Annotated in this window: 51 protein-coding genes (2 of these 51 cut by a window edge); 24 read left to right on the forward strand and 27 right to left on the reverse strand. The window is 62.4% G+C overall.

The annotated features are described in order from the left end of the window. Both ACFWAD_RS21740 and ACFWAD_RS21745 read left to right on the forward strand, forming a co-directional pair. Window positions 1–310, forward strand: partial view of an adenylate/guanylate cyclase domain-containing protein gene (locus ACFWAD_RS21740; RefSeq protein ID WP_021343017.1) — the end only. It extends 1,169 nt beyond the left edge of the window; 310 of the gene's 1,479 nt are visible here — the last part of the coding sequence; its start codon lies off the left edge, out of view; the stop codon is at window positions 308–310. 9 nt (window positions 311–319) lie between these two features. Further along, a complete protein-coding gene (locus ACFWAD_RS21745) occupies window positions 320–1,426 on the forward strand; it encodes a YbhN family protein (protein ID WP_378547600.1) in 1,107 nt (368 codons plus the stop codon). On the opposite strand, the gene ACFWAD_RS21750 is transcribed toward ACFWAD_RS21745, so the two are convergent. Next, window positions 1,423–2,103, reverse strand: coding sequence for a FadR/GntR family transcriptional regulator (locus ACFWAD_RS21750; RefSeq protein ID WP_378547603.1), 681 nt, complete (start codon window positions 2,101–2,103; stop codon window positions 1,423–1,425). The two genes, ACFWAD_RS21745 and ACFWAD_RS21750, sit on opposite strands and share 4 nt — an antisense overlap. 163 nt (window positions 2,104–2,266) lie before the next feature. Here ACFWAD_RS21750 and ACFWAD_RS21755 point away from each other — a divergent pair, with 163 nt between their 5' ends. From ACFWAD_RS21755 to ACFWAD_RS21770, 4 genes are all read left to right on the forward strand, one after another. After that, window positions 2,267–4,003 (forward strand): 2-isopropylmalate synthase, encoded by a 1,737-nt coding sequence (locus ACFWAD_RS21755; RefSeq protein WP_378547606.1) that lies wholly within the window; start codon window positions 2,267–2,269, stop codon window positions 4,001–4,003. A 78-nt stretch (window positions 4,004–4,081) separates the two neighbouring features. Continuing rightward, the gene (locus ACFWAD_RS21760; protein WP_019747097.1) at window positions 4,082–4,630 is read left to right on the forward strand and encodes a YceI family protein; all 549 of its coding nucleotides are present in this window, start codon (window positions 4,082–4,084) and stop codon (window positions 4,628–4,630) included. 64 nt (window positions 4,631–4,694) lie between these two features. Next, the gene (locus ACFWAD_RS21765; protein WP_378547609.1) at window positions 4,695–5,072 is read left to right on the forward strand and encodes a DUF3054 domain-containing protein; all 378 of its coding nucleotides are present in this window, start codon (window positions 4,695–4,697) and stop codon (window positions 5,070–5,072) included. Window positions 5,073–5,129: 57 nt separating this feature from the next. Then, window positions 5,130–6,602, forward strand: coding sequence for a peptide MFS transporter (locus tag ACFWAD_RS21770; RefSeq protein ID WP_378547612.1), 1,473 nt, complete (start codon window positions 5,130–5,132; stop codon window positions 6,600–6,602). A gap of 6 nt (window positions 6,603–6,608) precedes the next feature. Here the strand turns inward: ACFWAD_RS21770 and ACFWAD_RS21775 are convergent, their stop codons facing one another. The 3 genes from ACFWAD_RS21775 to ACFWAD_RS21785 form a co-directional block, all read right to left on the reverse strand. Continuing rightward, window positions 6,609–7,346: a sulfite exporter TauE/SafE family protein gene (locus tag ACFWAD_RS21775; protein WP_378547615.1), complete on the reverse strand. Its 738-nt coding sequence runs from the start codon at window positions 7,344–7,346 to the stop codon at window positions 6,609–6,611. A 30-nt stretch (window positions 7,347–7,376) separates the two neighbouring features. Then, entirely contained in the window at window positions 7,377–9,056 is a 1,680-nt protein-coding gene (locus ACFWAD_RS21780; RefSeq protein WP_378535413.1) for an NTF2-like N-terminal transpeptidase domain-containing protein, read from the reverse strand. A 107-nt stretch (window positions 9,057–9,163) separates the two neighbouring features. Continuing rightward, window positions 9,164–10,981: a penicillin-binding transpeptidase domain-containing protein gene (locus ACFWAD_RS21785; RefSeq protein ID WP_378547617.1), complete on the reverse strand. Its 1,818-nt coding sequence runs from the start codon at window positions 10,979–10,981 to the stop codon at window positions 9,164–9,166. A 96-nt stretch (window positions 10,982–11,077) separates the two neighbouring features. Between ACFWAD_RS21785 and ACFWAD_RS21790 the strand changes: the two genes are divergently transcribed. From ACFWAD_RS21790 to ACFWAD_RS21805, 4 genes are all read left to right on the forward strand, one after another. After that, window positions 11,078–11,632 carry a hypothetical protein gene (locus ACFWAD_RS21790; RefSeq protein WP_378547619.1) on the forward strand — a complete coding sequence of 185 codons (555 nt, stop codon included), beginning with the start codon at window positions 11,078–11,080 and terminating at the stop codon, window positions 11,630–11,632. A 234-nt stretch (window positions 11,633–11,866) separates the two neighbouring features. Then, entirely contained in the window at window positions 11,867–13,468 is a 1,602-nt protein-coding gene (locus tag ACFWAD_RS21795; protein ID WP_378547621.1) for an ABC-F family ATP-binding cassette domain-containing protein, read from the forward strand. 50 nt (window positions 13,469–13,518) lie between these two features. Then, a complete protein-coding gene (locus ACFWAD_RS21800) occupies window positions 13,519–14,058 on the forward strand; it encodes a hypothetical protein (RefSeq protein ID WP_378547623.1) in 540 nt (179 codons plus the stop codon). Between the two features lie 78 nt (window positions 14,059–14,136). Further along, window positions 14,137–14,907: an alpha/beta fold hydrolase gene (locus tag ACFWAD_RS21805; protein WP_378547826.1), complete on the forward strand. Its 771-nt coding sequence runs from the start codon at window positions 14,137–14,139 to the stop codon at window positions 14,905–14,907. Window positions 14,908–14,925: 18 nt separating this feature from the next. Here the strand turns inward: ACFWAD_RS21805 and ACFWAD_RS21810 are convergent, their stop codons facing one another. Both ACFWAD_RS21810 and ACFWAD_RS21815 read right to left on the reverse strand, forming a co-directional pair. Beyond that, on the reverse strand, window positions 14,926–16,989 hold the full coding sequence (locus ACFWAD_RS21810) for a heavy metal translocating P-type ATPase (protein WP_378547625.1): 2,064 nt from the start codon (window positions 16,987–16,989) through the stop codon (window positions 14,926–14,928). A gap of 112 nt (window positions 16,990–17,101) precedes the next feature. Beyond that, window positions 17,102–17,752 carry a DUF305 domain-containing protein gene (locus ACFWAD_RS21815; RefSeq protein ID WP_378547627.1) on the reverse strand — a complete coding sequence of 217 codons (651 nt, stop codon included), beginning with the start codon at window positions 17,750–17,752 and terminating at the stop codon, window positions 17,102–17,104. A 212-nt stretch (window positions 17,753–17,964) separates the two neighbouring features. Here ACFWAD_RS21815 and ACFWAD_RS21820 point away from each other — a divergent pair, with 212 nt between their 5' ends. Together ACFWAD_RS21820 and ACFWAD_RS21825 are read left to right on the forward strand one after the other, a co-directional pair. Beyond that, entirely contained in the window at window positions 17,965–18,678 is a 714-nt protein-coding gene (locus ACFWAD_RS21820; protein WP_378535398.1) for a response regulator transcription factor, read from the forward strand. Further along, entirely contained in the window at window positions 18,675–19,781 is a 1,107-nt protein-coding gene (locus ACFWAD_RS21825; RefSeq protein ID WP_378535396.1) for a sensor histidine kinase, read from the forward strand. The genes ACFWAD_RS21820 and ACFWAD_RS21825 overlap by 4 nt, the downstream gene beginning before the upstream one ends. On the opposite strand, the gene ACFWAD_RS21830 is transcribed toward ACFWAD_RS21825, so the two are convergent. Next, on the reverse strand, window positions 19,765–20,055 hold the full coding sequence (locus ACFWAD_RS21830) for a YiaA/YiaB family inner membrane protein (protein ID WP_054800678.1): 291 nt from the start codon (window positions 20,053–20,055) through the stop codon (window positions 19,765–19,767). The two genes, ACFWAD_RS21825 and ACFWAD_RS21830, sit on opposite strands and share 17 nt — an antisense overlap. 164 nt (window positions 20,056–20,219) lie before the next feature. Here ACFWAD_RS21830 and ACFWAD_RS21835 point away from each other — a divergent pair, with 164 nt between their 5' ends. After that, window positions 20,220–21,428 carry a macrolide family glycosyltransferase gene (locus ACFWAD_RS21835; protein ID WP_378547629.1) on the forward strand — a complete coding sequence of 403 codons (1,209 nt, stop codon included), beginning with the start codon at window positions 20,220–20,222 and terminating at the stop codon, window positions 21,426–21,428. Window positions 21,429–21,434: 6 nt separating this feature from the next. On the opposite strand, the gene ACFWAD_RS21840 is transcribed toward ACFWAD_RS21835, so the two are convergent. Further along, entirely contained in the window at window positions 21,435–21,881 is a 447-nt protein-coding gene (locus ACFWAD_RS21840) for a MarR family winged helix-turn-helix transcriptional regulator (RefSeq protein WP_378535391.1), read from the reverse strand. Window positions 21,882–21,936: 55 nt separating this feature from the next. Continuing rightward, the gene (locus tag ACFWAD_RS21845) at window positions 21,937–23,343 is read right to left on the reverse strand and encodes a PLP-dependent aminotransferase family protein (protein ID WP_378547631.1); all 1,407 of its coding nucleotides are present in this window, start codon (window positions 23,341–23,343) and stop codon (window positions 21,937–21,939) included. 137 nt (window positions 23,344–23,480) lie between these two features. On the opposite strand from ACFWAD_RS21845, the gene ACFWAD_RS21850 reads away from it, so the two are divergent. After that, window positions 23,481–24,701, forward strand: coding sequence for a pyridoxal phosphate-dependent aminotransferase (locus ACFWAD_RS21850; protein ID WP_378535386.1), 1,221 nt, complete (start codon window positions 23,481–23,483; stop codon window positions 24,699–24,701). Between the two features lie 77 nt (window positions 24,702–24,778). On the opposite strand, the gene purQ is transcribed toward ACFWAD_RS21850, so the two are convergent. Next, on the reverse strand, window positions 24,779–25,456 hold the full coding sequence (gene purQ, locus ACFWAD_RS21855) for a phosphoribosylformylglycinamidine synthase subunit PurQ (protein ID WP_050655460.1): 678 nt from the start codon (window positions 25,454–25,456) through the stop codon (window positions 24,779–24,781). Continuing rightward, complete coding sequence (purS, locus tag ACFWAD_RS21860) at window positions 25,453–25,692, reverse strand: phosphoribosylformylglycinamidine synthase subunit PurS (protein WP_003945817.1); 240 nt, start codon at window positions 25,690–25,692, stop codon at window positions 25,453–25,455. The genes purQ and purS overlap by 4 nt, the downstream gene beginning before the upstream one ends. Window positions 25,693–25,857: 165 nt before the next feature. Between purS and ACFWAD_RS21865 the strand changes: the two genes are divergently transcribed. Next, entirely contained in the window at window positions 25,858–26,505 is a 648-nt protein-coding gene (locus ACFWAD_RS21865) for an MBL fold metallo-hydrolase (protein ID WP_378535383.1), read from the forward strand. Window positions 26,506–26,514: 9 nt separating this feature from the next. Here the strand turns inward: ACFWAD_RS21865 and ACFWAD_RS21870 are convergent, their stop codons facing one another. The 4 genes from ACFWAD_RS21870 to ACFWAD_RS21885 form a co-directional block, all read right to left on the reverse strand. Further along, a complete protein-coding gene (locus tag ACFWAD_RS21870) occupies window positions 26,515–27,885 on the reverse strand; it encodes an Ig-like domain-containing protein (protein WP_378535381.1) in 1,371 nt (456 codons plus the stop codon). 227 nt (window positions 27,886–28,112) lie between these two features. Continuing rightward, window positions 28,113–28,817 carry a DUF2334 domain-containing protein gene (locus ACFWAD_RS21875; protein WP_378535379.1) on the reverse strand — a complete coding sequence of 235 codons (705 nt, stop codon included), beginning with the start codon at window positions 28,815–28,817 and terminating at the stop codon, window positions 28,113–28,115. Between the two features lie 125 nt (window positions 28,818–28,942). After that, a complete protein-coding gene (locus tag ACFWAD_RS21880) occupies window positions 28,943–29,440 on the reverse strand; it encodes a glutathione peroxidase (RefSeq protein WP_003945816.1) in 498 nt (165 codons plus the stop codon). Window positions 29,441–29,487: 47 nt separating this feature from the next. Further along, window positions 29,488–30,423, reverse strand: coding sequence for an ABC transporter substrate-binding protein (locus ACFWAD_RS21885; RefSeq protein ID WP_378535377.1), 936 nt, complete (start codon window positions 30,421–30,423; stop codon window positions 29,488–29,490). Between the two features lie 259 nt (window positions 30,424–30,682). Between ACFWAD_RS21885 and ACFWAD_RS21890 the strand changes: the two genes are divergently transcribed. The 3 genes from ACFWAD_RS21890 to ACFWAD_RS21900 all read left to right on the forward strand — a co-directional run bounded on the left by ACFWAD_RS21890 (window position 30,683) and on the right by ACFWAD_RS21900 (window position 34,148). Beyond that, complete coding sequence (locus tag ACFWAD_RS21890) at window positions 30,683–31,525, forward strand: sucrase ferredoxin (protein WP_378547633.1); 843 nt, start codon at window positions 30,683–30,685, stop codon at window positions 31,523–31,525. 125 nt (window positions 31,526–31,650) lie between these two features. Continuing rightward, window positions 31,651–32,928, forward strand: a complete 1,278-nt coding sequence (locus ACFWAD_RS21895; RefSeq protein WP_378535373.1) for an acyl-CoA dehydrogenase family protein — start codon at window positions 31,651–31,653, stop codon at window positions 32,926–32,928. Further along, window positions 32,925–34,148, forward strand: coding sequence for an acyl-CoA dehydrogenase family protein (locus tag ACFWAD_RS21900; protein WP_378547635.1), 1,224 nt, complete (start codon window positions 32,925–32,927; stop codon window positions 34,146–34,148). Before ACFWAD_RS21895 ends, ACFWAD_RS21900 begins: the two co-directional genes overlap by 4 nt. Before the next feature lie 154 nt (window positions 34,149–34,302). Here ACFWAD_RS21900 and ACFWAD_RS21905 read toward each other — a convergent pair whose 3' ends face one another. Further along, a complete protein-coding gene (locus ACFWAD_RS21905; RefSeq protein ID WP_378448841.1) occupies window positions 34,303–35,715 on the reverse strand; it encodes a cation:dicarboxylate symporter family transporter in 1,413 nt (470 codons plus the stop codon). Window positions 35,716–35,834: 119 nt separating this feature from the next. Between ACFWAD_RS21905 and ACFWAD_RS21910 the strand changes: the two genes are divergently transcribed. Then, window positions 35,835–37,421 carry an ATP-binding protein gene (locus tag ACFWAD_RS21910; protein ID WP_378547637.1) on the forward strand — a complete coding sequence of 529 codons (1,587 nt, stop codon included), beginning with the start codon at window positions 35,835–35,837 and terminating at the stop codon, window positions 37,419–37,421. Beyond that, window positions 37,418–38,107, forward strand: a complete 690-nt coding sequence (locus tag ACFWAD_RS21915; RefSeq protein ID WP_003945570.1) for a response regulator — start codon at window positions 37,418–37,420, stop codon at window positions 38,105–38,107. The genes ACFWAD_RS21910 and ACFWAD_RS21915 overlap by 4 nt, the downstream gene beginning before the upstream one ends. Window positions 38,108–38,151: 44 nt before the next feature. Here ACFWAD_RS21915 and ACFWAD_RS21920 read toward each other — a convergent pair whose 3' ends face one another. The 3 genes from ACFWAD_RS21920 to ACFWAD_RS21930 form a co-directional block, all read right to left on the reverse strand. Continuing rightward, a complete protein-coding gene (locus ACFWAD_RS21920; RefSeq protein WP_378547639.1) occupies window positions 38,152–40,266 on the reverse strand; it encodes a S9 family peptidase in 2,115 nt (704 codons plus the stop codon). Then, complete coding sequence (locus tag ACFWAD_RS21925) at window positions 40,263–41,156, reverse strand: phosphoribosylaminoimidazolesuccinocarboxamide synthase (protein WP_050655449.1); 894 nt, start codon at window positions 41,154–41,156, stop codon at window positions 40,263–40,265. Before ACFWAD_RS21925 ends, ACFWAD_RS21920 begins: the two co-directional genes overlap by 4 nt. Window positions 41,157–41,311: 155 nt before the next feature. Next, complete coding sequence (locus tag ACFWAD_RS21930; protein ID WP_378547641.1) at window positions 41,312–42,346, reverse strand: ABC transporter substrate-binding protein; 1,035 nt, start codon at window positions 42,344–42,346, stop codon at window positions 41,312–41,314. A 249-nt stretch (window positions 42,347–42,595) separates the two neighbouring features. Here ACFWAD_RS21930 and ACFWAD_RS21935 point away from each other — a divergent pair, with 249 nt between their 5' ends. Further along, a complete protein-coding gene (locus ACFWAD_RS21935) occupies window positions 42,596–43,528 on the forward strand; it encodes a tyrosine-protein phosphatase (RefSeq protein ID WP_378535359.1) in 933 nt (310 codons plus the stop codon). Window positions 43,529–43,620: 92 nt separating this feature from the next. On the opposite strand, the gene ACFWAD_RS21940 is transcribed toward ACFWAD_RS21935, so the two are convergent. The 3 genes from ACFWAD_RS21940 to fepB all read right to left on the reverse strand — a co-directional run bounded on the left by ACFWAD_RS21940 (window position 43,621) and on the right by fepB (window position 46,700). Then, on the reverse strand, window positions 43,621–44,283 hold the full coding sequence (locus tag ACFWAD_RS21940; RefSeq protein WP_378535357.1) for a response regulator: 663 nt from the start codon (window positions 44,281–44,283) through the stop codon (window positions 43,621–43,623). After that, a complete protein-coding gene (locus ACFWAD_RS21945; RefSeq protein ID WP_378547643.1) occupies window positions 44,280–45,557 on the reverse strand; it encodes a sensor histidine kinase in 1,278 nt (425 codons plus the stop codon). Before ACFWAD_RS21945 ends, ACFWAD_RS21940 begins: the two co-directional genes overlap by 4 nt. Window positions 45,558–45,704: 147 nt before the next feature. Next, window positions 45,705–46,700 (reverse strand): Fe2+-enterobactin ABC transporter substrate-binding protein, encoded by a 996-nt coding sequence (gene fepB / locus ACFWAD_RS21950; RefSeq protein ID WP_378547645.1) that lies wholly within the window; start codon window positions 46,698–46,700, stop codon window positions 45,705–45,707. Between the two features lie 66 nt (window positions 46,701–46,766). On the opposite strand from fepB, the gene fes reads away from it, so the two are divergent. Beyond that, window positions 46,767–48,002: an enterochelin esterase gene (gene fes / locus ACFWAD_RS21955; protein WP_378547647.1), complete on the forward strand. Its 1,236-nt coding sequence runs from the start codon at window positions 46,767–46,769 to the stop codon at window positions 48,000–48,002. Between the two features lie 46 nt (window positions 48,003–48,048). Here fes and ACFWAD_RS21960 read toward each other — a convergent pair whose 3' ends face one another. The 5 genes from ACFWAD_RS21960 to ACFWAD_RS21980 all read right to left on the reverse strand — a co-directional run bounded on the left by ACFWAD_RS21960 (window position 48,049) and on the right by ACFWAD_RS21980 (window position 53,225). Then, window positions 48,049–49,437 (reverse strand): DUF1254 domain-containing protein, encoded by a 1,389-nt coding sequence (locus ACFWAD_RS21960; RefSeq protein ID WP_378547649.1) that lies wholly within the window; start codon window positions 49,435–49,437, stop codon window positions 48,049–48,051. Window positions 49,438–49,492: 55 nt separating this feature from the next. Then, complete coding sequence (locus tag ACFWAD_RS21965; RefSeq protein WP_378547651.1) at window positions 49,493–49,906, reverse strand: HIT family protein; 414 nt, start codon at window positions 49,904–49,906, stop codon at window positions 49,493–49,495. Window positions 49,907–49,917: 11 nt separating this feature from the next. Continuing rightward, on the reverse strand, window positions 49,918–51,339 hold the full coding sequence (purB, locus tag ACFWAD_RS21970) for an adenylosuccinate lyase (RefSeq protein WP_378535344.1): 1,422 nt from the start codon (window positions 51,337–51,339) through the stop codon (window positions 49,918–49,920). A 55-nt stretch (window positions 51,340–51,394) separates the two neighbouring features. Further along, complete coding sequence (locus ACFWAD_RS21975; RefSeq protein ID WP_003945736.1) at window positions 51,395–52,000, reverse strand: TetR/AcrR family transcriptional regulator; 606 nt, start codon at window positions 51,998–52,000, stop codon at window positions 51,395–51,397. Window positions 52,001–52,064: 64 nt separating this feature from the next. Beyond that, window positions 52,065–53,225 (reverse strand): pyridoxal phosphate-dependent aminotransferase, encoded by a 1,161-nt coding sequence (locus tag ACFWAD_RS21980; RefSeq protein ID WP_378535341.1) that lies wholly within the window; start codon window positions 53,223–53,225, stop codon window positions 52,065–52,067. A gap of 162 nt (window positions 53,226–53,387) precedes the next feature. Here ACFWAD_RS21980 and ACFWAD_RS21985 point away from each other — a divergent pair, with 162 nt between their 5' ends. After that, entirely contained in the window at window positions 53,388–54,998 is a 1,611-nt protein-coding gene (locus ACFWAD_RS21985) for an ABC transporter substrate-binding protein (RefSeq protein ID WP_378535338.1), read from the forward strand. 54 nt (window positions 54,999–55,052) lie between these two features. Beyond that, window positions 55,053–57,333: the 5' portion of a serine hydrolase gene (locus ACFWAD_RS21990; protein ID WP_378547653.1), read on the forward strand. 1,088 nt of this gene lie beyond the right edge of the window; only the first 2,281 of its 3,369 coding nucleotides appear in the window; it begins with the start codon at window positions 55,053–55,055; its stop codon lies beyond the right edge, outside the window.

Raw genomic sequence — 57,333 nt, forward strand, 5'->3', positions numbered from 1 at the left:
CATCACCGGCCTGGACGTCGGGATCGGCGTGAGCGCGGGTCTTGCGGTCGCCGGCAACATCGGTGCTGCCGAACGTTTCGAGTACACCGTGATCGGCGATCCGGTCAACGAAGCGTCACGGCTCACCGAGCTCGCGAAGCTTCGGCCCAGCCGAGTGCTGGCGTCGACGAGCGCGCTGTACTTCGCCGACGAAGAGGAACAGGCCGAGTGGGAACTCGGCGAGCAAGTTCAACTGCGTGGACGCCGACGACTGACGCATCTGGCGTGGCCCGAAAAGTATCCAGAGGTCGATCCGGATCAAATTGGTTAGGGTGAGTCGATGGCTCAGCCTGGAAACACCCCACGGCGACTGAGACGACCACGCTCGCCCGTGGCCGAGACCAGTCGGGCCAGAGGGCGCTTCTGGTGGCTGAAGTGGGTGCTCGGGGTGGCTCTGATCGCTCTCCTGATAGTCGAAGGCGCCTTGCTGTGGCCCCGATTCAACGAGTACTGGCAAGCGCTCACCGAAATTCACTGGGGTTGGGTGGCTGCCTGTGTGGCGGCTCAGGCAGTGTCGCTCAGTGGATACGCGTCCGTTCAACAACGTCTTCTCAATGCCGCCGGCGTGGTCGCCGGTCACGTCAAGAACCTTTCGGTCATTTACGCCAGCACTGCGATGGCGCTGACGTTGCCTGCCGGCCAAGTCTTCTCCACTGCGTTCACGTACAAGCAGACTCGCAAGTGGGGTGCGACGCCGGTAGTCGCGTCGTGGCAGTTGGCAATGTGCGGCGTCATCGCCGCTGCCACTCTGGCACTCCTCGGTGCCGCTGGCGCAATAGCATTCGGTACCAAGGTCAGCCCGGTGACGCTGACGATTTCGCTTGTGGGCATGGCAGCGCTGTTCCTGGCTTTGCGATACATAGCCCAGAATCCCGGCAGCATCGAGCGCATCGGGCACCGAGTTCTGGCGCTGTACAACCGTTCCCGCAAAAACCCGACCGGGCGCGGTATGCACCGTTGGTCTGAAATCCTCAAACAACTGGACTCGGTAGAACTGAGCCGCACCGACACCGCGATTGCATTCGGATGGTCGGCCATTCACCGAGCTGCCGACGTGCTCTGTCTCGGATTCGCTTGTTGGGCAGTGGGAGCCGATCCGTCGTTCGCTGGTCTCCTGATCGCATTCACGGCGGCGAAAGCGGTGGGCAGTATTCCGCTCTTGCCGGGCGGTTTCGGCTCCGTCGAACCCGTACTCGCCACAGCGCTGACCATAGCCGGTTCTACCGTGGCACAGGCCGCAGCAGCGGTGGTCGTTTATCGGATAGTCAGTTTGGTTCTCGTCGCACTGGTGGGATGGCTCGTCTTCCTCGTGTCGTTCCGCGCCACTCACCACGAAGATCTCGAGATGGACCTCGAATTCGAACGTCGAGAACAACCCGGCGTCTAGCGTCGCAACGCTGCTGCCATGTCGTCGAGGTGTGCCCGGCTGATCCGGACCGCTGTCTCCGCGTCGCCGGCTTCGATGGCGTCCACCAACATTCGATGCTCGTCGGCGTCGGGCTGGCTGTGTGGATGCAGATCCAGAACCGCGATCAACTCGATCAACGCGGCCCGCAGACGGGGCACAAAAGTCTCGAAGAGCTCCGACAGCACGGGATTGTGTGCCGCATCCACCACCGCCCGGTGTACCGCGATGTCAGCGTCGACGAAGGCTTCGTCCCCGGAATGGGCGGCAGCAGTTCTACCGTCCAACGCTTGCCTCAGAGCCGCGACGTCGACGGCATCGCGCCGCTGCGCTGCGAGGCGAGCCGCTTCGATCTCAACCGCGTTTCGCACCTCGACGACGTGAAGAATCGCCTCGGCCTCGAGCACTCGGGGCCACTGATCCGGTGGCGTCGTACTCCGTAGAAAGACGCCGGCTCCCTGTCGCGATTCGAGCATGCCGAGACCCGCGAGAGTCCGCACTGCTTCCCTGATAGTGGACCGCCCGATACCCAACTGCGCGGCAAGAGTGGTTTCACCTGGAAGTTTGGCGCCGACTTCCCATTCACCGTTCACGATCCGCGCTCGCAGCAGCTCCGCGGCCTGGTCGGTGAGCAGCCGACGCTCGACGATCGGGGACACGTGAACTCCTCAGGTTGTCTGATAAGTGATTTCGTTCTAGTGTAGCCCGCATGGCTACAGGAGCACTCCTTCTGGACTGCCGCGGCGGGGTCTGAAAGACCGGCACCCCTCCGCGGGGTTTCGCCATGCCGGTCTTTCGACTCGACCGCAGGAGAAACCGAAGATGAGTACAACCCGCTCCAACCACTGGAACAACCAGAAGCGCTCCCCCATGCCGTCCGAGCGCTATCGCGCAGCCTGGGACCGCGTCGACATTCCGACTTTCGAGCGGACGTGGCCGTCCAATCGCACCACCGTGGCACCCCTCTGGGTGCCCGTCGATCTGCGCGACGGCAACCAAGCCCTCGCGGAACCGATGGACCCCGAGCGTAAGCGCCGAATGTTCGAACTGATGGTGGCGATCGGCTACAAGGAAATCGAGGTCGGCTACCCCTCCGCGAGCCAGACCGATTTCGATTTCGTTCGAGACCTGGTGCGCTTCGATCTCGTTCCCGACGACGTCACCATCGTCGTATTCACCGCCGCGCGTACGGATTTGATCGAGCGGACGTACCAATCCATAGAGGGACTGCCGAACGCGGTCGTCCACATGTACACGGCGACGGCGCCGACGTGGCGAAACGTGGTTCTCGGCAAGGAGCGAGAAGAGCTGCACGACATGATTTTCCGCGCCGCACAAGATGTCGCTCGCGGCGGCGAAGGCCACGACGGATGGCGATTCGAGTTCTCCCCCGAGGTCTTCAACCTCACCGAGCCCGACTACATCCTGCAGGTGTGCAACAGCCTTACCGAACTCTGGGACGCCAGTCCCGATCGCCCGGTCATTCACAACCTGCCTGCCACAGTCGAAATCGCCACCCCCAACATCTATGCCGATCAGATCGAATACATGCACCAGAACCTGGCCCGACGCGATTCGGTGATCCTCTCGGTCCACCCGCACAACGACCGTGGCACCGGAGTTGCATGCGCCGAACTGGCAGTGCTGGCCGGTGCGCAGCGCGTCGAGGGGTGCCTGTTCGGCAACGGCGAGCGCACAGGCAACGTCGACCTGGTAACTCTGGGGCTGAATCTGCACGCACAGGGCGTCGATCCGGAAATCGACTTCTCCGACATCGACAAAATCCGTCGAACAGTGGAGTACTGCAACAGAATTCCCGTCCACGAGCGTCACCCGTACGGCGGCGATCTCGTGTACACGGCATTCTCCGGCACCCACCAGGATGCAATCAAGAAGGGCTTCGCCCATCACTACGAGAGCGCGAAGGCCGCCGGCGTCGATCCGGGATCGGCGCCATGGGCAGTCCCCTACCTGCCGATCGACCCCGCCGACGTCGGCCGTGACTACCAGGCGGTGATTCGTGTGAACAGCCAGTCGGGCAAGGGCGGAATCGCTTATCTGGTGCAGACCGAGTACGGAGTCGAACTCCCCCGGCGTCTGCAGATCGACTTCGCTTCGCGGGTGCAACTCGAGACCGACGACTCGGGCACCGAAATGACTGCCGATCAGCTGTGGAACCTGCTGCTGCGCGAGTACGGGTACAACGGAGGAGTGCGTCGGTACTCGCTGGAACACACCGCCGACGGTGATCAGTTGTTCGTCGCCATCGATCGTGACGGGCGCGAGGTCACCGCCGCGGCCAGCGCGTCCGGGCCGGTCGAGGCATTGAGCAAAATCCTGACCGAACAGGGTTCGGCGGTCGAGGTCGTCTCGCTCACCCAGCATTCACTGCCCCGCAACCCGAAATCTTCCGGGAGTGCGAATTCGGCCGTCACCATTGCAGAGTGCGTGGTGAACGGTGAAGGGCGCTGGGGCATTGCGGTGCATCAGTCGGTGACGGCGTCGGCGCTTCACGCGGTCTATGCCGCTAGCACACGAACTGTGATGCAGCTCACATGATCTTGCGGAAGGATTTCCGGGGGTCCATAGTTGAAGCTACAAGAACTTGAATATTCAACTACTTCTTCAGGAGCTTCCATGACCACCGCAACCTTGCCCACATTGACCGCCGGAACCTGGGTCATCGACACTGTCCACTCCACCGTCGGATTCTCGGTTCGCCACCTCATGGTTTCCAAGGTTCGTGGAACGTTCGACGAGTTCTCCGGAACGATCACCGTTGCCGAAGACGGAACCCCCGCCGTCGAGGCCGAGATCTCCGTGGACTCCATCAACACCAAGAACGAGCAGCGCGACGGCCACATCAAGTCCGCTGACTTCTTCGACGTCGAGAAGTTCCCGAAGGCAACCTTCAAGTCCACCGCAGTGCGCTCCAAGGGCAGCGACTTCGTCCTCGCCGGCGACTTCACGCTCCACGGCGTCACCCGCGAGGTCGAGCTGAACCTCGAGTTCAACGGTGTCAACCCGGGCATGGGCCAGGGCCCCGTCGCCGGATTCGAAGCCACCACCGTCATCAACCGCAAGGACTTCGACATCTCCATCGAGATGCCCCTCGAAGGCGGCGGAGCAGTTGTCGGCGACAAGATCACGATCACCCTCGAGATCGAAGCCGGCCTCCAGGCCTAACCTCACTGTGCGCCTTTATTAACCGCCCGCGGTTAATAAAGGCGCACAGTCGTATGGTGTGAGCGTGAAGAAGTACGCACCATTCCTGCTGATCGACGCCATTCTTGTCATAATCTTCTGCGCGATAGGGCGCCGCACCCACGAAGAAGCCAACGCGCTCGCCGGTCTCGCGAAGACGTCCTGGCCGTTCCTGACCGGCCTGGGAATCGGATGGGCCGCCACGTTCGCGCTGTACCGCGACAAGTTCAACCCCGTTCTCCTGCTCCCCACCGGCATTGCCGTTTGGCTCGGCGCCGTCGTCATCGGCATGGTCCTGCGAGTGCTGAGCGGTCAAGGCACGCAGTTCAGCTTCATCGTCGTCGCGACTCTCGTCCTCGGCGCGTTCCTGCTCGGCTGGCGCGCACTCGTGCCGCTGGTAGCGAGGATTCGCACCAAGTCGTAACCAAATTCCACGGCTCGGAACCACCCGAAATGCCCGAGGACGTAGGACACTTTTCGGATGAGCAACACTACGGAGCCCGTCGAACGTAGCGAAAAGGAAGACCGGGGGTTCTTCGGACAGCCCTTTGCGCTGGCGAACCTGTTCGGCGTCGAGATGTGGGAGAGATTCTCCTTCTACGGGATGCAAGGCATCCTCATCTACTACCTGTATTACAGCGTCAGTGACGGCGGCCTCGGCATCAGCCAGGCAGCAGCGACCAGCATCGTCGGCGCGTACGGCGGCACCGTCTACCTGTCGACGATTCTCGGCGCGTGGGTGGCCGACCGACTTCTCGGCTCCGAGCGCACCCTCTTCTACAGCGCTTCACTGGTGATGGCCGGCCACATCGCACTGTCGGTTCTCCCCGGCATGTGGGGTGTGGGTGTCGGCCTGGTCATGGTTGCCTTCGGCAGTGGTGGTCTCAAGGCCAATGCGACCTCGCTGGTCGGAGATCTCTATTCCGAAAAGGATGTCCGCCGCGACGCCGGATTCTCCATCTTCTACATGGGCATCAACATCGGCGGGCTTGTCGGTCCGCTGCTCACCGGTGCCGTCCAGGACGCCTGGGGATTCCATGCCGGTTTTGCTCTCGCCGCCGTCGGCATGGCGCTCGGTTTGATCCAGTACACGCTGGGCCGCAAGCATCTTCACGGAATCGGAGCCGAGCCCGGCAACCCGTTGCCCGCGGACAAGCGCGCTCTCTACATCGGCATAGGCATTGCCGCGATCGTCGTGGTCGCGATCGCCTCCATCACCGGTTTGATCACGGCGGACAACATGTCCGACGTCGTTGTCGGACTCACGATCATCGCGTCCGTCGGCTACTTCCTCCTCATGCTCACCAGCAAGAAGGTGACCAAGGTCGAACGCAGTCGGGTCTTTGCGTTCATCCCGATGTTCATCGCGAGCGCGGCCTTCTGGTCGCTGTTCCAGCAGCAGTTCACCACCGTGCCGGTAATTTCCGACAAACTCCTCGACCGCAATCTCTTCGGTTGGGACTTTCCGCCGACGTGGGTGCAGTCGATCAACCCGGTCTTCATCATCATCTTTGCCGGTGTCTTCGCTGCGATGTGGACCAAACTCGGTGACCGTCAGCCGTCGTCGCCGATCAAATTCGCACTCGGTACCGGCACGATGGGTCTGGCGTTCCTGGCGTTCATCCCGATCACCGGTGGCGGACCGAACAGTGCACCGCTACTCGGTCTTGCCGGAGTGCTTCTGCTCTTCACCTTCGCAGAGCTCTTCCTCTCCCCCGTCGGCCTTTCCCTTGCAACCAAACTCGCGCCCGAGCATTTCCACACCCAGATGGTGGCGTTGTTCTTCCTGTCCGTTGCTTTGGGTTCTTCGATGGCAGGGACCTTGGCCGGCTACTTCGACATCGACGACAGTCGCCCGTTCTTCCTGATCATCGGTTTCTCGTCGATCGGAATCGGAGTGATTCTTGCTCTTGCCTCGCCGTGGATCAAGAAGCTGATGCAGGGCGTGAATTAGACAGTCTCACTTCACCCACAACCAAACAGCCAGCACGAATCCCGCTATCGCTACTGCCACACGCAGTACCGATGGCGGGATTTTCTTGACGACGGGTGGCCCGCACCAGCCTCCGGCCAACGCGCCGATCGCCATCGCCAACGCGGCCACCCAGTGCACCTGTCCGGAGAAGGCGAAGATGAGCGCAGCCACAAGATTGGCGATCCCGAGAAAGAAGCTCTTCAGGATCGTTGCACGCCAGACCGTTTCGGAGGTCAGGATGAGCGTCGCGGCCAGGAAGATGACACCGGCGCCGGCGCCGAAATAGCCACCGTAAACCGCAACGGCAAACAGCGCTGCCGAGTAGATTCCGGGACGGTCACCGCCGCCGGCCAGCTCACGAATCTTCGGTTGCAGTAGCAGTGCGAGCGAGGCGAACACAACCATCGCGGGCACAACGGATTCGAAAGAGCCTTCCGGTGCCAGCCACAGAATCAGGGCACCGACAATGCCACCGGCCGCCGAATAGAGAGCCCAGCGAACAAGTTTCGGACCGGTATCGGCAACTTCGCGTGACGAGTTCGCCAACGCTCCGACGCCGACGGCCACCAACGCGACGGTATTGGTCATGTTCGCGCTGACCGGTGAGAGCCCGACGCTCAGCAAAGCCGGATACGAGACGATCGATGCAAGACCAGTGACAAAACCGACAAGACCGCTGAAGAATCCCGCTACGACGAGGAAAAGGAAATCGAGCAGGTTCACGAACCAGGAATCTACTCGCGGTGCCCGGTACTACTTGTCGGCAGGCTTGCCGAGTTCCTGGAAGAGCTTGTCCGTCATCTGCATTGCTCGATCGCCGCCGTCGGCGTCTGCGACGAACACTGCGAATGCGAAGTCTCCGCGTGATCCGTAGAACCAGCGATCGTCACCGCTCGCCGCACCGGCCGCCATCATGTCCGGGTACCCGGCCAGTCCGCCGGCCCCTCGCATGGCGTCGCGCAGACGATTGTTCACATCGCCGGGCAATGCCGTCGGGGCGACGTCGGCGGTAGCCGGTTGTCCGAAGACCATCATCGGAAGCGGGGCACTACCGCGGGCGATCGACGCCGCCAGCATCGCCATCCCGAACGGAGTCACCGTCGGCGCACCCGAGTCGTTGGACGTCTTGTTGGCCATGACGTTGTTCATCGCCTGGTCCACGCCGGGGCGGTTCGCGGCAAGCACTGCAGTCTGCTGTTCGAGCCCCTGAATATGGAAGCCGTTGCCCAGTCCGAGTTGCTGCCCCGTGTCGGCCAACTGCTCCGCTGACACTGCTCCGGGGTCGACGCCGTTCTGCATCGACGATGCGAGACGAACCAGATCGAGGGCGCCGCCGGCCGGGCGCAACCCGGTGAAAGCGATGGGCCCCTGCTCGATGGCCTGATTGTTCTGTGCTGCAGCCAGAATGGCGCCGTCCGACGGGCGGATCGCGACGATGGCCGCGGGAGTACCTGCACTGACGACGGCTTCGATCGCGGCAAGTTGAGCGTGCGAGTCGAGAGTCGCGGCGACGTCGGGGCCGGGAGGTCCCTGGAAGCCGGCTTGCTTGATCGGGAACCCGTTGGACTCGACCAGGTTGACCGCCCAGCCGGCGGTGGCGTCACGATTGGCCTGCCACACGGTTCGCAGCGGATCGAGCAACGGCGAGTTGATGCGACGGTCGGAGGCGATCAGCTTGGGTGTCTTGACCACGACGACGCCGGGGATCGCAAAATCGCTTTCCAGGTAGGCGTAGTCCGGATCGCGGAGCAGTACGGCGGTGACGGGCTTGCCGGGGTTGGCGGCGAGGTCGGCCAGCATCGACTCCGAGGTGACCAACGGCGCGACAGGTTCGAGGACCGTGGCGAGGCGACGGGTGGTGTCGACGGGGTCCGGCATGGTGGCCGGGTCGAGAGTGATCGCGTTGATGGTCTGCTCGTTCATGAGCAGGGTGCCGGTGCTGTCGACGACCTTCGGCGGCGCTGCGTCCGTACGGGTGTACGAGACGGTGCGACCGTTGCCGAGGTCGGGGACGAGGACCGACGGGTCCCAGGACACACGCCAGCCGACGGACAGATCGCGAACCTCACCCTGCGACTGGTAGCTCCAGTCCTTGCCTTCCCCGAAATTCCAGGACGCGTCGAGGGTGAAGAGTCCGGAGTCGCTACCCAGATCCATGACCTGAGCGACGTCGAAGTCGGTGGACTTGGCGGCCAGTCCGTCGAACATCTGCTGGATCGACGGCCGTGCCGCGTTGGGGTACGACGTGAGCGCCGCGGCAGCTTCGGCGTCGTGGTTGTTGAGGGCGGTGACGAAGTCCTCCACCACCGAGGCGGCGTCGGATTTCTTCTCCCCACCGATGACACACGACGCGAGCGCCACTGTCAGAACGACAGCAGTTATCGACGCAACGACATATTTTCCACGACGGTTGTGCTGTCCTCCGGGCCCCATGCATGTAACTCTTTACTTCTGTCACACGAGTAACAAGCACGGGATGCCTACGAACGTGTCACGGTTGAGCTACGACGGTGTGATCCAACTGCAACGGAAAACAGGTTTCAGCGCAGAAAAGTGCCCGCTACCTGCACTGCAGGCGAAGAGCTGTCCGCACCCGCGATGAATACCGCAAATGCGAGGTCTCCCTTGATTCCGACAAACCACCCATGTGCCGGGCCACCCTCGGTTTCGGCCGTGCCGGTCTTGCCGAGAAGCCCCGGAATGTCCTGCAACGACGTCGCAGTACCGCCCGTGACGGTCTCGCGCATCATCACCCGCAACTGTTCGGTCACCTCCGCGGGAGCAGGTGCGACCGTCTGATCCGCCACGCCGGCCTGTCCCTTGACCAACATCGGCGACGGCGTGGTTCCGTTGGCGATCGAGGCCGCCACGAGAGCCATCCCGAAAGGCGTGGCGGTCACGGTGCCCTGGCCGATCGCGGACTCGACGCGCTCGGCGGGAGTGTTCGCGTCGGGGACGTTGCCCGTCACCGTCGTGAGCCCGGGGGTCACGTAGTCGACGCCGAGCCCGAACTGCAATCCCGCATTGTGCAGGGCATCCGCAGGCAGACCGACGGCCATCCTCGCCATGGTGGTGTTGCACGACTTCGCGAATGCCGTGTGCAGCGGGACCGATCCGAGGTCGAACTCGTCGTCGTTGGGAATCTGACGTCCCTCGATGTTCTCGGTACCCGGGCACGGCAGAACTGTGTCCGGTGTAGCGACGCCGGCTTGCAGGGCCGCGGACGTCGTCACTGTCTTGAACGTCGAACCCGGTGGGTACAGGCCGGTCAACGCGATCGGGCCCTGTGCGTCTGCGGGGGCGTTCTGGGCCACCGCCAACACCGCTCCGGTCGACGGCTGCAGCGCAACGATCGCCGCCTGTTGCGTCACCCCGGCCAGTGCGTTCTCGGCCGCGAGTTGCAGCGGTCGGTCGATGGTCGTCGCGATATTCGGAGCAACCGGCCCGTCTTGGCCGGCGACGGTGGTGACGGTTCCGTTCTGCTTCACCTGCTGTACCGCCCAGCCTGCGGATTTGTCCTGTCCCTCCTGCCAGAGGTCGGACAGCCCGCTGAACGTCGGCGACGCCAACGCTTTGTCCACCGAGAGCAATCGCGCCTGCGGTGCCAAGCTCACACCGGGAATCGCCGCCAACCGCTCCTCGATCGGTGCAAGATCCTCGGCCCGCAAAGTGATTGCGGTGACCGGCTTCCCACTTGCCGACGCAAGATCGCCGCTCAGCGATGCCGCCGTAATCGTCGGTGCGATGGGCGAGAGAAGGGCCGCCACGGCTGCCGTGTCCACCGGGGGCACCGCGGCGGAATCGAGATTGACCAGCGTCACCACCTGCTGCTCCATGATCGGCTGACCCGCAGCGTCCAGCACCGACGGCGGCGCGCCTGTCGTAGGTGTGTAGCGCAGCGTGGTCGAAGCGGTCAGGTCCGGAGCGAGCAGTGCCGGGTCCCACTGGATCAGCCAGTTGTCACCGCTTTTCGACGCGTTTCCCTGCGTCGAGTAGTTCCAGTCCTGACCTTCGCCGAACTTCCACGCCGCGTCGAGCGTGAATGTTCCTGCGGAATCTCCGGACTCGGTGGCGTCGGAGACGGTGAATGTTCCCTCGTCCTTGCCCAGTCCGTCGATCAGGGCAGAAATCGCAGTCGACGCCGCCGCCGGGTCGGTGGTGAGGGCTGCCGCCGCTTGCACGTCATCCGCGGTGAGCGCGGACGCGAACTCCTCTGCCACAGATTTCGGCTGATCAGGGCCAGAACTGCACGCAACGACGGATCCTGCTGCCAACACCCCCAGAGCTACGGCAGCCACGGGACGACGGAAAGTTCGAAAGCTCTGACGAGCGTGTGAAAGGCGCACGACTTCGATCATGCCCGAATTTGTGGCGCCAGTTCGACTATCGGTGTAATCATGTAATCAGTGCAATAAACGCACGCCACACTCCACCAGCTCTCAGAGGAGAACGCCATGAAGAACTCACAAAACTCCGGCGACCGCAGGTTCGGCCGTCCCGGAGGTTGGCAACAAGCATCGGTTCCCGACGCGAGTGATGCGTCCGACTGGTTTGCCGGTCGACTCCCAGATGACTGGTTCACCGGAACGGCCGACGTCCAGGTCGACCGCGAAGAAATCGTCGTGATCGGTGAACTCCCGGCAGTCGACGGTGGCGAGGCCGCCGCGGACGGAAGGATCTCACGCTTTCGCGAAACCACGCGCGCCGACCGGATGCGCATCGCCGACGAGGCCGAGGCTCGCTACGGACGCAAGGTCGCCTGGGGCGTACGCCTGGACGAAAAGTCCGTCCTGTTCACACATCTCGCGGTCCCGGTGATGACACGGCTACGTCAGCCCGAACGCAAGGTTCTCGACACTCTGGTGGACGCGGGTGTTGCTCGTTCGCGCGCGGATGCCCTCATGTGGACAGTCCGGTTGGCGGGCAAACACAGCGAACAGTGGCTCACTGAGCTGCGCGAAGCGATGTCGAAGGTCGACGATCTCCGATCTGAAGGCCCGAAAATCTGAAGGCCCGAAAATCTGAGGGCCCGAAAATCTGGGCACCGAACACTGACGAGACCGACAGCACAGAATAATTCGATTGCACGGGACCGTTCGAGTGTTTTAACCTGGAACACGAATCATTCCCGACAGAACAGGAAACGGGCCGTTGCTCCTCTAGAGGTTCATTACGCGAAGGCACTCGCACCCATCAGCCATTGCTGAGCCGGGCGCACAGTCCAAGCACCCTCTGGAGTACTCATGACCCATACGCATTCTTCTCTGTCGCTCTCGGATCTCACCTTCATCTGGCCGGACGGCGAATCAGTCTTTTCCCGCATCAGTTTTGTATTCCCCAGTGGCCGTGTCGGTCTCGTGGGACTCAACGGATCGGGAAAGTCGACTCTGCTGCGATTGATCGCGGGAGAGCTCTCACCTGAATCCGGATCCGTGACCGCCTCCGGCGAGGTCGGCTACCTCCGTCAGGACATCACACTCGATCCGAGCGTTCGGGTGGATGACATCCTCGGTATCCACGAACTCCGAAACGCATTGCACCGCATCGAAACCGGTGACGGTTCCGAAGCCGACTTTGCGCTCGTGGACACCAATTGGGATATCGAGGAGAGCGCTCTCTCCACCTTGCATCGGCTCGGCCTCGAGAAGGTAGTTCCGGATACGGCAGCACTGAGTCGAACGGTCAGCACCCTCTCCGGCGGAGAGACCGTACTACTCGGCCTGACCGCAACGCTGCTGAAGAATCCGCAAGTGCTACTCCTCGACGAGCCGACCAACAACCTGGACCGCGACGCTCGATCACGAGTTCATGCTGCAGTCCAACAGTTTCCGGGAACCGTACTGATCGTCAGCCACGACCGGGAACTGCTCGACACAGCGGAGTACACCGTCGAACTACGTCGAGGGGATCTACGCGTGTTCGGCGGCAACTACTCGCACTACCAGGAGGTCGTGACCGCTGAGCAGGAAAACGCACTCGCCACCGTTCGCGACGCCAAGGCCGATCTGGCGAAGCAGAGCCGCGAGCTGATCGACGCTCGAACAAAACTGGACCGACGTAAGCGCTATGGGCAGAAGATGTTCGAGAACAAGCGGGTGCCACTGATTATCGCGCAGGAACGAAAACGCCAAGCCCAAGTTTCGGCCGGAAAGCTGGCCCTCAACCATATCGGGAAGGTGGGCGAGGCCAAGTCCGCCCTGTCGGAGGCAGAGGAACTCCTTCGAGACGATCGCGAGATCCGCCTGGACCTTCCTGCTACAGAGGTTCATCCGGGGCAGCAGGTTGCGCGGCTCGACGAGGTGACGTTGCGGAGCGGCCAAGGGGTATCGCTCCAGATCACCGGGCCGGAGCGGATTGCGCTACTGGGACGCAACGGAATCGGCAAGACAACGTTGCTCGATGCACTCGCTGCGTCGACTCCGTTCGTAGCCTCTCGTGCGCTCCCCCAACGTCTCGACGTGTTCGACGAGGATCTCTCGGTGGCGGACAACGTCGCTTTGGCCGCGCCACACGCGACAGCCGAGGAAATTCGCGGGCAGTTGGCACGGTTCCTTTTCCGGGGAACGGATTCCGACGTGTTGGCTTCTGCGCTCTCCGGCGGTGAACGATTGCGCGCGGCGTTAGCGACGATCCTTCTGGCCGAACCCGCGCCCCAGTTGCTTCTTCTCGACGAGCCGACCAACAACCTGGACCTACCGAGTCTCGCTCACCTCACGCAGGCACTTTCCGATTTCCGCGGTGCCATGGTGGTGGTGAGTCACGATCTGCCGTTTCTGCGCGACATCGGCATAACGCGGTGGATCAGCATGGACGAGACTGGTATTCGAGACATCGATCCCGAGTAGGCCGACGGTTGTCGCCAACGGTGCTTGACGGTCTGGCCTACCGTGGGGAGATGTGCCTTCACCTCGACGCAACCGCTGCGCTGTCGCTCGCAGGTTGGGTTCGCGAAGAACCTACTCGATCAGCCTCTGCCCCAGTTCCGCAACCACTGGTCGGCGGTTGTGACCAACTCATAGTGTGGGCGAGTTCGTTCTCCGTACTTGCCAGTTCCGACGACCAGGTGTGGTTTCTCTCGGCAGAGAACTATGCCGGTGGTGTTGGCGTCAGCGATGAGGCGTTTCCCTGGAATGCGTTCCGGCACGAGAGCCTGGCGGTCGCTTCCGGGCCGGCGGAGCGCGCGGCGATCAACGCCTTCTGGTCCACTCACCTCCCGGTCCTGATGTCGGTACGCAATGGGTACGAGTACCTGGCGCTCGCACCCGACGGTCAGGTTGTCCGCGGGAGAGTGCCGGAGTTCGAGGAGGTCACCATCGTCGCCGCTGATTTCGAGGCTCTGATTCGGGGAATAGCAGTAGGCGTCAGCACTGCAGACCCCTACACCGATGCACTGCTTGGAACAGTGGGCACTGCCCCGCCGGGCAGTGACCGGTAGCTCTGAGGGAGGCCGAGTTGATGGCCCGTAGCAACTGGCACCCATACTGGACGGGTGTTGCACGACGTGAGAAATCCGGTGGACGGTGCGCGAATCGCCTATCAGATCGTGGGCGATGGCCCGCCCCTGTTGATGGTGCACGGCACGGCGTTGTCGCGCTCCATCTGGCGTGGCTTCGGGTACGTCAAGGCACTCCAGGACCGGTACCGTCTGATCCTCGTCGACATGCGGGGTCACGGACGCAGCGACAAGCCGCACGACTCCGATTCGTATGCAATGGATCTGGTGGTCGCTGACCTCCTGGAAATTCTCGACACGGAGTCTCCGTTCGAACCGGCTCACGTCCTCGGATACTCGTTCGGCGGGCGTTCGGTGATGTCACTGGCAGTAGAGCACTCCGAACGGGTGCGGTCGTTGACGGTCGGGGGCGGTAGTAGCCGACCGATGACGGGTGCGTTCGACGCATTGTTCTTTCCCGGTTGCATCGACGCACTCGAAAGCGGCGGTATCGAAGGGTTCCTGTCCGGTTGGGGCGCTCGGCGCGGCAAACCGGTGGATCCCCAGACTGCGACCGCGTTTCGAATCAACGACGCACTCGCACTCGCGGCATACATGCGGCGAGCCGAGAAGGAGAAGGGCATCGACGACGCGGTGCTTCAACGGATCACCACGCCGACTTTGTTGTTCGTCGGATCGAGAGATCGCGAGCGCCTACCGGATACCGAGCATCTCGCGTCGATGATCCCGGACAGTGCCTTGACCGTGATCGAGGGCGCTGATCATGCGAGCGCAGTCGCGGACTCCGAAGCTGTGCTGCGTGCGCTCATTCCGTTCCTGAGCCGTCAGTAGTCCGGCTACTCCCGACCACTACTGAGGTGTGAGCGCTTTCGACTCGAGAGCGGTCACCGGTGGTTGCCGCAAGTTCAAGCGCCGCAGCAACTGCGCATTCGCGGCAACTACCACGGTGGACACCGACATCAGGATTGCTCCGACCTCCATCGGCAGCACGAACCCGACGGGCGCCAGCACTCCCGCAGCGAGGGGAACCGAGATCGCGTTGTATCCCGCTGCCCACCACAGGTTCTGGACCATCTTCCGGTAGGTGGCGCGGGACAGCTCGATGACCGAGCTCACCGATCGCGGATCATCGCTGGCCAGAACAACTCCCGCCGACGCGATCGCCACATCCGTTCCGGCACCGATCGCGATGCCCACATCCGCCTGGGCGAGCGCCGGCGCATCGTTGACCCCGTCGCCGACCATCGCCACGCGGTGGCCCGCAGCCTGAAGCCGCGATACCTGTGCCCCCTTGTCCTGCGGAAGCACCTCGGCGAAGACCTCGTCGATCCCGAGCGTGCGGGCAACCGAATGTGCCACGGCCTCCGCGTCTCCGGTCACCATGGCCACGCGCACACCGCGAGCGTGGAGGGCGTCGACAGCCAATGCTGATTCCGGGCGAATCTCGTCGGCCAATGCCAATGCACCGATCACCTTCTCGTCACGCACCACGTGCAGAACCGTCGATCCGTCGCTGAGCCACTCTTCGGTCCCCGGGATCGGCGAGGCACCGACCGATCTCAACATCCCCGGTCCGCCGACGCCTACGCGCGCACCGTCGACGTCCGCCGCAACCCCGATCCCGTTGTGCGCCTGAAAGTCCGAACCCGCAGTGATTTCGAGTGACAACTCCCGCGCCGCTGCGACCACGGCGCGTCCGAGTGGATGTTCACTGTCGAATTCGACGGCAGCGGCAGCGCCGAGAACTTCGTCATCGGCATACCCGTCGACACCGCGCACACCGACCACTGCTGGCTCGCCCTTGGTGAGAGTGCCGGTCTTGTCGAAGAGAACGGTGTCTACGTTGCGCATCGCCTCGAGGGCCATGCGGTCCGTGATCAGAATCCCAGCCCGAGCCGCCCGTTCGGTCGCGATCGACACGACCAGCGGAATCGCCAACCCGAGTGCGTGCGGGCAGGCGATCACCAGAACGGTGATCGTACGGGTGACTGCGCTTTCCGGTGTGCCCCAGATGCTCCAGGCGATCGCGGTCAACACTGCCGCGCCGAGTGCGTACCAGAACAGCAGGGCAGCGGCCTTGTCCGCCAACACCTGGGCACGACTCGACGAATTCTGGGCCTGCTCGACCAGGCGACGGATACCGGCGAGCGCGGTGTCTTCGCCCACCGCGGTGACTCGCAGCCGCAGCGCCGAGTCGGTGGCTACGGTGCCGGCCACCACCTGGTCACCGACAGTGCGCCGAACTGTCTTCGACTCGCCCGTGATCATGGATTCGTCCATGTCGGCACTGCCCTCGACCACCGTTCCGTCCGAGGGAACGCGGGCGCCGGGACGAACTATCACCAGGTCACCGGTGACCAGAGCTGCGGTGGGCACGGTTTCCACCGAATCGCCCACCACCCGTTCCGCCTCGTCGGGTAGCAACGCGGCAAGCGAATCCAAGGCGCTCGAGGTCTGACTGAGCGAACGCATCTCGATCCAGTGGCCCAACAACATGATCACGATCAGAAGCGCGAGTTCCCACCAGAAATCGAGAGTGTGATCCACCCAGTGCAGACTCGCAGCCCAGGACGCAAAGAAGGCCACCGTGATCGCGAGCGCGATCAACAGCATCATTCCCGGTTGCCGAGAACGGATTTCGGACACGCCACCGGTGAGGAACGGCTTACCGCCCCAGAAGTACATCACTGTGCCGAGTACCGGTGAGATCCATTCCACCAGAGAGTTTTCCGGCAAGGTGTACCCGACCAGATCAGCGAACATCGCGTCTGCCGCAACAACCGGAACTGCAATGACCAGCATGACCGCGAACAATTTCCGGAACTGTGCGACGTGATCCCCGTGACCACCGTGTGCCCCATGCTCCATCTGGCTGTGGTCCATCTGGCTGTGGTCCATCTGACTGTGATCCATGTGGCGGTCATCCCCTCGCGTGTGATTGCAGCACAGCACCAGTCAAGCCATCAGCCTCGAACGTATGCCCAGGCAGTCACCCGAGCAAGGTCACGCGGCCAAGGTCTCCCGTTCAGCTGCCCTTCAACATCGCTTCCATCTGAGTGATTTCTGCCTGCTGACCAGCGATGATCGCTTCTGCCATCGCCTCCGCCGAGGGGTCGAGCCCGTTGTCGATTTCGGTCTGGGACATGGTGATGGCGCCCTTGTGGTGCTCGATCATCATCGTCAGCCACATCTTGTCGAACTCCGCGCCGCTGGCGTCGGTGAGAGCCGTCATGTCTTCGGCCGACATCATGCCCGGCATGTCTGCCATCCCGACGCCGTGACCCGCGTGCGCCGAATCATCCATTCCTCCCATCGAACTCGACGCAGGGTCGGGGCGTCCCCACTTCGTCAGCAGTTCGGTCATCTGAGCCATCTCCGGGCCTTGCGCTGCCTCTATCTGCGCTGCAAGAGAAAGAAGTTCGGCATTGTCGGTTCGGCCTTCCACCATCCGGGCCATGTCCAATGCCTGCGCGTGATGCGGGTACATCCCTTCGAGGAATTCGATGTCGGCTGCATTGACACCCGCCGGAATCGCCGACTGTGCTGCGACGCTGGTCGTTTCGGAAGAATGGGTGACGCTTTCTCCGGAGTTGTCCGAACATCCGGCAATCAACAGTGCTGCCGCTGCCACCGCTGGAACGAACCGCGCGGCGCTCCGCTTGAATGTCGTAGACATGTTTTCCACTCCCAGAAATTGAATTGATATACATTGCCCCACAACTGATTTGATCCCTGTGGGTGCTACTGCACATTTGCCACACTACCGGCGCAAGGCCGCCGAGAGACCCGATAACCGGCCCATACGATGTTCCTTCATCGAATCTTCACAGTCGAACGAAACCATCAGGCGGCGGTAACAAGGCGGCGCAGTCGACTAACCTCGGACTGATGAGCGCCGAACTACGACCGAGCGAGGAGCCTGGGCGCGTACTCGTCGTCGACGACGAACCTGCGCTCGCGAAGGTTGTCTCCAACTACCTGAGCCGAGAGGGCTTCACCGTTCGGATCGCACACGACGGTCCGAACGCGGTACGTGCGGTCCGCGAATTCGAGCCCGCACTGATCGTGCTCGACCTGATGCTCCCGGGCTTCGACGGCCTGGAAGTCTGCCGGCGGATCCGCACGTTTTCCGACGCGTACGTCCTGATGCTCTCCGCCCGCGGTGACGAGTCGGACAAGGTGACCGGACTGGCAGCTGGCGCAGACGACTACGTGGTCAAACCCTTCGGCCCCCGCGAGTTGGTTGCTCGAGTGAAAGCACTGCTCAGACGGCCACGTGCGTCGAGCATGCTGCCGGAAGCGCTGCCGACGCCACCCGGTCTCGACATCGACGTCCTCGCCCGCACGGTGCATGTCGACAACCGCCCTGTCGATCTCACTCCCACCGAGTTCGCGTTGCTCTCCGCCCTCGCTGCCCGACCCGACGCGGCCTGGAGTCGAGCAGACATCATCGCCTCGGTGTGGGGTTCGTCCTGGTTCGGGGACCAGCACATCGTCGACGTCCATGTCCGTGCACTACGCCGCAAACTCGGCGACGACGCGACCGATCCGCGGTTCATCAGAACCGTCAGGGGCGTCGGATACTCGTTGAGGTCGTCATGAACGGGGTCGCCATGAAGAAACTCGGGCTACGCGGAAAACTGCTGCTCGCGCAGCTTGTCGTCCTGTTCGTTTCCTGCCTCGCCATCGCCGCCGTTGCCATTGCCGTGGCTGCCCCGCTCTTTCACAACCACCTCATGATGGCCGGCATCGAAGACTCGAATGTACGTACCCACACCGAAGAAGCGTTCGCTCAGACCATGACCATCGCACTGTTGTGCGGGATCGCGGTCGCATTGGTGGGAGCAGGCATCGCCGCGGTCTACATCGTCCGACGCATCACGGCCCCGATCACAACGCTGGCGGAGGCGGCGCAAAGCGTCGCCGACGGGAACTTCGACGTGACTATCGACAGGTCCGACGTGGATGCAGATTTCACGCGTCTCGAAACGGCCTTCGCTGACATGGCTGCACGCCTTGATCATTCGGATCGGGTTCGCAAACGACTGCTTGCCGACCTCGCCCACGAACTGCGCACTCCGGTATCGACTTTGGCTGCGTACGTGGACGGCATCGAGGATGGCGTCCTACCCACGGACACCACTTCGTGGTCGGTGATGCGTGACCAACTCGAAAGACTTCGTCGGCTCTCGTGCGATCTGGCGGACGTCTCCGCTGCCGACGAGCACGCACTCGAACTCGATCGACGGGCCGAGGATCTCGGCGATATCGTCGCCGGCGCAACGGCAGCAGCGCGGCCACGATTTGTCGATCGTGGGGTCGAATTGACGACCGTCTTGCCTCCGCACACAATCACGGCCGAGGTCGATCGCCAACGAATCGAACAGATCCTCGCCAACCTTCTCGAGAACGCGTTGCGGCACACTCCAACCGGAGGTTCGGTGACGGTGACACTCGCGCGGGGAGAGGATCACCTCTCGGTGTCCGTCACCGACACCGGCGACGGAATTCCCTCAGACCAGCTCGAATCCGTCTTCGACCGGTTTCATCGTGGTGATCGATCCGACGGTTCGGGTTTGGGGCTCACGATTGCGCGTAGCCTCGCGCTCGCCCACGGCGGCGATCTGTCGGCACGCCGAAACGAGCAACCTCTCGGCAGCACGCTGATCCTGACCTTGCCGACAGGTTTCACGCTGCCGCTTTGAACGGATCGTGTTCGGCGATCAACTTCTCGAGTCGAGCCTCGTCCACCCGAACTCTGACCGTCGATGCCTCCTGCTGATCACGAATCACCTTGGCCAACGTGAACGTGCTGGTGACCAAGAACAGCAAGGACATTCCGAGAAATCCGCGTTGCCACGCATCGATCGGAAGATAGGCAATTCCGAGGAGGGTGCCGACAAAACTGACGGCAAAGGCGATTCCGGCCTGCAGGTAGAAGGCTGCAGTGGTCTTCGAAGGTGTTGTCGGTGCGCTCATGCTTCGAAGTCTGGCCTGTCGCCGCAACACTCGGATGCGTAGTCCTACTCGAGAGCCCACGGTACTTCCCCCGGCAAAAATCAGATGCCGTCGCCCATCGTGGTGGATAGTCTCGGTTCGGTAGACGGAGATGTTCGAGAACAGTCAGACGGCAGGAGTGATCGATGACCCGCAGACATATCGCCATGGTGAGCATTCCGGCACCGGGCCACGTCAATCCGAGCCTGGCGATCATCGCGCGTCTCGTCGCCGCCGGTCACCGCGTCACCTATGCCAACGACGAGTCGATGCGTGAGATCTTCGAGGCGACCGGGGCCGAATTCGCACCGTACGTATCCACGCTGCCCAGTCTCGCTCCTTCCCCTGACGACACCGAACCGGAGAAGAGCTGGGACGGGGATCTGATAGATCAGTTGACCCTGTTCCAGGACGATTACGAGTCGATGCTGCCGCAACTGCGCCGAATTTACGAAGACGATCGACCTGACCTCTTTCTTTACGACATCGCCGGCATTCCGGCACGAATACTGGCTCAGCAGTGGAACGTTCCCATCATGCAGTTGTCGCCGACGTACGTTGCCTGGGACGGTTACGAAGCCGACGCCGCACCGATGTACGACGAGATTCGTTCCGATCCGAGAGGCGTGGACCTGCTCGATCGGGAGGCCCGGTTCTTCCGCAGCGAAGGCGTCGAGGTCGATCCTCGTGAGTTCACCGGACGCCCACCGCGTGCGATCGTTCTGATCGCAGAATCTATGCAGCCCAACGCCGATCGAGTGAACCGCGACGTCTACACGTTTGTCGGCCCCGCACTCGAGCCGAGCAGTCAACCCTGGGTGAACCCGGATCCGGAACGCAAGCTCTTGTTGATTTCGCTGGGTTCTGCCTTCACCGATCACCCGGATTTCTACCGCACCTGCGTCGAAGCTTTCGGCGAAATGGACGGGTGGCACGTCGTCCTCCAAATCGGAAAGCAGGTACAGATCTCAGATCTCGGATCTGTGCCCGAGACTGTCGAAATACACCGCTGGGTACCGCAGTTCGCGATTCTGCAGCAGGCCGACGCATTTGTGACCCACGCGGGTATGGGCGGATCCAGCGAGGGACTCGTCACCGGCACGCCCATGATCGCGGTACCGCAAGCCGTTGACCAGTTCGGCAACGCCGACTCGCTTGTCGACGCCGGCGTCGCAGTACGCGTCGACGGCGCTACCGTCACGGCAAAAGAGCTTCGTGAGGCGCTGACGCGCGTGAGTTCTAGTGAGTTCCGCCGACGCAGCGCAGAGTTGGCAGAAGAACTCGCAGCGGCGGGCGGCGTATCCCGTGCAGTCGACTTGATCGAAGCCGCCCTACCCGGCAGCGGGCCGAGATGACGAGTTCTACCAGTGCCAGGCGTCGCCCCCCACGTTCTTGATGGTTCGCTGCAGGACCGTGATGGTGGTGACAAATTCTTCTTCGCTGATTCCTTGCATCCGCTCCTCCTGCAACGTCTGCTGTACCCGCGCTGCACGATCGAACTGCTCGGAGCCGGCATCAGTAGGACGAAGGACAGTCCCGTCCTCACGCGCCCACCCCAGTTCGAGGGCAGAGTCGACGGCCTCGTCGATGACGTCAGTTGATTCGTTCGGACCGATCGTCCGTAGGAGGACGGCTCGCTCCACCCCTTCAGGGTGCAGCGAAAGTTGGTGCAGGATCCACCATTGCGGCTGAGTCACGCCGATTGCTTCGAGTGCCCCGCGCGTGCGTGCGCGAATCGCTTCGCCTGCACGCGCGGTCCAGAATCCGATCGGCTGATTCGCCGGTGGCTGCATTGGCTGTTCGGTCATGGACACGACGATAAAACCTCAATGGAAGTTCAGGTCAACCCCAAGGCGGTGAGTTCTACATATGTTGTGTGATTGCTCCGCCGATGATGCGGGCGGCGTCGGGGAATTCGCCCGGGTTCGGACCGGCGTAGTTGAGCCGCAGGAACTTTCCGGTCGGTTCCGCCGGGAACCAATCGTCTCCGGCCCCGACGAACACACCGGCCGACCGGCAGTCCTGCACGACGCGTTCGAGATTCGTGGTGTCCGGAAGCCGAAGCCAGAGGTTGAGTCCACCTTGCGGTACGGCGTCGAGGTGAGCGTCCGGCGCATGCTCGCGCAGACTCGACACGAGGAGGTCGCGTCTGGCCTCGAGTTGGTGACGAAGCCTGCGCAGGTGCGTTCGCCAGGCCGGTTGGGTAACGACGTCAAGGGCGACTGCCTGCAGCATTCCGCTGACGTACATCGAATCTGCTTGTGTATCAGCAAGAATCCGCTCGTACGCCGGGCCGCGAGCGATCAAGCCGGCAACTCGCACCGATGGGGACACACTCTTGGTCAGCGCACGGAGGTAGACAACGTGTCCGCTGTCGTCTCGAGCGGCAATAGGGCTGGGATCGGCGGTGATGCCGAAGTCGAGCGCCGAACTGTCCTCGATCAGGAAGGCGCCGTGCCGACGGACGGTCTCGAGCACCTTGTCAGCCAATGTCGGCGACCACAGCGCCCCCGTCGGACTCGCGAAACTCGGTTGTGCGTAGAACGCCCGAGCGCCTGTCTGTTCGAATGCGCGCGAAAGCTCTTCCGGATCAGGACCGTTGGCACCACTGGAGATCGGAATGACCGTGACACCGGCCTGGGCGGCAGCAAGGATCGCACCCCAGTACGTCGGCGATTCCATGAGCAACGGACGCCCCTCCCCCACGAGCGCACGGAAGGACGTCGCAAGTCCACCCTGACTGCCGGGAAGTACAACCACGTCGTTCGGCCCCGGCGGCGTGATCCCGGCCGGAGTGGCAGAACCCAATTCGGAGGCAAACCAGGATTGCAGTTCCGGAAGCCCGGCAGCAAGTGGCCGATTGAAGACGGCGTCGGTTCGCGTCGCCCTGGTGAACGCTGCACGAACCAGTCCTTCCGGCAACAGTTCTCGGGCCGGATAGCCGGAATGCAGCGCGATCACGTCGTTGGAGGTGGACTGCAGCGCAATAGGCAGTTGCAGCCGATAGTTCGGCGATCCGAGCGCCGCCGTCTGCCACCCGTAATCGTTGGGTCGCACGACGCGTGCGGCGCGCACGAAGGTCCCCACACCGGGACGAGCCTCCACAGCCCCCTGAGATACCAGTGTTCGCAGCGCCTTCTGCACAGTGACCGGACTCGCCCCGTGCGTGCTGACGAGCGACCGAGTGGACGGAAGCTTCGCACCTGGAGGAGCCGTCGCGATCCACTCGCGCAAAGCTGCGGCTATCCGCGAACTGCTATCATTGGACATGTCGAATCATAGTAGCGCTACTCTCTCGCCAACGCCAGCGCTATCGCGAATTTTTGTCCGTTTCCAGGCCGAACCGTAAGGCGCCCTTCTCGTCCGACACACCACTCGTCCACCGAACCGGAGAGGTACGTAACCGCGTGAACACACCCATCGATCAGGCCCGCAAGCTCGAGAATGTCAGGTACGACATCAGAGGGCGAATTCTCGACAAGACCGAAGAACTCGAGGATCAGGGACACACGATCCTGCGACTCAACGTCGGCAATCCGGCCCCCTTCGGGTTCGAAGCACCGGACGAGATCATGATGGCCATGATCCGTAATCTCCCTACCGCACAGGGATATTGCGATTCTCGCGGACTGTATTCGGCGCGCACTGCGGTGGTCCAGTACTACCAGACACGGGGTATCACCGACGTCACCGTCGACGAGATCTACCTCGGAAACGGTGTCTCCGAACTGATCACCCTGACGATGCAGGCCCTCTGCAATCCAGAGGACGAGATCCTCATTCCCGCTCCCGACTACCCCTTGTGGACGGCTTCGGTGTCGCTTGCCGGCGGTACACCGGTCCACTACCTCACCGACGAAAGCCAAAGCTGGGCACCGGACTTCGACGATCTGGAAGCTCGGATCTCTCCGCGCACCCGAGGGATTGTCGTCATCAATCCCAACAATCCGACGGGCGCCGTCTACTCGACGGAGGTGCTGCAACGCTTCGTGGACCTTGCGCGCAAACACGATCTGATGCTCTTCGCAGACGAAATCTACGAGAAGATCGTCTACGACGGTCGATCCATGACAAACCTTGCGACGATGACCGGGCGAGACGTCCTGTGTCTGACCTATTCGGGACTGTCCAAGGCCTACCGCGTCTGCGGATTCCGAGCCGGATGGCTGGCCATCACCGGACCACTCGAACGGGCGTCGAGCTTCATCGAAGGCATCAAACTGCTGGCCAACATGCGTATGTGTGCCAACGTGCCGGCGCAGCACGCGATCCAGACCGCACTCGGCGGACGCCAGTCCATCGAGGACCTGTTGCTTCCACAAGGTCGGCTGACGGCCCAGCGCGATCTCGCGCACAGCACGCTCAACAGCATCGACGGGATCAGTTGCCAGCAGGCCGACGGGGCGCTGTACCTGTTCCCGAAGCTCGACGTCGACAAGTTTGGCATCGTCGACGACGAGAGGTTCGTTCTCGATCTACTGGAATCGGAGAAGATTCTTGTCAGTCACGGTCGCGCGTTCAATTGGATCGAACCTGATCACTTCCGACTGGTGACTCTGCCGAACACCGACGACCTCGCGACCGCCCTCGAGCGCCTCGGTAACTTCCTCAGTTCCTACAGCCAGTAATCCCCGCGCACCTCCACAAACGACTGAACGCCGACCGGATTTCCGGTCGGCGTTCAGTCGTGAAAATCAGCAGGCGATCAGGCAGTGACGATCGCGTCGAGTGCCGAGTAGAACAAGCCGAGTCCGTCGTCGCTGGGGCCGGTGAGAGCCTCGGTGGCGTGCTCGGGGTGCGGCATCAGACCGACGACGCGGCCGTTGGCCGAAGAAATACCGGCGATACGACGCTGCGAGCCGTTGGGGTTCTCCTCCGAGTAACGGAAGACAACGCGGCCTTCGCCCTCGAGTTCGTCGAGGACCTTCTCGGACGCCTGGAAGCGGCCTTCACCCGACTTGAGCGGGATGAGGATCTGGGCGCCGGCCTCGTAGCGTGAGGACCACGCCGTGTTGTTGGCTTCGACCGTCAACCACTCGTCGCGGCAGATGAAGTGCAGACCCTGGTTACGGGTCAGGGCACCGGGGAGCAGACCGGCTTCGCAGAGGATCTGGAAACCGTTGCAAATGCCGAGGACCGGCATGCCACCCTTGGCTGCTTCGACGACCTTGCCCATCGCGGGAGCAAACCGGGCGATTGCGCCGCAGCGAAGGTAGTCGCCGTAGGAGAATCCACCCGGGACGACGACTGCGTCGACACCCTTGAGGTCTGCATCGCCGTGCCAGAGTTCAACTGCTTCACCGCCGGCCAGGTTGACGGCCCGAGCAGCGTCGATGTCGTCGAGCGTGCCCGGGAACGTGATAACCCCGATACGTGCGCTCATGCCTCGACTCGCCTGACGGTCCAATCCTCGATCACCGTGTTGGCCAGCAGGCCTTCGGCGATCTTCTCGAGTTCGGCGTCTTCGACACTGCCGTCGATCTCCAACTCGAACCGCTTGCCCTGACGGACATCGGATACTCCTGCAAAGCCCAGGCGAGACAGTGCCCCGACAATTGCCTGTCCCTGGGGGTCGAGAATCTCGGCCTTGGGCATGACTTCGACGACGACACGGGCCACGTGCTGCTCCTCGGTACTAGTGCGCGAACCCGGAGTGAAACGCTCGGGTGATGGCCAGTTTACCGGGCGCACCCGAGATGGTTCGCATCGAGTGATCGGGGCGTGACGGCCAACACCTGTCGGACTCGCCTGCGAGCCCTTCCGCGTCGGCGCATACTCGAAATCATGCGACTGACACATTTTGGCCATTCCTGTGTGCTCGTGGAGTTGAACGGCTCGAAGATCCTCTTCGATCCCGGCAACTTCTCGCACGGATTCGAAGGCATCACCGGCCTCGACGCCATCCTCGTGACACATCAACACCCTGATCATGCCGACCCGGCTCGCCTGCCCGAACTGGCCGAAGCGAACCCCGACGCCGTGCTCTACAGCGATCCGCAGACGGCTGAAAAGCTCGGTGGGCGCTGGACCGGAGTCCGGCCCGGTGACCGGTTCAGCATCGGCGACGTCGAAGTGACCGGAACCGGCGGTGAGCACGCGATCATCCACCCGGACCTACCGATGATCGACAACACCGCGTTCCTCCTCGGCGACGCCACCAACCCGGCGCAGTTCATGCATCCCGGCGATTCCCTCTTCGTTCCCGAACAGACGGTCGACGTTCTTGCTCTTCCTGCCGCCGCACCGTGGCTCAAGATTTCCGAGGCCATCGACTACCTCCGCGCGGTGGCGCCACGTGTCGCGGTTCCCATCCATCAAGCGATCATCCGCGACGAGGCCGCCGGAATTTTCTACGGCCGCTACTCGGAAATGGCTGCCGACGGCACGGAGTTCCGCGTCCTCGACGAGGAGTCGAGCGTCGAGGTCGCCTGATTCAACCCTTCAGGCACTCACATCGACGATGATCCAGCCGGTGCTCGTCCCGCCGGCTGCGTCGGTGAGTGTGTAGCGGATCCGGTCGACCCCCGTCTTCGTCCCCGCCGTGTAGACAACTTTGCCGCCGTCGAGTTTCACGGTACCGCCGAGAAGTGAGGTCGCCTCGACACCGGTCACCTTGATCGAATCTCCGTTGCTGTCATGATCATTCGCGACAGCGTCGACAGTGGCTGTGCCACCCGAACTGACCCGCGCGGTGTCGAGTGCGGCGTACGGCGGGATCGGGGTTGCCATGTACCGACCGATGTCGTCGAGTCGAGCCGAGGCAACGTCCGCGGCATCGACGATGGCTGCGAATTCGGTGCCGTCGAAGCGCGAGAGGTCGTTGCCGTTCATGATGGTTCGGCCCTCGGCGCCGCCGCCGTGATAGTCGTCGGCATAGAAGTTGTGGCCCAACTCGTGGCGGAGGACGCGGCTGAAGTTGCCGTCGGACTCGGCGCCGACCTGCGCGTAGCTGTGATCAACCTCGAACTTCGAGTAGTAGGCATTTCCGCCACCGGACCTGCACACGACAGTCGCCTGATCGACGCTCGTCCCGACTTGATCGGACCACAGATCTTCCAACTGCTCGAGGTTTTCACAGCTGCTCGAGTACGGGTCACTGACGGCATCGGCCCGAAGAACGACGCGACCGAGGATCGGCCGAATTCCGACGTCTCTGATCCAGATGGCAGCGGTTCTGGCCATGGATTCCTCGGCCCGATCCAAAGCAACGGCGGGACTGCCTTCGCCGTGCGCGGAGTACCACTCACCGCTCAGGTCCAACCCCACTACGAACTGCTTCACGGTTTTGCCGACGCCGGCTGCCGAAGCCGGCGCGATCGAGGCCGTCGGCCACTGAGGCTTCGCATCGATCGGCGCTGTACTTCGACCGACCACGTCGGATCCGACGAACTCGATCGAAGAACCACGATCGAAAATCGCCTGCCCACGCAGTATTCCGGCCGAGTCGACGATGGCCGAGACGATTGCGTCCGGATGCCCTTCCACGCTGCCGATGTACGAACGGGGCGCCGGAATCACCACATCGGACAGCTTGCCGCCGCTTTCTTGTACGGCCATCGAGAAGTCTGATCCCCGCAGATCCATCTTGTGCAGCCGCAGAGTGAGTTGCTCACCTTGATCGTCGACGGTTGCGGTGCGTACGCCATCACTCGATCCGCTCGATCCACCGTCGATACTGCCCGTCGGCAGCGTGTGAACCGCGCCGGCCGGAGCGGCAGACGCGAGTGCCGGAACGAACGCAGCACAGACAACTGCGCCAACAGCCACGGCAACAAGACCCTCGGCCGACTTGGAGAACACTCTTGCGCGCATGGTGAAGTCCCAACCTCGTCTACTAGCGGCACATTAACTGCACGCACTCTAGCAGCGAGAAAGCCGGCAGACTCCACTCTCCACTTCAGCGTCCGATATATCCGAATTAGCCCCTTGATGGACCACTACCAGCCAAGAAGCGGAGAAATACGAAGAGTGCGCCTGCTCGGACAACCCGGACAGACGACGCCGCCTCCTAGCTATCAAATAGTTGCCAACCGCCGAACTCAGGCAGCGCCGAGTTCTCGAGACGGCGAGTTCCACCGATACACCTGCGAGGCGGCTTCGTGAAAGAGAGCAAGATCGACGGCGTCGAGAACTGCCTGGCGCGGTCCCTCGTTTCCCAACTGCTTGGCGGTGATCGACAACCTGACCAGTCCCCCACGCTTGGCTGCGCGCCCGGCTCCGAGAACCAACGCACGGCACCACCACGGTTCGGCCTTGAAGCCCTCGCCGATACCGAAAACCCTTCCCCGCTGCAAGGTTCCACGGGTCAGATCGTGCACGGCGCCGAGGCCTGCCATCGTCCGAAAGCCGGTCTCCGGCAACACCGACATGGCACCGGGCGACGCCACCCAGCGCGGCGGTGCGAACACCCGGGTCCTGAGGCCTGCCTGTTCGAGGACCCGATCCGCAGCGAGTAGTCGCAGTTTTGCTTCGTGCTTGGACAGAGTGGCGAACTCGGCCCGACGACGCTTGGTCGCGGCCTGGTCGTAGCCGTGCAGAACGATGGCGTCGCCGTGCTCACGACGCTCACGCAGCCAGGCCGTCGTCACCGCGTCGTCGGCAAGTCGATATTTGTCCTTGAGTCGCGGCGCCACCAGGAGCGACAAACGCACACCTCGAGCGTCCATCTCGTCAGCGAATCCGGCAGCGAGATAACATGTCTCGTCTCTGATTCCGGATACCGACACGATCAGTTCTGCGGACATACTCCGATAGTGGCAGCTGTGGGTGAACAGCACACTGCCGCCGGATGATCATCCGGCGGCAGTTTCCAGCAACGAGCCGCTAGTTCTCGGGAAGCGCAGCTACTAGTTCTCGGGAAGCGCAGCTACTAGTTCTTGGGAAGCGCAGCTTCGATCGCGGCGACGACCTCGGGTGCGTCAGGCTCGGTCCGCGGACGGAATCGGTTGACGACGGTGCCGTCCGGTCCGATCAGGAACTTCTCGAAGTTCCACTGGATGTCGCCGGCAGCGCCTTCGGCGTCGGCGGCCTTGGTGAGTTCGGCGTACAGCGGATGCTGGTTTTCGCCGTTCACCTCGATCTTCTCCAGCAGCGGGAACGTAACGCCGTATGTGGTGGAGCAGAACGTCTCGATCTCTTCTGCGGTGCCCGGTTCCTGGCCCATGAACTGGTTGCACGGGATACCGATCACGGTCAGACCGCGGTCCGCGTATTCACTGGCCAGCTTCTCGAGAGCCGAGTACTGCGGGGTCAGTCCACACTTGGATGCGACGTTGACCACGAGCACGGCACGGCCGTCGTATTCGCCCAACGAGGTGGGCACGCCACCGAGAGTGTTGATCGCGATGTTCTGTACTGGAGTTGTCATAGGTTCCAACTTAGCGACTCTCTCGCGCACTGCTCCTTCGCGCACTGCTAATTCGACGCTCCGAGAATGCGATCGAGGTCGTCCAGAACGGTGAGGCCGCCGAGCGGTCCGACGCCGGTGATCCAGTAGGACATGTCCACCAGATGCGGGTTCGGGAAGAATCCGGCGTTGTCGGCCACGGCCTTCGGCATCGTGCCGGCATCGGCCGGTTTCGCGGAGGTGACCAGGATGAGGTCGGCGTTGGCTCCGGAGACGAATTCCGGGGAGAGGTCGACGGAGATCGAGTTCTCCCAGTCGCGTGCGGGAATCGTGAGTCCAGCACATTCGAGAGTGCTTCCGGCAAACGACGTGGGTCCGTACAGCGTCAGAACGTCGTCGCGTGGGCGGATGAGCTGAGCGGTCTTGCCCTCGGTGCTGTGCTTGCTCGCCACTTCCTCGCAGCGTGCCGTGTAGTCACCGAGCAGCTCGCCCGCCTGATCGGTCTTGTTCAACGCTTCTGCGACGAACTGGACGTTGTCCTGCCACGGATCGGTCTGAGTTGCCATGTAGACGGTCGGCGCGATGGCAGCGAGCTGCTCGTACAGATCCCCGTGCCGTGTTTCCGTTCCGATGATCAGATCCGGGCTCAGCGCGACGATCTTCTCGAGGTTCGGTGCCGCGACGGTTCCGACCATCTCGATCTCCGCCGCCTTCTCACCGAGGTACGCCGGAACGCCCGTCGTCTCGCTGAGTACCGCGGTGCCCACGGGAATCACGCCCAGCGCTACCGACGTGTCGAGCTGAACCGGCTCGAGCACGACAACTCTCTGCGGATCCATCGGCACTTCGGTGGTTCCGCGGGCGTGGGCGACCGCGTGCACGGCGTCGGGCTGCATCCCAGGGTCATCAAGATCGTCACCGCCACAAGCAGTCGTAGTTGCCACGATGGCGGCGAGGACAAAACCACCCAGCACGTACCTCGTACGCGAGTTACTGCGCTTCATTCACACACTCCTGTCACCGACTGCTTCCGACCGTCACAGCCACGCGTATTCACCACGGCTGAGCAAAGGATTCACCATCCAATAGTCTGGTGAGCCTAACCTACGAAACTGGAGCCTTTTCGTGTCTTCCCTCCCCTGCCACAGCGACGGTGTCGTGGGGAAGGCACCTGTGCAGTGCCTTTCGGAATTTTTCGCCAATCCTCAAACCAGTCGACGCCCTCACGCCTGTACACGGCAGTCGTCGACTGCCGGCGAACCTATGGTCGGTCGCGCCGGAATGACACATCTGTGGGTGTTGATCGAGCACCCCGGGCCCTGGCCGGCGTCCGCCCCGGACGACGTTCTGCCAGACGCGCTCACCGAAAAAATCTACTCAGCGCAGGGTCGTATCCGCGTTGTGCTGATCCGGCGTCCCCGCAACCGCCAGGTCCTCACCCCGACGTGCGTTCTCGCGTGGACGGACGGCACGCGCCACTGGATGAGGGAAGGGTCGGTGGACCGATACGAGAACCTGTCGGCACTACCGTTCGAATCGATGGCCACCGGAGTGGAGTCCGCCTTCGGCCGCTCCCGTACGGAACCGCTCTTCGGAGTCTGCACACATGGGAAAAAGGATGCGTGCTGCGCCGAACTCGGCCGTCCGGTTGTAGCGGCGCTGGACGCGGCCCAGATCGCGGACGTGTGGGAGTGCAGTCACATCGGTGGAGATCGTTTCGCCGCCAACATGATTGCGTGGCCCGCCGCAGTCTATTTCAGCCGACTGGACGGCAACTCTGCGATGGATGCAGCCGAGAAGTACCTGAACGGAGAACTGTCCCTGACGCACCTGCGCGGCCGGGCAGCGCTGTCGCAGGCCGCTCAGGCCGCCGAGCACGCTGTCCGGCGCGCCACCGACATTGTCGCTTCGGGCGCACTCGAGAGTGTCACCGAGAGGGTGGACGGAGTACGCACGACTGTCGATCTCCGGTTGGGAGCGAGAGACTTTCGCGTGGCCGTACGTCCCGGCCCTCCAGGGCAACCGTTCCGACATGATTGTGGTTCCGGTGGCACCGTCGAATGGAACGGATGGATCGTCGAGCATCTTCACGAGCAATCGCACTGACCACTCAGTTTCGGTACGACTGCCCGGCAGGCCATCGAACCGAGATTTGCGCTGAGTGACAACACTTCGAATCAGGTCGCGATGAAGGATCGACGCCCCTGGTGATTACAGCTTGCATTCTTCCCATGACCACCGCACTGACGCCGAATGCCGTAGCCCGGTCTGCAGATCCGATCAAGAGTGAGGTCGACTACGAAACACTGGCAGAGAAATTCCGTCCGATCTTCGAGGACATCGCACAATCCGTCGTCGAACGCGAACGCGACCACGTGCTTCCGTTCCAACAGATCGACGCACTCAAGAAGGCAGGCTTCGGCGCCGTTCGGGTGCCGACCACGCACGGCGGATCCGGCGCGAGCATCCCACAATTGATCCGTTTGTTGGTCGAGTTGTCGAGCGCCGATTCCAACATCACCCAGGCATTGCGCGGTCATTTCGCGTTTGTCGAAGACCGACTGGTCGCCGACCCCGGAACTGAACGCGATACCTGGCTCCGACGCTTTGCCGAGGGACAGTTGGTCGGGAACGCGTGGACCGAAATCGGCGATGTTGCATTGGGCGAAGCCAACACCAAGGTCTCGCCCGCACCCGATGCCGATCATTTCCTGGCGAACGGGGCCAAGTTCTACAGCACGGGTTCCATTTTCGCCGACTGGATCGACCTGTACTCGCAGCGCACCGACACTGGCGCATTCGTGATTGCCGCGGTCGAGGCGAGGCAACCCGGTGTCACACACAGCGACGACTGGAACGGCTTCGGCCAGCAGACGACGGGGTCCGGCTCATCCGTCTACGAGAATGCGATTGTCCAGCCGGAGAACATCTTCGACTTCTCGACGCGATTCAAATACCAGACCGCGTTCTATCAACTGTTCCATCTCGCCACTCTCGCCGGCATCGCCAAGGCTGCGACAACCGAGATTTCTCGCCGAGTTGCCGCTCGCACTCGCACCTTCAGTCACGGCAACGCTCCACGGTATGCGCAGGATTCACAGATCCAGCAAGTGGTCGGTGAAGTGTCCTCTGCCGCCTTTGCAGCCGAGGCCGTTGCACTGCACGCCGCGCAGTCGTCCCAATGGGCTTACGAAGCCGCGTTCTCCGGCTCGCCGGAGGAAGAGAAGGCCGCCAACATCGCGGCCGAAATCGATTCAGGGCGAGGCCAGGTCGCCTCGATCGGACTGGTCGTGCCGGCCACGGCCAAGATCTTCGACGCACTTGGTGCTTCCGGAGTGAGCCGGGACCTCGATCTCGATCGGTTCTGGCGCAACGCCCGCACCGTGGCCAGTCACAACCCGGTCGTCTTCAAATCCAAAGTTGTCGGCGACTACGAAATCAACGGAACCGAACCGATTTACGTGTGGGCCATCGGGACTGCACCGACAGAAAAGGATGTACAGGCATGACCGTGACCAGTGAAACCGAAGTCTTCGTCGGCATTCCCGACACACCCGAGGGCTGGATCGACCGGGCTCGCGAGGTGAGCAACATCCTCACCGTCGACGCACTCGCGCGTGATCGAGCCGGTGAACCGCCGTTCCGAGAAGTTCAGCTACTCAAGGACAGTGGTCTGGTGACACTGCTGGGTCCGGTCGAGTTCGGCGGCGGCGGGCAGCGATGGGAGACCGCGTACAAGGTGGTTCGGGAGATCGCCCGCGCCGACGGATCCATCGGACAGTTGCTCGGATACCACTACCTGTGGGCCTGGGCTGCCAGATTGGTCGGAACCGATCCGCAGATCTCTGCTGTCGAGGAGCTGTACACGAGCAACCGATTCTTCTTCGGCGGCGCGGTTAACCCTCGAGACACCGACCTCACCGTCGTGGACCGCGGGTACACCCTGGTATTTAACGGCGTGAAGTCGTTTTCCACCGGCGGCCGAGTCACCGACCTCACCGTGCTCGAAGGAATCATCGACGGAACTGCGACGCATGTGTTCGCAATCGTGCCGACTGCTCAGGACGGCATAGTCTTCCGCGGAGACTGGGACAACCTCGGGCAGCGCCTCACCGATTCCGGCAGTGTCGAGATCAACGACGTCGAGGTCGACTGGGCAAGTGCAGCAGGCTTTGTCGACAAGGAATTCCGACCCCTCGTCTACAACACCCTGAACTTCCCGGCGATCGAGATCGTGTTCGCGAACTTCTACCTCGGGATCGCCCGTGGCGCGCTGGACACCGCAGCCGAGTACACCCGAACCCGAACGCGTCCATGGCCGTACGGAGGTGACAACCGCGAAATCGCGACCGACGAGTGGTATCTCCGTGAGGGCTACGGCGACTTGCAATCCAAGCTGTGGGCAGCGGAGGCCTTCGTGGACCAGGTCAGCCGCGAGGCCGACGCCGTACTCCACGCTGCTCGCGAAAACCTCACCGAGCAGGCTCGCGGCGACCTCGCCGTACGCATCGCGGCCGCCAAACTCCGCGCGGCCGACGTGTCCTTGGAGATCAGCAACAAGATCTTCGAACTGACCGGTGCCCGAGCCACTTCCAACGATGTCGGCCTGGACATCTACTGGCGCAACATTCGGACGCACACCCTTCACGATCCGCTCGCGTACAAGCGCCGTGAAGTCGGTAGCCAGTACCTGACCGGCGAGATTCCTGAACCGACCTGGTACACATAGCGGCCACGAACAGAAAGAGACCGTCGCACGGTTGGTGCGGCGGTCTCTTTCATCGTTACGACCAGGATCACTGATCGTAGATCGGGTTCCGCGCTTGCAGCGCAGTCAAACGTTCAGCAGAGCGCACGGATCTAGTGATGGCTCACAGTCACCTCTAGTGATGGCTCACAAACGACTGCTTGGTGCCGGTCGGAGCCGTCTCGAGTTTGTGCTGCTCCTCTTCGTCCTCGTCGTCGAGCATCGTTGCCTCGTTGAACGGGATCTTCCCGTCGAGCACCTCGATGACGCGTTCCTTGTCGATCGTCTTGGTCCACGCGCCGACCAGGAGAGTCGCGACCGCGTTGCCCGAGAAGTTGGTGATCGCTCGCGCTTCCGACATGAAGCGGTCGATTCCGACGATGAGTCCGACGCCGTCGAGAAGCTCGGGGCGATGGCTCTGCAGTCCGCCGGCCAGTGTGGCCAGACCGGCGCCACTGACTCCGGCTGCACCCTTGGAGGCGATGATCATGAACACCAGCAGCGAGAGCTGTTCACCGAAGGCGAGCGGCTGTCCCATGGCGTCGGCGATGAAGATCGACGCCATCGTCAGGTAGATCGCGGTGCCGTCGAGGTTGAACGAGTAGCCGGTGGGAACGACGATGCCGACCGTGGTGCGCTCGACGCCCACGTGCTCCATCTTGGCGATCAGACGCGGCAGTGCCGATTCGGAGGACGAGGTGGCGAAGATGAGCAGGTACTCACGGGCCAAGTACTTGACCAGCTTGAAGATGTTGAATCCGGTGACCGCGCGCAGCAGCGTTCCGAGAACACCGAAGACGAAGATCAGGCAGGTCAGGTAGAAGCCGATCATCAGGGTTCCGAGCTGGACGACGGCGTTCAGACCGGTCTGGCCGACGACGCTGGCGATGGCTCCGAAGGCGCCGATCGGGGCGAGCCAGAGGATCATCGTCAGGATCTTGAACACGAGCTTCTGGATGTATCCGACAGCCTTGAGGATCGGCTCGCCCGACTTGCCGAGCGACTGGATCGCGAAGCCGACCAGAAGGGCGACGAACAGAGTCTGCAGCACGCTGCCGGCTGTGAGGGAGGACAGCATCGACGTCGGAATGATGGACGCGACGAAGTCCCAGGTACCGCCGGCGCTGTGCGCCTGATCTGCAAGCTTGGCCACAGAAGCCGCGTTGGGCGTGATGTTCAGGCCACTGCCCGGGTTGAGCAGGTTGCCGACGCCCAGGCCGATCGCGAGTGCGATGGTGGACATCCCGATGAAGTAAGCGAGTGCGAGGCCGCCGACCTTGCCGACCTTGGCCGCTGCTCGAACCGAGCCGATGCCGAGCACGATGGTGCAGAAGATGACCGGGCTGATCATCATCTTGATCAGGCTGACGAACAACGTGCCGAGTACACCGACGGACTTACCGAACTCGGGTGCGAGCCAACCGACGAGGATGCCGCCGATAACCGCGACGATGACGCTCATGTAGAGCCAATGCGTCTTGTCGCGCTTTGCCTTGGTGCCCTCGGGCTGTGGGGAACCGTCTACTGTCCCTGTTGCCGTGCTGCTCATGGGGTGTCCTTTGGATCGGATATCTGTGAAGTGATCGGGATCACTTCGAGTCGTGGAGAATTCTTGTTGCAAACAGGTGGACCCGGAAGTTTGTGTTCATTACGTTCAGGAGGCGCTCGATGGTCGAACGAAAGACCGGCCGACGTATGAGCGTCGCCAGACAGATCCTGCTCCTGCAATTGGCGTTGTTGGCGCTGGTCATCGGCGTGGGAGCAGCGCTCGCGGTTGTCGACGAACGCCGAGACAGCGACGACGCGATCCGCAGGCAGGTGAGCTCGATAGCGCAGACTCTCGCCCTGTCGGATTCGACGGCGGCAGCCCTGACGAGTGCAGACCCGACCGCGATTCTGCAACCACAGACCGAGAAAATCCGACAGGCAACTGGCGTCGATTTCATCGTGGTGATGGCGCCGGATCGCACTCGGTTCACCCACACGAGCCCGGAACTGATCGGTCAACTGTTCACCGGGAACATCGACCGCGCACTCGCCGGCGCGACCTTCACGGAGACGTACGCCGGGTCGCTGGGGCCGTCGATCCGCGCAGTCACTCCCGTCTACGATTCCGGCGGAACCCTGGTCGGTCTGGTTTCTGCCGGTGTCACCCGCGAGCAGATCAGCAAGCAGTTCGCCCAAAGTGTTCCGGTAATCCTGTTCGTTGCCGGCGGGGGTCTTCTTGCCGCCCTCCTGAGTTCACTTCTGGTGAGTCGGCGTATCAGGCGACAGACCTTGGGGATGGCGCCGGATGAACTGCGCACCATGTTCGAGCACCACGACGCCGTCCTGCACAGCATCGGTGAGGGTTTGGTGGTGATCGGCCGAGGCCGGGGCATGGACGCGAAAGTGGACATCGTCAACGACGAAGCACGTCGACTCCTCGACCTGCCGGAAGGACCTGTCCCGCTTTCGTCCATCCCCGAGACCTTGCGAGTCGACGACGCATCGCCCGCCAAGGATCAAGTGCACCTCACCGACAAGCGCGTGCTGGTGGTCAACCAACACCCGGTTGAGTGGGAGGGCAACAGAATTGGCACCGTGCTGACAATTCGCGATCACACCGAACTTCAGAACGTCCTCGGAGAATTGGATTCGGTGCGTAGTTTTGCCGAGTCGCTTCGCTCGCAAGCGCACGAGAGCGCAAATCGTCTGCACACGATTATCACGATGGTCGAGTTGGGGCGAAACGAAGACGCAGTGGCCTTCGCCACCAACGAATTGCGGGTGTCTCAGCAGCTGATCGATCGTCTGATGAATGCGGTTCACGAGCCGGCGCTGGCCGCACTGTTGCTCGGAAAAATGAGCGAAGCGGCAGAACGCGGGGTCGACCTGACCATCACGGAAGACACCGCACTCGGTCCGGTGCCTTCACTCAATGCACGCGAGTTGGTCACGCTGGTCGGCAATCTCGTGGACAATGCTATTGACGCATCACGCGCGAGCGAGTCTCCGTGGGTGGAAGTGACGGTAATGGAAGAGGATTCGATGATGGTTGTTGCCGTCGCCGACAGCGGCCCGGGAATGACACCCGAAGCTCTCGAAAAGGCCAAGGGCCGTGGCTACTCCACAAAATCCGGCTCTCGTGGACTCGGACTCGCACTGGTCTCTCAAGTGGTGAAACGGCACGGCGGCACGCTGTCCAGTGAACCGGCGATGGGCTCGATGCTGGTGGTCCGCATCCCGCTGCGCGAAGCGGAAGCACCCCGATGATTCGCGTCCTGATAGTCGACGACGAACCGTTGATCGCGCAGGCGCACCGTTCCTACGTCGAACGCGTGCCGGAGTTCGTGGTCCACGGTGTGGTTCATTCCGGGAACGCCGCCGTGCGTGCAGTTACGGCGGCAAACGCAACCGACCAGCCCATCGACCTGGTCCTGCTCGACATCGGGTTGCCCGACGCCAGCGGCCTCGACGTGGCTTCCGCCCTCGGTGGGTTGCGCCCGAGTCCGGACATCATCGCGGTCACCTCGGCGCGCGATCTGGAGGTGGTTCGAAGCGCCGTCGCTCGCGGGATCGTGCTCTATCTCCTCAAGCCGTTCACCTTCGCAGCGTTCCGCGACAAGCTCGAGCGCTACCTCGAATATCGTGCAGCGCTTCCCGCCGGAGAGTCTGCGGTCAGCCAGCACGACATCGACCGCGCGATGTCCGCACTGCGAACGTCCGACGATCGAGCAGCGGCACCGAAAGGCTTTGCGTCTCAAACGCTCGGACTCGTCGCTGCGTCCGTCCGGGATTCGGAAGGTCCTGTGACTGCGGCAGAGGTGGCAGCCTCGGTCGGAGTGTCCCGGGTGACAGCCTGGCGCTACCTCGAAAAATTGGCAGACGACGGCATGCTCACCCGGGAGACCGAGTACGGGCGCGCGGGGCGCCCTCAGGTTCGTTACCGCAGAACCTGAGAGTCACCGAACCTGAGAGTCACCGAACCTGATTGATACAGAAGCTAGTTCGCGCCCACGGTGTCCAGCACCCAGGCGAACTCGAACGCGACCTCTTTCCACTTCTCGTAACGACCGCTGACACCGCCGTGTCCAGCGCTCATCTCGGTCTTGAGAAGTAGCGGAGCGTCACCGGTCTTTGTGGCGCGCAGTTTTGCGACCCACTTGGCCGGCTCCACGTACAGGACACGGGTGTCGTTGATGCTCGTGATTGCGAGAATCGCGGGGTAGTCCTTGGCTTCCACGTTCTCGTACGGGCTGTACGAGCGCATGTAGTCGTAGACATCCTTGTTGTGCAGCGGATCTCCCCATTCGTCCCACTCGATGACCGTCAACGGCAATGACGGATCGAGAATCGACGTCAGCGGGTCGACAAACGGAACATTGGCGAGAATGCCGGCAAACAGTTCCGGAGCGAGATTGGCGACAGCGCCCATCAGCAGTCCGCCCGCACTACCACCGTCGGCAACCAAACGATCAGCGGCTGTGACTCCGGTGTCGATCAAATGCCTTGCGCAAGAGACAAAATCGGTGAAGGTGTTCTTCTTCGTGAGCGTCTTGCCGTTTTCGTACCAGTGACGGCCCATCTCGCCGCCACCGCGCACGTGCGCAACCACGAAAACGACACCGCGATCGAGCAACGACAGCCGGGCAACCGAGAACGACGGGTCGATGCTCGCCTCGTAGGAACCGTAGCCGTACAACAACAACGGCGCGGGACCTTCGGGTGCACCTATGCGCCTCACGATCGAGAGCGGAATGCGGGTGCCGTCGTCGGCCACTGCCCAGTCGCGGCGCTGCTCGTAATTACTCGCATCGAAGTCACCGAGAACGGGCTGCGACTTACGCAGTGCCAGTTCACCACTGGCGACGTAGTAGTCGTACACCTGCCCGGGAGTGATGAAGGACGTGAAGCCGAGCCGGATGGTGGGCTGCGCCCATTCCGGGTTGGACCCCATCCCGATGCTGAAGAGTTCTTCGTCGAAGTCGATCTCGTGACGTTCGCCGTAGCCGTCATCCGTCAACGGCCACACGGCAACCCGAGTGAGAGCCTCGCGGCGGTAGCTCAGGACGAGGTGTCCGGCAAAGGCTTCGGCTTCTTCCAGCCGAACGTCGGCGCTGTGCTCGATCAGCGTCGTCATGTTCGTCGGATCCGATACCGGAGCTTCCACCAACACGAAGTTCTCGGCCTTGACTCCGTCGACGACGTCGTTGTGGAGGATGAGGAAGCGGTCTTCTCCCCCGATCACCGCGTGTTCGGCCCCGTATTCGACACCTTCGCGACGCGGGATGATGACGCGGAAGTCGCCTTCCGGATTCGCCGATTCCAGCATCCAGCCTTCGCTGGTCACCTTGGACCCGACCCAGATCATCAGGTACTTCTCGCTGCGAGTCGAACCCACGGATACCCAGTAACGCTCGTCGGGCTCGTGGAAGACCGAAACATCTTGACTCTGCGGCGTTCCCAGCTTGTGACGCCACACGGTGTCCGGACGCCAGGAGTCGTCGACGGTCATGTAGAAGACGTGGCTGTGGTCGATTGCCCAGGTGGCACCGGGTGCGGTGTCGGGAATCTCGTCAGCCAGCATTTCACCGGTCTCGAGGTTCTTGAACCGCAAGGTGTACCGCTCGTCCCCGACGATGTCGACCGAGTACGCCAGCAACGTGCCGTCCTCGCTGATGGAGAACGCGCCGAGCGAAAAAAACTCGTGCCCTTCGGCTTCGACATTGCCGTCCATGAGGATCTGCTCGCCGGCCAGCTCGACGCCAGGCGTCAGGTTGGGGGGAGTCCAGTCGTCCTCACCGGCAATGGGACACCGGCACTGGACGGTGTACGACTTGCCTTCCACGCTGCGCGAGTAGTACCACCACTTGCCCATGCGTGTGGGTACCGACATGTCGGTTTCCTGCGTCCGCGACTTGATCTCCTGGAAGATCTTCTCGCGCAACGGCTCGAGAGCGGCGGTCTGCTCGTCGGTGTACGCGTTCTCGGCTTCGAGGTACGCGACTACCTCGGCATTGTCCTTGTCCCGCAGCCACTCGTAGTCATCGACGAACGTGTGTCCGTGATGGGTACGTTCGGTGGGGACCTTCTTTGCGACCGGCGGGACGAGGCTCATGCGCTGGGACCGACCCAATCGTCGAAGGACAACCCGGAAATGCGTTCGTACGCCTCGATGTAGCGAGCGCGAGTCGCATCGACGATCTCCTGCGGCAACGGCGGCGGAGTCGTGTCCGAGCTTCGATCCCAACCGGATTCGGGGCTCGTGAGCCAGTCGCGGACGAACTGCTTGTCGAAACTGGGCTGCACCTTGCCTGCCTCGTAACCTTCGAGGGGCCAGTAGCGGGACGAGTCGGGGGTGAGCACCTCGTCGGCGAGCACGAGGTTTCCCGCGGAGTCGAGACCGAATTCGAGCTTGGTGTCCGCGAGGATGATTCCGCGATCGGCCGCGAAGTTGGAGGCGCGGGCGTAGACGTCGAGAGTGTCCTCGCGAAGCTGCACGGCCAGCTTCAGGCCGACCTTCTCCACTACCTGCTCGAAGCTGATGTTCTCGTCGTGATCGCCGAGAGCCGCCTTGGACGCCGGCGTGAAGATCGGGTCGGGCAGCCGCGACGCCTCGACAAGGCCCTCGGGCAGCGCGACGCCGCACACTGCGCCGGTGTTGTTGTAGTCGACCAGGCCGGAGCCGGTGAGGAAGCCACGGACGACGCATTCGACGGGAACCATGTCGAGGGAGCGCACGACGAGAGCCCGGCCGAGCACCTCTTCCGGGATGCGATCGTCGTCGGGCTCACCGGCCAGATGGTTGGTGCCACCGAGGACGTTGAAGAAGAACACGCTCATCGCGGTGAGAACGCGGCCCTTGTCCGGGATCGGTGTGCTGAGCACGTGGTCGTAGGCCGAGATCCGATCACTCGCGACAAGCAGCAGATGCTCGTCGTCGATCGTGTAAAGGTCGCGGACCTTGCCACCGGCCAGATGAGTGTAGGAATCAAGTGTAGGACGCACCCGGTCACCCTATCGGGCGTTCGCAGTTCGTACAGAACCCCGGTAGCCGGGACAGGTGAGCGTCCTCGCCGTTCGGAGAGCTGTCCGCCCTGCTCATCCGGATATGCAGGTGGCCCCTCGCCACTGGGCGAGAGGCCACCGTCACAGTCGATGAACTACTGGTTTGCGGGCAGCTTCGACAGGCCCTTGTCGATCGAATCCAGCGTCAGAAGAGCCGTCTGATAGGTCGCTGCCAGCGAATGCTGAACCTGGACGACGTTGCCGGCCTTCACTGCGGGCAGTTCCTTCCACAGCTCGGAATTGACCAGTTCCTGAAGCTGCGGAGACATCGAGCCGTCGGCGTTGAGGCCGTAGACGATCACGTCGACATTTCCGAGATTCTCGCCGATCTTCTCGATGGATACCTGTTCGACGTGGACGTCAGCCGGGTCGGCAGGGGTGCCGGGGAACTGCAGGCCGAGTCCGTCGAAGAGGTTGGTTGTGTACGAAGACGCGTACTCGCGGGAGAACGTTCCGGCCTCGGGCTTGCAGACGTTGCACACGCCTCCGAAGGTGACCGAGCCGAGCTTGTCCTTGTACTTCGCGGCCAATTCGGCGGTGCGAGCGTCGTACTCGCCCTTGAACTCACCGTAGGTGTCGGAAACATTGGCGGCGTCGGCGAACTGCTCGCCCAGCACTCGCCAATCAGCGGGAACCGTCGGCCCCAGGAAGACGACCGGAGCAGCAGCCTCGAGCTGAGCCATGTCCAACTGACTTTCGACTCGAGCGGGAACGCCCATGATGATCAGATCGGGCTCGGCAGCGACGATTCCCTCGTAGTTGAGCTGGGAGACGTTGCCGTCGGGCGCGACCTTGGGCAGAGCTTCGTAAGCAGCCTTGGTCTTGTCGTCCATGTTGCCGAGTTCACGGGTCCACTCACATACCGCAGCCAGGTTCGCTCCCGCCTGAATCAGCGGCAGAACTGCGTATCCGCAGGCCACGATCCGTTGCGGGTCGCTCGGGATCTCGATGGATCCGTTTTGTGCTTCGAAGACACGGGTCTGCGAGCTCGCGGCTGTCGTCGACGATTCGGACGACGCCTCCTCCGAGTTGCTGCAGGCGGCGACGCCGACCGCCAGCGCAGCTGCTGCACCGATCACCACTGCGCGGCGAAACCGCGACAGACCTTGAACCCGCATGTTGAACTCCATCTGAACGCACCGGACTACTCCGGAATGATTTGGTGAGGCTAACCAATATCAGGGCGGCGAGAGTTTGCACAAACACAGGTCTCGAGGAATGAACTGCGCCTCCCGAGCTGCTCACGCTCAGAGCAGCACGCCTCCCACTGAGAGGGAGCAAAGCAAGATTCCTCTCGAATCGGACACTCGAACTCGCTACCTTGCCTTCGCGATACCTCATCGACTCGCCACTCTCACCGCTCGACGAAGGGCTCACACATGTCCCGATCCACGCGCACCTGCTCACTACGGTCTGCCGCGGCCATTGCCTTGACCAGTAGCTTTCTCTTCACCGGTTTCGGCGCCTCGATCGCACAGGCCGAACCTGCCCCCTCGGCTCCACAATTCGGCTCACTGGATCTAGGCTCCAGCAGCTTCGGCAGTGCCGAGCAAACTCCAGATGCCCCCCGGCTGACCGGGATCGACAACTTCCGCGATGTCGCAGGCACCGGCGCCGGATACTCGGGAACTTTCGGTCTGCCCGTGAACAAGGGAGTCTTCTACCGCGCGAACGCGATCACGCCCAAGGGCGATGACATGAGCGTTCTCGAAAAGCTTGGACTGACAAAGGTTTACGATCTGCGCACGGCACCCGAGATCGCCAGCAAGCCGGACGTTCTGCCCGACGGTGTTGCGTACGAGAACATTCCGATCCTGTCCGGGAACATCGCCGAGATGGTCGCGAAGATCAAGTCCCCCGAGGACTCACGTTCGATGATGCAGGACATGAACCGCGCCTTCGTCACCGGAGCGACGGAGCGAGCCGGGTTCGCGCAGTTGCTGACCGGCCTCGCGGAAACCGAAGGTGCACAGGTCTTCCACTGCACTGCAGGTAAGGACCGCACCGGCTGGACGTCCTTTCTGCTACTGAGCATCGCCGGCGTCGACCGCTCGGTGATCGTGAACGACTACCTGCTGACAAACGAGTACACCGCCGAGGGCATGAAGGCCACGCGCGCGGGCATCGCGGCGAGCTTGGGCGAGCAGATGGCCGTCAACATGGAGCCTCTATTGGGTGTCGAGGCAAGCTATCTCGATGCCGGCCTCGCCCAGTTGGACCAGACCTACGGGTCGGTCGATCGCTATCTGACCGAGGGCCTGGGCCTGAGCCCGGCGACGGTCATGACGCTCAAAGCCAAACTGCTGGGCTGAGCGACACAGATGCCCCGGGTTCGACGAGGGGCCGAACCCGGGGCACTGTGCTTGTCTGCCCGTGCCGTGCCGGATGCGCAGCGTCCCGTGCGTCAGCGAGATACGGCGATCACGTTGTTTCGGTACGCCCAGATGACGATCTGCACCCGGGTTCGCACCTGTAGCTTCTTGCAGATGTTGCTGATGTGCGACTTCACCGTGCTCTGCTCGAGGCTGAGGGAATCTGCGATGTCGTTGTTTCCCAAGCCTTGTGACAGCAACTGCACCACATCCATTTCACGCGCGCTGAGACCGTGATCCGATCCGGAGCGCGCTGAGGACATCGGTGCCGGCTTGCGCCTCGCGAACTCCACGATCAGTCTCGACGTCAATCTCGGTGAAAGCACCGAGCCACCCTCGGCGACGGTCAACACGGCCGACGAGAGCTCTTCGGGATCGGCGTCTTTGAGCAAGAACCCTGCGGCGCCGCTGTCGAGCGCCTCGAAAACGTACTCGTCGAGATCGAACGTGGTGATCACGATGACGCGGGTCGCCGGAAACTCGGCAAGAACCTCCCTGGTCGCAGTCAACCCGTCGCCGTGCGGCATTCGGATATCCATCAGTACGACATCCGGACGCAGTGCACGCACCTGCTCGTACGCCTCGACTCCCGTCTTGGCATGCCCGACTACGCGAATCTCGGGATGTCCGGAGAGAAACAGCTCGAACCCCTGCCGCACCACCTGCTGGTCGTCCGCAATAAGGACATCGATCATGCGTTGATCCTCCCGTTCACCGGCACCAGTGCCTGCACAGCCCACTCACCTTCCGAATTCGGTCCGGCGTCCAGTTGACCACCCATGAGCGTCGCGCGTTCGCGCATTCCCACAATTCCGAGGTTTTGCCCGTCGGAAGCCGGGCGAGAATTTCCGAGAGTATTGATCACCCGCACCCTCACCGCGCCGGCTTCTCGGCTCAGACACACCTTCGACTCACTGCCCGGCGCATGGCGAAGGACGTTCGACAACGCTTCCTGCACGATCCGATAGCAGGTCAACTGAACTCCACTGTCCAGGTCGTCGAAGCGGCCGACTTTCTCCAGCGATATCGACGAGATGGTGCGCCTGCAGTCATCGACCAACTCGTCGATGTCGGAGACCATGGGCGTCGGGAAATCGGGGTCTTCTTCACCCAGGCGAAGGATCCCCACGATCTGCCGCAAGCTGTTGAGGGCCCGCTGACCCTGCTCGATGACGCCGCCCAGCAGGGCTTGCGCTTGTTCGGGATTGCTCGAGAAGAACTTGTCGGCGGCACGCGCTTGGATGATCATGCCGGTCATGTGGTGAGCCGCGACGTCGTGCAACTCGCGTGCCATGTCCTGCCGTTCGGCGACAACGGCATTCGCGATCTTGCGTTCGCGGTCCCGGTGCAGATCGGCTACAGCCTGACTGTTCTCAACGGCTTGCTTTCGCAGACGCGCGACGATCTTTCCCATGGCTGCGACGACCAGAAAACTCGTCACGGTATTTGCCGCCGGCTCGAGGAACAAGTGAGGCAACTCCCCCACCTGAACCTCGGCGACCGTCAGCCCGTCCCGTTCGGTGAGATACATCGCCATGATCACGTCCATCGCCATTCCGAGGACCAACAGTCCGACCAGGCGCATGCCTGTCACCCGGATGGATACTGCCATGATCGCGAACCAGAAAAGCGGTGTGGCCCCAAGCGATCGGCTGCCGAGGAAGAGCATCAACCCGGCGGATCCTGCCAACGTCAGAAGGTAGTACGCGATCGGGTACCGACGGCGCGTACACGCCACAATCGTCAACACCGTCAGGAAACCCATGATGCCGACAACAGTTGCCGGATCGCTCAGTACTCGATTGCTCGTCTCGGATTCCGACTTGAGACTGGCGAGGCCGAATACCCAGGGCACGCTCAACAGACCGACGATCACGGCCGCAGTAGCCGGGTTGCTCAGGCTGAAACGTCCCCAGCCTCGCGATGCCAGCGCTTGCCCCGGGGCATTCTGACCAGCCGAGTCGAACATCCACTCCCCATTCCGCATCCGATGATTGACGTTCATGGTGGCATGCCCACACCACTTGGTCACACATTCGACGAACGTGAAGGGAATGTTCGATTCTCGGTTACTACCAAAGGACTAGTTCGGAGTGGAGGTACTAGTACTTATGGATCAGCTGAACTGCTCGACCAAGCGGTTCACCATATTGGTTGCACTGTAGTAATCGAGACGGAAGGTATCGAGTCCCACGGCATAGACATGATGATCACGAATCGCCGGATGCTGAGCCAACAGGGGAAGTCCCTCGACTGCTTTCACCGCACCGTCGTCGGCGCTGACCAAGATCAGGGTGTTGCCCGCGATTCCGTCGTAGAGATTCTCGGCCGAGACCTGGATGATGTCCTTACGCTTACCCATCGATTCACTGCTCTTCGCGGACTCTGGAATGTCGGCGACCGTGAAACCCATCGCCGTGAGCAACTTCGCCTGTCCGGACTCGTGCGTCCAGATATTGGCACCGCTGCCGTCCTCGTAGTAGACCAGCGCAGTGGTCGGCTGCGGGGGAAGAGTGATCTTGGCCTTGGCAGCCTCTACTGCGCTGTCGAACTTCGCGACCGTGGCCGCGGCGTTGTCTTCGAGACCTGTCGCTTCACCCAGCACGGCGGCTACTTCCTGCCAACTGCTTCCGCCGTAGTCCACCACGATTGTCGGAGCGATGGCCGTGAACTGTTCGTACAGATCGACGACGGAGTCGCCTCCCGTCGCCGAGACGACGATCAGGTCCGGGTTCTGAGCCAGAACGGATTCCGCATTCGCGCCGCCCATCGGCAGCACGGCAAGTCCGCGTTCCTCGGCTATGTCGCCCCACTGTGTGAACAACCCCTGCGCATCCGACACGTCGGTGTTCGGCCCTGTCGATGCGGTAGCCACCACCGGAGCGTCGATCGACAACAGCGTGCCTGTCAGCGTCACACTGGTCGAGACGATCCTCTCCGGCTTCGACGTAATCTCCACCGGCCCTTTCGGTGTCTCCACCGTGCGCGGCCAATTACCCTGCGATGCAGCCGAATCAGGATCGGAATCGGCATCCGCAGAACTACACCCGGCGAGAGCGAACCCTGCCACCAAGACTGCGGAGAGCACCTTCACGGTGCGCGATTTTTTCATTGTGACGCCCACTGGCGGACCACTCCTCGAATTCAAAAGCCCATCAAATTAGGTTAGGCTGTGCTCATGCTAACTCAGGCGGTGACTGAATTGTCCGCTACCCTCGCGGCCTCGCCCGACATCGAGACGTCCTGGAATCGGATAGTGCAACAAGGCACGCCGGTCATCGAAAGTGTTGATACACAGACTGTTCGCGTCACCTTCCTCTGGCGTCAGCCCGAGGAGACGGAGGTCGAGCGCGTCTACCTGGATGCAAATTCGCTGACCGACCATCACGCGGAACAACTGAGCGTCATGCAGCGGATCGACGACAGTCCGGTGTGGTTCTACACCGCCGAAGTCTCGAACACCTGGCGCAGCAGTTACAGCATCATCCCGGTACCGAAGTCCGTAGTCGACGAGTTCGACTATCCGGGAGCAGGCAAGGAGGACACGACCCGCCGTGCCCGCTGGTTAGGGCTGCTCGAACACCGCATTGCCGACCCACTCAATCCACTCTCCGCGGGCGTGGACACAAGGCGTTCCGTCGCCGAGATGCCCTCGGCGCCGGTCCAGTTCGGCTGGGATGCTCCGGCTTTCAGGAATTCCGTGCAGGTCGACTGGAACAGCTCGGCTTTGGGCGTCGAGCGGCCGGTGTGGATCTACGAGACCGTCGACGACGGATTGACGCCTCTCGAAGAACGTCCACTCGTGATACTTCTCGACGGGCGCCACTGGGCCGAGGTCATGCCTGCCGGCGCCGCCTTCGATCGTGCGGTCCAGACCGGCAAGCTGAAATCCTGCGTTCTGCTGGCCATCGATTCCGTTGACAATCAACGCCGTTCGCAAGAATTGCCGTGCAACCGCGAATACTGGAGCGCAGTCGTCCACGAACTACTCCCGCAAGTACGCGCCGTCACACCCTTCTCGTCTGATCGAACGCGAAACGTGGTCTCGGGGCAGAGCTTCGGCGGACTGGCCTCGATGTTCGCAGCACTCGAGTTTCCCGAACACTTCGCGCTGGTCGCCAGTGGGTCCGGTTCATTCTGGTGGCCGACCGGCTTGAAGCGCGGGGAGGACGGTCCGCCGGGTGGAGACATAGCCGCGCGCATCGAGCGCGACGGTGCACCGGACGGTTTACGCGTTGTCCTCGAAGTAGGTAAGCACGAGTCCGACATGGTCGGGCACAGCGCAGCCGTCGCCCAGGCGTTGGAGGCTGCCGGAGCGCAAGTGTCGTACCGAATTTTCGACGGTGGCCACGACTGGTTGTGCTGGCGCAGTGTTCTTCTGGACTCCGTCGTCGAACTGATCGGTAGTCCGTGAAATAGACAGGTGCGATCTCAGGGCATGTGATCTGGGTGCGTGCGATCTAGGCCGCCGTGATGTCACCCAGTTTCCACGTTCGATCGAAATAGGGTTCGAGAGGTCCGTAGAAGCGGAAATACGAGAACCAGTGCTGACCCGGAATGGTCTGAACCCAATTGGATTCCTTCCCTTCCGGAGCAGTCGGTCCATAGTAGAGATCTACCGAACCGTCCTCGTTGACAACAAGATCGGGATCCCGCGAGCCACGGTCGCCTCGCCCTTGTTCGTTGTCGATCAGGCACCGCGTGTCGATCGAGTAGACCGTCGCGGACCAGAACAACTTTGCCGGGACATCGGCAGGTACGTGGAGCGTGTAGCTGTTTCCGCCGTCCAACCAGTGGCCGTCGGCGTCGGAGTAACTACCCAGATATGCCTGACCGAGTCCAGGCGTCGTACTCTTCATCGCCTTGGAGAAGCTGACTGCCTCGTAGAACCACGACGCGCGTTCGTAGAACTCGTCGTAGTTGCCGCCTCGCTGAGCGGAATTGTCCAGAACAATCGCCAAGTCCCACTGACGATCCGGCCAGTAGCGCGACCCTGGGAAACGTTTGACAAACGCATTCGCCTGAGCGAACACCTCCCCCACTTCGACTGCCCGCTGCAAGATCTTCCGCAAGCGATCATTCGGGGCAAACGGTTTGCCCTTCTCCATCCCCAACTGCCGAAGCCACGCCATCGGGAACCGGTCGCGCTCTTCGACAGGTTCGTCCTGCACGATGTCGTGCAAAAGTTCCCAGTACCGAAGGTCCCGCGGCTGAATTCCGCTCCAGGGCTTGCCGTCCGGTGAGACCAGTCGTGTGGGAGTCGGATTCTCGCGATCGGAGTAGGGGTACACCCGGACAGCGTCGACCAACTCACCTGAGCGCACCGGGTCGGGATCGAGCGTGCGGAGGCCGAACATGATGTGCATCATCGGGGAGTGGACAACGGTGTATTCACCTGCGTCCTGGGCACTCTGGCCTGGGCCGACTACCAGGGTCTTGCCGCCATTGCCTGCATCGGGGCCCATCTCACCGAGCACCGCGAATTCTCGTTGCCAGAAATCTGCGATGCCCCCGGCGGTCGGCCCCGGCGGCAACTCGATCACCAACGGACCCGTTGTACCGAGATCGAAAAAATTCAAGATGTACGGCGTCGTCGCGTTGGCGGTGATCAGGCCTAGTCGGTCACGATAGGAGCGGTAGACGACGATATCGGACGCAGTTGCTCCGAAGATGTTGGTATGCACGTCCATCCACTGCGCCCAGGACACGATGGGGATGGCCCACAGGTAAGCCTGCACTGCTGTCTGGAAGTCGAGTTCGTCGAACACCGTTGCGATGTTTTCGCGAGCGGGAAGCTCTCCGTCTCTGGGGACAACTCCGGAGGAATACGTCAGTTCGATGTCGGCCATAACCAGATGGTGCGGGGAGAAACCTCGGCGCGAATCACCCGCACCGGGTGAACCGCTAGTTCAGTGCGTCGCGAATGACAGCAGCCGTGCTGTCGAGAATTGCCCGATTGGGTGTGCGAGGTAGTGTGCGCAGGCCGAAGCCGTCGCCGCGATTTCGCGGAATGACGTGTAGATGAACATGGAAGACTTCCTGCCCCGCAACTGCTCCGTCGGAGAGGTGCAGATTCACTCCGTCGATGGGGAGAGGCCCAGTACGCATCGCCGCGGCGATCTTCTGCGCGACCGCGAAGATCCTGGCACCGTCGTCGGCGTCGAGCGTGGACAATCCGCTGGCGTGACGCTTGGGCACGACCAGGAGATGACCGGACGTGAACGGTCGGATATCCATGAAGGCAAGGACATTCGCGTCGTCGTAGACGACGCTGGCCTCGGCCTCACCGGCGATGATGGAGCAGAAGATGCAGTTCATGGTCTCCGCCCTTACAGAATCGGCGACGGCGCGTATGCCGCAGCTTCGGGGTTGGCGTCGACAAGTTTCCGGACCTCGGCGACAACGGCGTCGACCTGAGCAGACGCGGCACCGACAAAGGCTGCCTTGTCGGCCAGAGCCTCGTCGAGTGCGGCGCGGTCGAGCGGCAGACGGTCGTCGGCGGCGAGGCGATCGAGCAGATCGGGCTCCTTGCCCTCTTCACGCATCGCGAGTGCAACTGCCACGGCGTTCTCCTTGATCGCCTCGTGTGCGGTCTCGCGTCCGACGCCGGCGCGCACGGCAGCCATCAGCACGCGCGTCGTGGCGAGGAACGGCAGGTACCGCGTCAGTTCCTTCTCGATGACGGCCGGGTAGGCACCCATCTCGATCAGCACGGTCAGGAAGGTCTCGAACATGCCGTCGATCGCGAAGAACGCGTCCGGTAGAGCGACGCGACGCACGACGGAGCAGAAGACGTCGCCCTCGTTCCACTGTGCACCCGCGAGCTCGGCTGCCATGGAGCCGTATCCGCGCAGGATCACCTGCAGTCCGTTGACGCGCTCGCACGAGCGGGTGTTCATCTTGTGCGGCATCGCCGAGCTGCCCACCTGGCCGGGCTGGAAGCCTTCGGTGACCAGCTCGTGGCCGGCCATCAGGCGGATCGTGTGTGCAAACGACGACGGTCCCGCGCCGACCTGGACGAGCGCGGAGATGACGTCGTGGTCGAGGGAACGCGGGTACACCTGGCCGACGCTGGTCAGTACGTGCGCGAATCCGAGGTGCTCGGCGACCTTCGCTTCGAGCTGATCGAGCTTGGCCGCATCGCCGTCGAGCAGATCGAGCATGTCCTGAGCGGTACCCATCGGGCCCTTGATCCCGCGCAGCGGGTAGCGGTCGATCAGCTGGCGCAGACGCGTCAGTGCTACCAGCAGCTCGTCGGCGGCCGAAGCGAAACGCTTGCCCAAGGTGGTGGCCTGAGCTGCGACGTTGTGTGAGCGTCCGGCCATAACGATGGACGAGTACTCGGCAGCGCGCTCACCCAGGCGGGCGGCGACGGCGATGCCGTGGTTGTAGACGTGTTCGAGTGAACGCACGATCTGCAGCTGCTCGACGTTCTCGGTGAGGTCACGGCTGGTCATGCCCTTGTGGACCTGCTCGTGACCGGCGAGTGCATTGAATTCCTCGATGCGTGCCTTCACGTCGTGTCGGGTGACCCGCTCGCGGTCCGCGATGGACTCGAGGTCGACGTTGTCGATGACGCGCTCGTAGTCGTCGATGGCGCCGGCCGGAATGTCGATGCCCAACTCTGCCTGCGCACGCAACACCGCCACCCACAATTGACGCTCGAGCACGATCTTGTACTCGGGAGACCACAGAGCAACAAGCTCGGGGCTGGCGTAACGGTTGGCAAGGACATTCGGGATGCGGCTCACGAGGCCTCAGTCTAACGGGGGCCAAGCAGTGCTGTTACCCCCGATAGTGACCGAGCTAGACCGGCGGCGCCATCACGTCGATCGATTCCAAGAGCATTCCCCTGGCCAACCCCCGTGGGTCCGGGTCGTACTCCCCCAGAGCCGTGATCATCGCGCCGTCGACCATCGCGACGAGACGACGCAGTTGCCCCTCGGGAGCCGAGCGGCCCGAGCGTCGAAGCGCATCGGTCAACAGGTCGTCGAGCTGGGCGCGTAGGCGCAACTGCACGTCACGAAGTGCGGGATGACGGGCACACGCGACGAATCGTTCGTAGCGCGAAATCAAACGCTCGCGGCTCTCCGGACGCTTCTCTTCATCGCCGAGCAGCAGTTCGACCAACAGTTCGACCGTTGATTCGGCGCCCCGCCGACGTTGGGTCACCGCAGCCACTCTGGCGCGCATTGCTTCCATGTCGGCGTTGCCGTTGAGCTCGACGGCGCACGCGATCAGATCGTCGAGTGAGTCGAAGTAGTACGTCGTCGAAGCCAGTGGAAGGTCGGCCCTGGTTGCCACCGCTCGGTGACGAACGGCGTCGAACCCGCCTTCCAGCAATAGTTCAGCAGCGGACGCCACCAGAGCTTGGCGACGTCGTTCGCCCTTGGGCGTAGCTGCAGAAGACACCACGACATCGTGCCAGCAGAGGGCACCTCCGCATGGCGAAACAGCTCGAAGACCCTGCTGTTTGTTACCCGAGCCACTTCTCGAGGCGAATCAGCGCCTCCTGGATGTCGGCTGTCGCGCCCGCGAACGAAAGTCTGACCATCCGGTTTCCGTGGACGGTGTCGAAATCGATTCCGGGCGCCAACGCGACCCCGGTATCTGTCAGCAACCGCGCACACCAAGCGGTGGCGCCCTCGTCGCCACACAGATGGCCGATATCCGCGTAGACGTAGAAGGCGCCGTCAGCAGGGGCCAACTCCGTGATGCCCAGTTTCGGCAGTCCGGTCAACAGCAGTTCACGATTGACGGCGTATCGCTGAACGTGCCCGTCCAACTCGACCTTCGCCTCGTCCGAGAACGCCTCGATCGCGGCGTACTGCGAGATCGCGGGCGGACACACCGTCATGTTCGACGCGAGTCTCTGCAGCGGGCGTCGCAGGTACGTCGGCACCAACATCCACCCGAGTCGCCAACCGGTCATCGAGAAGTACTTGGACACCGAGCCGATCACAACTGATTCGCGCGAGGTCTCCCAGGCGCTCGACGTGTGCTGATCGCCGTACCCGATGCCGTGGTAGATCTCGTCCGAGATCAGAAGGGTGCCGTGCTGCTCGCACCACGTCGCCAATGCAGCGAGCTCCTCGGGCGAGATCACCGTGCCCGTGGGATTTGCGGGGCTGGCGACGATCAGACCGGCAGGCGGCGACGGCAAAGCCTCGAGCATTTCCACCGTCGGCTGGTATCGAGTTGCCGGCCCGCAGTCGAGTTCGACGACGTTGCAGCCGAGAGCGGCAAGGGTATTGCGGTACGCGGGATATCCGGGGCGAGCAACCACCACGGTGTCGCCCTCGTCGAACGCGGCGAGGAAGAGCAAGGTGAACGCCCCGGACGAACCGGTCGTCACCACCACGTCTTCGGCGTCGACGGCGATTCCCGAGTGCTCACTGTGGTAGCGCGCAATAGCTTCGCGCAGCGGCAGGATCCCGAAAGTCTCGGTGTATCCGAGTAGTTCGGTGCCGAGAATCTCTCGCGTCGCACGTAGTACCGGTGCGGGAGCGGGCGTCGACGGTTGACCGGCAGCCAACGTCAGAACGTCACCATGTGTCCGCTGACGTTCGGTCGCGGCCTTCCATACATCCATGACATGGAAGGTCTGGATATCTGATCGACGAGATTCTGAGCGCACACTCCGACGGTAGCCGAACCGTGGTGCGGCAAGAAACGACGACCACCCATTGTGACGATCCGACAGATTCAGGCACTCAGCATGAGTCGATTCAACGAGACCTGGGCCACGTCACTCGCGCAACATTGATCAACGACATCCTTCGATCAAAAGGTGCATCAGATGAAAGCTCGCTCAGTGCCCACTGCGGCTCTGGTCACGATCGGCGTTCTCACGGTTGCCTCGTGCGGAAGCACCTCTGATCCTGGCGGCAATTCTTCCGGCGATTACGCGAAGGACGGCAGCTTCACGACGATCGTGAACACCGACCCCGGCAACCTTCATCCCCTGATCACCAATCTGACTGCCACGCAGGCGATCAACAGCTATACCAACGACTCGTTGTTGGCCATCGACCCCAAAACCCGCGCAGCCGGCCAGTATCTGGCCGAAAAATGGAGCGAGAACGGAACTTCGCTGAACTTCACCCTCAAAAAGGGGATCACGTGTGAAGACGGCACGACCTTCACTGCCCAGACCGCAGCGAACAACATCAACTGGGTCGTCGACAAGACCAACGGCTCGCCGTGGTTGGGAGCATCCGTACCCGAAACTGCGGTAGCAACCGCTGACGGTGACGAACTCACGATCAAGACAACGGAACCCGCGCCCTTCCTCCTCGAACGCATCGGCGCTCTCAAGTTGGCGTGCCAGGCAGCGCTCGACGACCCTGCCAGTGTTCGAGGCAGTAGCAACGGAACCGGACTGTTCAAAGTCACCGAAGTAGTGGCCAACGATCACGTCACCCTCGAACGCCGCGACGGATACAACTGGGGACCGAACGGCGAAACCACATCGGACACGCTCGGAGTGCCCAAGACGGTCACGATCAAGGTCGTGACCGACGCCGCGACGACGGCGAACCTGGTCCTCACCGGAACGGTCAACGCGGCCCCGGTTGCCGGCTCGGATATCGAACGTGTGGAAGCTTCCGGCCTTGAATCGATGACGTCCAACACCCTGAGCGGACAGTTCATCTTCAACCACAATGCGGCTCTCCCCACCAAGGACGAGGCCGTACGCACCGCACTGGTGCAGGCGATCGATCTCGACGATTACACAGACATCAACACCGGCGGCAAAGGCTCACGCGCTACGGCACTGGCAGTAGTCGATCCGCGGGCGTGCGACTTCGACAGCGTCACCGGTGTAGTTCCGAAGTTCGACATGGCCGCGGCGAAGAAGACTCTCGCGGACGCCGGTTGGAAGCCCGGATCCGACGGCGTCCTGACCAAGGACGGTCAAACGCTGCAATTGACGGTCATCTTTGCCAACTACCGCGACACCACTTCTGCAGCAGCAGAATACGCAATGAAGCAGTGGCAGGAGCTCGGCGCGAAGGTAGAGCTTCGCGGTGGTGACAACAACTTCATCATCTCCAACACATTCGCGGCAAAAGACCTGACGTCATGGTCGATCTCGATCGGACTGACCGTCCAGAGCGACACCCCCAGCATCTTCGTTCCGTACTTCGCCGGCCCCACTCCACCGTCGGGTGTCAACTTCGCATCGATCGACAATCCGAAGTACACCGAACTGGCAGCGAAGGCCTCGGTTCTGCCCGGGCAGGAATCCTGCTCGGTGTGGAAGGAAGCGGAACAAGCACTGTTCACCTCGTCCGACGTCATTCCGGTGTCCACATCGCCGAACTTCATGTTCTTCAACGGCGCGACGGCCCTGTATGCACCGATTGGCGGCACCCTGGCCGGCCCTGGCATCCGCGTTCTGAAATAAGCCGGAAGACAAAGCTTTACGTCTGCATCTATTTCTCCGATTCGAAGGATCTACATGACTGACCGTCCATTTGTTCTCGACGACCTCCACAGTGTGGTCACACCCACTGAGACCTCAATCTCTCCCGACGGCACCGTGGTCGTCTTCGTTCGCTCGGAAATTGTTGCCGGAAAGGCAACTACATCGCTCTGGGCGGTGTCCCGCGATTCCCAGGCTCGCCGCCTCACTGCGGGGCCCGCGGATTCGGCACCTCGGTTCTCTCCGGACGGAACCTCGATTGCCTTCCTCCGTAAGGTCGGAGACTCCGCGCAGTTGCACCTGATCCCGCTCGCCGGCGGCGAGGCCGAAACCCTCACCACAGCAGCATCACTCCCCCTCGGGGCCGGCGCAGCGGCCTGGAGCCCGCACGGAAAAGCCATTGCATTCGCCGCCGTGGTCTCACGTTCGGACTCCACCGACCCGAACGCGCCCATCGTCACCGACCGACTCGGATACAAGGTGGACGGTGCCGGTTGGCTCGGAACCTTCCGGCGCCACCTGCACACCGTCGAACTGGAAACGAAGGCAGTTCGACGCCTCACCGACGGTGATTGGAATGCAGACGTTCCGTCCTGGTCACCGGACGGCAAGGCTCTCGCCTTCACAGCGAATCTGGAACCGGACAGCGATCTGAACCTCACGTTCAGCGCCTACCGAATCCTCGTCGACGATCTGTCGGTTCCGCCGCAGCAACTCGGCCACGCCACCGGGGTGCAGGGCTCGACGCTCTGGCACCCGAACGGAGATTCGGTTGTCGCCATCGGCACTCCCGAGGTCCGTGTCGGAACTGCAGACCTGATCCGTCTGTCCGTCCCCGGCCCAATCGAGACACCGGTCGACGTCACCCTCACCGCTCATCTCGATCGCAACGTGATGCCCGGCGCACCCGGTTACCCCGGTGGCACACCGGCCCTGTCGAACACCGGCGACGAGATCGTGTTCTGCCTGCGCGATCGCGGATGGACGCATCTGTACGCCGTCGACATAGAAACCGGCACCTCCCGCTCCCTCGTCGCCAATCCCAACGAGGTCGTCGCGGCGCTCTCCGTTGCCCGTGATGCGCGCGTCGCCTCCGTCATCGTCACCACGCAGCAGTCCTTCGGTGAGGTCGCACTCGTCGATCTGGACAGCGGCGCCGTCACCACGCTGACAAGCTTCACCGCAGAAGCACTTCCCGAGGTGACCCTGTTTGCCGCCGAGGAACGCGAGTTCACCATCTCCGACGGCCGTACCGTGCACGGTTGGTTGCTGTCCGCTCCCGAAACCGATGGCGCCGCACCACTTCTGCTCGACATTCACGGTGGGCCGCACAACGCATGGACGGGCGTTGCCGACACCTATCACCCCGCCCACCAGGTTCTCGCAGCGCAGGGTTGGCGCATCTTGACCCTCAATCCACGTGGATCAGACGGGTACGGCGAGGACTTCATGTATGCCGTCAACGGCGCCTGGGGCACCTCGGACCAAGCTGACTTCCTCGAGCCGATCGATGCTCTTGTTGCCGAAGGACTTGTCGACGGGGACCGACTGGCGATCACCGGGTACAGCTACGGCGGATACAGCACCTGCCACCTCACCTCACAGACCGATCGCTTTGCCGCGGCTGTGGCCGGCGGGCTGATCTGCGATTTCAACGCCATGGCCGGAGTCTGCGATTTCGGTCCGCACCTCGCCTCACTGGCCACCGGAACGACTGTCCCCGAGAACTCCGCCAAACTCCTGGCTGCCTCGCCCCTCGCCTCCGTGAAGAACGTGGTGACTCCGACGCTGATCCTGCACGGAAAGTCGGACGAGCGGTGCCCGCTGGGTCAGGCCGAGGCCTGGTTCGCCGCGCTGCGCCAGAAGCACGTCCCCACCCGACTGGTGGCGTATCCCGGCGCGAGCCACGGTTTCCTCGTCAACGGCTCGATCGCACACCGAATCGACTACAGCACACGGCTCATCGAGTGGGTGAAGCGCTACACCTCGGCGAAGCTGCCCAAGACCGGCCTGGCCAACGCGTCTGCCGGAGCCGATGCATGGAAGCGTTCACTCGACGTACTCTGTGAGCGTTACGGCGTCACCGGTGCTCAATTCGGTATTCTCACACTCGATTCCAGCGGTAAGGAAATCACCCGTACGACGGTGGCTTCCGGCGTGATCAATGCAGACACCGGGGTCGAGGTCTCCACAGACTCCCTGTTCCAGATCGGATCCATCACCAAGGTGTGGACCGCGATGCTGGTCATGCAGCTGGTCGACGAGGGCTTGCTCGACCTGGACGCAACCGTTCGGTCGATCCTTCCCGACTTCGCGC

It is taken from the genome of Rhodococcus sp. NPDC059969, from assembly GCF_042738325.1.
Taxonomy (GTDB): domain Bacteria; phylum Actinomycetota; class Actinomycetes; order Mycobacteriales; family Mycobacteriaceae; genus Rhodococcus_F.

Bases quoted from the DNA above. Each gene is read 5' to 3' on its own strand.
- ACFWAD_RS21745 (WP_378547600.1), top strand. From the start codon at position 320: ATGGCTCAGCCTGGAAACACCCCACGGCGACTGAGACGACCACGCTCG.
- ACFWAD_RS21755 (WP_378547606.1), top strand. From the start codon at position 2,267: ATGAGTACAACCCGCTCCAACCACTGGAACAACCAGAAGCGCTCCCCC.
- ACFWAD_RS21760 (WP_019747097.1), top strand. From the start codon at position 4,082: ATGACCACCGCAACCTTGCCCACATTGACCGCCGGAACCTGGGTCATC.
- ACFWAD_RS21770 (WP_378547612.1), top strand. From the start codon at position 5,130: ATGAGCAACACTACGGAGCCCGTCGAACGTAGCGAAAAGGAAGACCGG.
- ACFWAD_RS21780 (WP_378535413.1), bottom strand. From the start codon at position 9,056: ATGGGGCCCGGAGGACAGCACAACCGTCGTGGAAAATATGTCGTTGCG.
- ACFWAD_RS21785 (WP_378547617.1), bottom strand. From the start codon at position 10,981: ATGATCGAAGTCGTGCGCCTTTCACACGCTCGTCAGAGCTTTCGAACT.
- ACFWAD_RS21790 (WP_378547619.1), top strand. From the start codon at position 11,078: ATGAAGAACTCACAAAACTCCGGCGACCGCAGGTTCGGCCGTCCCGGA.
- ACFWAD_RS21795 (WP_378547621.1), top strand. From the start codon at position 11,867: ATGACCCATACGCATTCTTCTCTGTCGCTCTCGGATCTCACCTTCATC.
- ACFWAD_RS21800 (WP_378547623.1), top strand. From the start codon at position 13,519: ATGTGCCTTCACCTCGACGCAACCGCTGCGCTGTCGCTCGCAGGTTGG.
- ACFWAD_RS21810 (WP_378547625.1), bottom strand. From the start codon at position 16,989: ATGGATCACAGTCAGATGGACCACAGCCAGATGGACCACAGCCAGATG.
- ACFWAD_RS21815 (WP_378547627.1), bottom strand. From the start codon at position 17,752: ATGTCTACGACATTCAAGCGGAGCGCCGCGCGGTTCGTTCCAGCGGTG.
- ACFWAD_RS21820 (WP_378535398.1), top strand. From the start codon at position 17,965: ATGAGCGCCGAACTACGACCGAGCGAGGAGCCTGGGCGCGTACTCGTC.
- ACFWAD_RS21825 (WP_378535396.1), top strand. From the start codon at position 18,675: ATGAACGGGGTCGCCATGAAGAAACTCGGGCTACGCGGAAAACTGCTG.
- ACFWAD_RS21830 (WP_054800678.1), bottom strand. From the start codon at position 20,055: ATGAGCGCACCGACAACACCTTCGAAGACCACTGCAGCCTTCTACCTG.
- ACFWAD_RS21835 (WP_378547629.1), top strand. From the start codon at position 20,220: ATGACCCGCAGACATATCGCCATGGTGAGCATTCCGGCACCGGGCCAC.
- ACFWAD_RS21840 (WP_378535391.1), bottom strand. From the start codon at position 21,881: ATGACCGAACAGCCAATGCAGCCACCGGCGAATCAGCCGATCGGATTC.
- ACFWAD_RS21845 (WP_378547631.1), bottom strand. From the start codon at position 23,343: ATGTCCAATGATAGCAGTTCGCGGATAGCCGCAGCTTTGCGCGAGTGG.
- purQ (WP_050655460.1), bottom strand. From the start codon at position 25,456: ATGAGCGCACGTATCGGGGTTATCACGTTCCCGGGCACGCTCGACGAC.
- ACFWAD_RS21865 (WP_378535383.1), top strand. From the start codon at position 25,858: ATGCGACTGACACATTTTGGCCATTCCTGTGTGCTCGTGGAGTTGAAC.
- ACFWAD_RS21870 (WP_378535381.1), bottom strand. From the start codon at position 27,885: ATGCGCGCAAGAGTGTTCTCCAAGTCGGCCGAGGGTCTTGTTGCCGTG.
- ACFWAD_RS21875 (WP_378535379.1), bottom strand. From the start codon at position 28,817: ATGTCCGCAGAACTGATCGTGTCGGTATCCGGAATCAGAGACGAGACA.
- ACFWAD_RS21880 (WP_003945816.1), bottom strand. From the start codon at position 29,440: ATGACAACTCCAGTACAGAACATCGCGATCAACACTCTCGGTGGCGTG.
- ACFWAD_RS21885 (WP_378535377.1), bottom strand. From the start codon at position 30,423: ATGAAGCGCAGTAACTCGCGTACGAGGTACGTGCTGGGTGGTTTTGTC.
- ACFWAD_RS21890 (WP_378547633.1), top strand. From the start codon at position 30,683: ATGGTCGGTCGCGCCGGAATGACACATCTGTGGGTGTTGATCGAGCAC.
- ACFWAD_RS21895 (WP_378535373.1), top strand. From the start codon at position 31,651: ATGACCACCGCACTGACGCCGAATGCCGTAGCCCGGTCTGCAGATCCG.
- ACFWAD_RS21900 (WP_378547635.1), top strand. From the start codon at position 32,925: ATGACCGTGACCAGTGAAACCGAAGTCTTCGTCGGCATTCCCGACACA.
- ACFWAD_RS21905 (WP_378448841.1), bottom strand. From the start codon at position 35,715: ATGAGCAGCACGGCAACAGGGACAGTAGACGGTTCCCCACAGCCCGAG.
- ACFWAD_RS21910 (WP_378547637.1), top strand. From the start codon at position 35,835: ATGGTCGAACGAAAGACCGGCCGACGTATGAGCGTCGCCAGACAGATC.
- ACFWAD_RS21915 (WP_003945570.1), top strand. From the start codon at position 37,418: ATGATTCGCGTCCTGATAGTCGACGACGAACCGTTGATCGCGCAGGCG.
- ACFWAD_RS21920 (WP_378547639.1), bottom strand. From the start codon at position 40,266: ATGAGCCTCGTCCCGCCGGTCGCAAAGAAGGTCCCCACCGAACGTACC.
- ACFWAD_RS21930 (WP_378547641.1), bottom strand. From the start codon at position 42,346: ATGGAGTTCAACATGCGGGTTCAAGGTCTGTCGCGGTTTCGCCGCGCA.
- ACFWAD_RS21935 (WP_378535359.1), top strand. From the start codon at position 42,596: ATGTCCCGATCCACGCGCACCTGCTCACTACGGTCTGCCGCGGCCATT.
- ACFWAD_RS21940 (WP_378535357.1), bottom strand. From the start codon at position 44,283: ATGATCGATGTCCTTATTGCGGACGACCAGCAGGTGGTGCGGCAGGGG.
- ACFWAD_RS21945 (WP_378547643.1), bottom strand. From the start codon at position 45,557: ATGTTCGACTCGGCTGGTCAGAATGCCCCGGGGCAAGCGCTGGCATCG.
- fepB (WP_378547645.1), bottom strand. From the start codon at position 46,700: ATGAAAAAATCGCGCACCGTGAAGGTGCTCTCCGCAGTCTTGGTGGCA.
- fes (WP_378547647.1), top strand. From the start codon at position 46,767: ATGCTAACTCAGGCGGTGACTGAATTGTCCGCTACCCTCGCGGCCTCG.
- ACFWAD_RS21960 (WP_378547649.1), bottom strand. From the start codon at position 49,437: ATGGCCGACATCGAACTGACGTATTCCTCCGGAGTTGTCCCCAGAGAC.
- ACFWAD_RS21965 (WP_378547651.1), bottom strand. From the start codon at position 49,906: ATGAACTGCATCTTCTGCTCCATCATCGCCGGTGAGGCCGAGGCCAGC.
- ACFWAD_RS21985 (WP_378535338.1), top strand. From the start codon at position 53,388: ATGAAAGCTCGCTCAGTGCCCACTGCGGCTCTGGTCACGATCGGCGTT.